The organism is Streptomyces sp. NPDC047081 (assembly GCF_040643775.1).
Taxonomy (GTDB): Bacteria; Actinomycetota; Actinomycetes; order Streptomycetales; family Streptomycetaceae; genus Streptomyces.
In genome coordinates this window covers 55,908-97,691 of record NZ_JBEYUY010000034.1, presented here as the reverse complement: position 1 = coordinate 97,691, position 41,784 = coordinate 55,908, and the positions used below count along the sequence as shown (strand labels likewise).

The following is a 41,784-nucleotide window of genomic DNA, read 5'->3' as shown; positions in this document are numbered from 1 at the left end:
GCAGGACCCGGCGTTCGGCCGGCTCCACCGGGGCCCCGGTGCCGATCATGCCCAGCAGGGCGGCCCGGTAGCCGGTGCCGGGGACACGGTCCGTCAGCGCCCGGTGGAAGAGGTCCGTCAGGGCTGCCTCGTCCAGGTCCCGCAGCCACCGCGGGTGGGAACGGGCGAGGTAGGCGCCGTATCCCGCCGCGATGTGCAGGCCGGACTCCCGTGCGAGCGCGGGGAGTTCGGCGTACCGCGGGCCGAGTCCGGGCGTCGTCAGGTCCACCACGCAGGACTGGCCGAGGGCACGCGCGGGCGCCAGTTCCGCGGCCGCGGCCCCGGGGTCGTCGAGGACGAGGTTGCCCTCCAGGGCCAGCAGGTTCCAGCGCAGGAAGCCCAGGTTGCCGATGGTGACGCGGGGGTCCTCGGGGAGGGGTTCGCGGGGTGGCCGGCACAGTACGCGGGCGTCGGAGAGGAGGTGTTCGTGCATGGAGGTAGGGCCGAGGGCGGTGGCCGGGACCGGGCCGAGAACCGTCTCGATCACCGTGCGCGGCCCGCCAGATGGGTGCGGTCGGCCCGCTCGACCTCGGGGTTGGGCACGGCGGTCTCCAGCCACTCCAGCACCTCGTGCTGTTCGACGAGGGCGTCCCGCTGGAGGTAGTGGATGGCGCGCAGCGCCGCGTCGTGCGCCGGGCGGCTCGATCCGCCGACGCAGTCCGTCACCACCCGCACCCGGTAGTCGTGCTGGTGGGCGTCGACGGCGGTGTAGTGGACGCACACGTCGGTGAGCCCGCCGATGAGGATGACGGTCTCGGCGCGGTAGGCCTTGAGCACGATCTCCAGTTCGGTCCCGAAGAACGCGGAGTAGCGGCGCTTGCGGATCAGGAACTCGTCCGGGCGCGGCTCCAGCCCCTTGGAGAGCTCGGTCTCCGGCCAGCCCTCGACGCAGTGCGGCCCCTCGGATCCGTCGAGTTCACGCCCGATGTCCACCAGGTTCGGCTTGTGCACCTCCTGGATCCACACCACGGGGACACCTCGTTCGCGGGTGCGCGCGATCAGCTCGCGCACCCGCCCGGAGCGCTCGGCCCGTCCGCCCATGTGCGGGATCTCCGTGCGGCTGGCGGACGGGTCGACCTCTCCGCCCTGGATGTCCACGACGATCAGGACGGCGTTGCCGACTACGTTCATCTGGGGTTTTCCCTTCTTGTGGGGCGCGGGTGCGAGGGGAGGCGCGGCCGGGTCAGGTGAGCGCCAGACGGCGGTCGGCGAGCACCTGGAGGACGTCGACCACGGCGTTGACGAGGACATAGACCACGCCCAGCAGGAGCGCGACGCCGGTGATGCCCGGCAGGTCGGCCGCCGCGACGGAGGCGTCGAGATAGGAGCCGACCCCGGGCCAGTCGAAGATCTTCTCGACCACGACCAGCCCGGCGAGCAGGGCACCGGACTGGATGCCGACCATGGACAGGGCGGGGCCGAGGGAGTTGCGCACGGCGTGCCGCAGCAGCACCGCGCGTTCGGTGAGGCCGGCCGCGCGGGCGGTACGGGCGTGGTCGGCCTCCAGGTTGGTGGTGAGCCCGTCGAGCAGGACCCGGCCGATGGCGACGGCCGGCGAGATCGCCGCGCACAGCACCGGGAGGACGAGGTGGAGGGCTGCGTCGCCGAACACGTCGGGCCGTCCGGCCAACAGGCTGTCGACGAGCAGGAGTCCGGTCGGTCCGGTCGGCGCGTCCCGGTAGCTCGTCCGGCCGCCGGCGGGCAGCCAGGCGAGGTGGCCGTAGAAGACGAGGATCGCGACCATGCCGAGCAGGAAGGTGGGCGCGGCGGCGCCCGAGAACAGGACCGCGCGCAGCAGGCCCGCGCCGCGTACGCGGACGGCGCACAGGCCGGCGAAGAGCGCGCCCAGCAGCACAGCCGTGAACAGGACGCACAGGGCGAGTTCGAGGCTCGCCGGCAGTACCGTGCCGAGGTCGGAGGCGACTGGAGCGCGGGTGCGCAGCGAGTTCTGCAGATCGCCGCGGAGCAGCCCCGAGAGGTAGTGCAGATAGCGGGGGACGAGGGGGTCGTCGAGCCCGAGGCGGGTCCGGGCCGCGGTCAGCGCCGCCTGGGAGGCGTTGGCGCCGACGTAGGCCTTGGCCGGATCCGTGCCGGACACCTGCTGCAGGGTGAACAGGGCCATGGTCAGGGCGAGCAGCACGCCCAGCATCGCCGCCGCGCGGCGCAGTGCGAAGGTCACGGGTTCGGTCCTCTCCGGGACGGGCGCGGGGGCGGGTTCACCGGCGGCGCAGCAGGTCGCGCACGGCGTCGCCCGCGTAGTTGGCCACCAGGGCGAGCAGCATCACGGCCACCGCGGGCACGATCGGCACCCACCAGGAGGTGAGCAGGTACGGCATGCCCTGCGCGGCCATGGCGCCCAGTTCGGGGGCCGGGGCGGGGGAGCTGAGGCCGATGAAGGACAGGGCGGACAGGGCGACGACGAGCGAGCCGACGTCCAGGCTGGCGGCGATGACGACCGTCGGGCGGACCCCGGGGAGCAGATGCCGCAGCACCCGCCGCCCCCAGGGGAGGCCGGCGAGCCGGGCCGCCTCCAGGTGCGGCCGGGCCGACCAGGCGCGGATCTCCCCGCGGACCAGGCGGGCGTACATCGGCCACCACACGACGGCGATCCCGATCAGCGCGCTGTGGTAGCTCGCGCCGAGGGACGCGGCGACCGCCATCGCGATGACGAGCCCGGGCAGGGCCAGGAACAGGTCGGTCACCCGCATCAGCAGCGAGTCCGCCCAGCCCGGCAGGGTCCCGGCGAGGACTCCCACCGTGCCGCCGATCAGCACCCCGGAGGCGATGACGGTGGCGGCGGCGAAGAGGCTGGCGCGCATGCCGTACAGCACCCGGGCCAGCAGGTCGTACCCGAGGCCGTCGGTGCCCAGCGGGTGGCCGGAGCTGCCCGGCGGCAGGAACTCCGCGCCGCTGCGCAGCACCGGGCTGTGCGGGCTGACGACCGGGGCGAGCAGGGCCAGCAGGACGAGCACCGCGAGGGCCGCGAAGGCCACCCGGCCGCCCCGGGTGCCGAGCGGGCGGCGGGTGGTGGCGGTCGCGGTGCGGCGCGCGCCGCCGGTGAGGAATCCGAGGGTGCTCATCGGCGCTCTCCGTCCGCCGTGGCGTGCTGCCCACGGGGGCCGGGCACCGCCTCCAGGAGGGTGCGGGTGTATTCCTCGACGGGATGCGTGCACACGTGTTCCGTCGGGCCCTGCTCGATGATGCGGCCAGCGCGCATGACGGCGACGCGGTCCGCGATGATCCGGGCCGCCGCCAGGTCGTGGGTGACGAACAGGACCGACACGCCGAGTTCCCTTCTGAGCCGTCCGAGCAGGTCGAGGACGGTGGCGGCGAGCGTCACGTCCAGGGCGGAGGTCGGCTCGTCGCAGAGCAGCACCCGGGGCGGCACGATCACCGCGCGGGCGATGGCCGCGCGCTGCCGCTGGCCGCCGGAGAGCTGGTCGCCGCGGGCGCGGGCGGTCTCGGCGGGCAGGCCCACGGTGGTCAGGACGTCCGCCACCGCGGCCCTGCGCTCGGCGCGGCTCATTCCCCCGGCGGTCACGGCCAGCCGTTCCGCCAGCATGTCGCCGATGGTCAGCCAGGGGGTGAGGGAGGAACCGGCGTCCTGGAACACCATCTGCGGGGTGCCGCCGAGGACTTCCACCTCTCCGCTGCTCGCCCGTTCGAGACCGGCCACGATCCGCAGCAGGGTGGACTTGCCGCAACCGCTCTCCCCGACCAGCGCCACCGACTCGCCCTGCGCCACGTCGAGATCGACCCCGCGCAGGGCGTTCAGTTCCCGGCGCGCCCAGGGCGGACCGGAGCGGAACACCCGGGTGGCGCCGCGCAGCCGTACGGCCACCTCCTTGCCGATCGCCGGTTCCGGCCAACGGGCGGGCAGATCACGGTCGGCGGCCGGAGCCGCACCCGAGACCAGTACCCCGTCCGCCCGAACGGCCCGCCCGCGCCCGCCGCCGGCCAGTTCGGCGACGGTGACGGTGCCGACGTCGGCGGCGGCGTGTTCCGTCCGGCGCAGGGTCAGCGGACGGTCGCGCGGGGTCGTGAGGTCGATGCGTGAGGCCAGGAGCGTGCGGGTGTAGGGGTGTTGTGGGTCGTCGAATATCCGCTCGGTGGCGCCCTGTTCGACCAGGGAGCCCCGGCGCATGACGGCGATGCGGTCGCTGATCCGGGCGGCCACCCCCAGGTCGTGGGTGACGAACACGACAGCGCAGCCGATCTCGTCCCGCAGCGACAGCAGCAGGTCCAGCACCTGCTTCTGGACGGTGACGTCGAGGGCGGTGGTGGGCTCGTCCGCGATGATCAACGAGGGGTTGCGGGCGATGGCCAGCGCGATCATCACCCGCTGGCGCAGCCCGCCCGACAGCTGGTGCGGATACGCCTTGAGGCGGTGCCCGGGGTCGGGGATGCCGACGGCCGTCAGCAGCCGCACCCGCTCCTCCCGGTCGGGCTGGACGTCGCGCAACTGGGCACCGACGGTCATCGTCGGGTCCAGCGAGGTCATCGGGTCCTGGAAGACGGCGCCGGTGGTGCGGCGGCGTACCCGGCGGCGGGCCTCGGCGTCCGCGGTGAGCATGTCGGTGCCGTCCAGCAGGACCGACCCGTGGGTCACCGGCCGGGACTTCCCGGGAAGCAGCCCCAGGACGGCGAGCCCCAGCACGCTCTTGCCCGAGCCGGACTCGCCGACCATGGCGACGATCTCACCGGCCCGCACGTCCAGGCTCACCCCGCGCACGGCGTGTACGCTCTCGCCGTCGCGGGTGAGATGCACGTGCAGGTCGCGCACCGAGAGCGTGGGCGACCCGCCGGATGCGCTCAAATCGTCCGTCGCCGCCATGTCAGGAGCGGCCGAGGGCGGCGAAGTGCAGGACGTCGTACTCGAGGAGGTTCTGCGCCTGGCGGACGCCGGTGATCCCGGGGACGGTGAGCAGCGTGGTGTTGAGGGAGCCGATGGAGTACCAGTAGCGGGAGGCGATCACCGAGCGGGCCACGGGTCCGTAGGCCGACAGGTCGGTGGTGGTGAGGGCCTTGTCGAGCTTGGCCGACAGGCCGTCGACCTCGGCGCCGAAGAGGTCCAGGCCGCCCTTGGGGGTGTAGATGATCCGGCCCCAGGAGTCGGGGTGGCCCGCGTCCGGGAAGACGCCGAAGACGGCGAGGTCGGGCGCCGAGCCCAGGTTGTCGGTGAGCTTGTAGATGGTGCCGGCCGCGTAGGCGACCGCCTGCGCCTTCAGACCGGCGCTGTTCATACGGGAGACGAGTTCCTCGGCGACCGCCTTGCCGTCGGCGCTGCTCGCCGCGTACCCGACGCGGACCGTACGGCCCTTGGCCGGCGCGGACTTGGCGATCGCGGCCAGGGCCGTGTCGTCGTACGTGATGCCCTGGTCGTCGACGGAGGCGCCCAGCATGCCCTGCGGGAACAGCTGGTCGGTGGGCTTCTCCAGGCTGCCCATGGCGGACGACAGGATCGACTTGGTGTCGATGCCGGTGAACAGCCGCTGCCGCTGGGCCGCCGTCCGGAACGCCTTCGACTCCGGGTTGACGTAGATCATCTGCGTCGTCATGTTGGGGAACGTGCTGGTGGTGACGGTCTTGCTGCCGGCGTAGGACTCGAAGGCCGACTTGTTGACGTTGCCGAGGACGGCGTCGATCCCGCCGCGTTCCAGCTCCAGTTGGGCGGCGGAGGCGTTCTGCGAGATCTCCAGGTCCACTGTGGCGAACTTCGGCTTCTGGCCCCAGTAGTCCCCGTAGGCGGTCAGCTCGTAGCTGCTGCCGGTCTTGGCGGAGGTCAGCTCGTAGGGGCCGGTGCCGGCGTCGTGGGTGGCGAGCCAGGTCTGGGCGTGGTCGCCGCCCGCGTGCTTCGTCAGGGCCGAGGGACTGATGAGCTTCAGGCCGAACGGGGAGGCGAGGTAGTCGAGGAAGGCGGAGTTGGGCGCCGACAGCGTCAGGACGGCCGTCCGCGCGTCTGGGGTGGTCACCTTCTTGACGTCGGCCGTCATGTAGGCGGGCCCGCCGTCGACGCTCGCCCGGCGCGCGACGGCGGCGGCGACCGCGGCGGAGGTGAGGGCGGTGCCGTCGTGGAAGGTGACGCCCTTGCGCAGGGTGAAGGTGTAGGTCAGACCGTCCTTCGAGACCTTCCAGGACGAGGCCAGCGAAGGCACGATCTTCGCCTTCGCGCTGCCGTCCTGGTACTTGACCAGGCCCTCGTAGGCGTTCTGGACGATGTTCAGGCCGGGGCCGTCGTAGTTCACGTCGGGGTCGGGCGGGGTGGTGTAGGTCTGCACGATGGTCGCGGTGAAGACGTCCGTGCCGGCGGCGGTCCCGGTCCGCGCGGCCGAGCAGCCGGTGAGCGTGAGGACGGTGGCCACCGCGACCGCGAGACCCGCCTTGACGGGTTTGACAGAAGGGACGGCAGTCGTGGCTCTGGAGCGCATCAGAACCCTCTCGGGGAGGACTTGGGTATTCCTGTCAGTGACCGAAAACTAGGGCCGCCGCGACCCGAAAGGGTTTCCCCCGGGTTGCCCGGCGTTGCCGGACCGTAAATTCTGTCGCTGATAGAAATAGGCGGTGAGTGGTTGGTACGGTGGGCCACGCCCGCCCCCACGGAGGAGGAAGCCCAGGTGACGCAGGTGCCGTCAGCGCCGCAGGAGGCGCAGCACACCGCTCCCGCGCTGCTGCTCAGGAACGCCACCGTGCTCGACGGCCTGGCGCCCGAGCCCCTGCCTGCGCGGGACGTCCTCGTCGAGGGCGACCGCATCCGCGCGCTCGCGCCGACTGGGGAGCTTCCCCTGCCGGACGTCGTCCCGCCGGAGCGGCTGCGGGTCCTGGACTGCACCGGACACACCGTGCTGCCCGGCTTCTTCGACTGCCATGTGCACATGAGCACCTGCCCGGACGCCGACCGGTTCGACACGCTCATGGCGCCGGAGAGCCTGCTGACCCTGCGCTCGGTCCCGGCCCTGGCCGCCACGCTCGACGCCGGCGTCACCTCGGCTCGGGACCTCGCGGGCGCCGACTCCGGCTTCCGGACGGCGCTGGAGGCGGGCCATGTGCGCGGGCCCGCGCTCCAGATCGCGCTGCGCATCCTCAGCATCACGGGCGGGCACGGCGACTGGCGCACGGTCCGCGGCACCCCGCTGGACTCCGGCCCCGGCGCGGGCGTCGTCGCGGACTCGCCGGCCGGGTTCGTACGGGCCACCCGCGAGGTCGTGCGCGAGGGAGCCGACTGGGTCAAGGTGGCGGCCACCGGCGGCATGACCAGCCCGCGCCGCACCCCCGAGGCGGGCGGGCTGACGGAGGCCGAACTGCGCGCCGTGGTCGAGGAGGCGGAGCGGCACGGAGTCGTCGGTGTCGCCGCCCACGCCCAGGGCGCCGCGGGCATCGCGGCCGCCGTGCGCGCGGGCGTCCGCAGCATCGAGCACGGCTACCTGGTCGACGAACCGACGCTCCAGGAGATGGGGGAGCGGGGCACCTACCTGGTGCCCACCCTCTCCGCGCTGACCCGCCCGCTGCCCGAGGACCCCGAGGACGGGCCGTCGCCACAGACCCGGCGCCGCCGCCGGATCCGCGAGACCGCCCTGGAACGCCTGTCGGCCGCGCTCACCAGCGGCGTCCGGGTGGCGCTCGGCACCGACGCGGGCATCGCCCCGCACGGCGGGAACCTGCGCGAACTCGCCCTCATGGTGCGGCTGGGGCTCTCGCCCGCCGAGGCCATCGCCGCCGGCACCTCCGTCGCCGCGCGGATGTGCCGCCTCGACGACGAGGTGGGCGCGGTGCGTCCCGGGCTGCGGGCGGACCTCGTCGTCACCGACGTGGATCCGCTGGCCGACATCGAGGCCCTGGGCCGGCCCGGAGCGGTGCACACCGTGATCCAGGCCGGACGGATCGTCAAAAACACGGTCGCGACGGCCGGTACGGGAGGGGAGCGGGCGGCATGACCGACGGGGACGGGGACATGGACGCGGGCGGGAGCGGGAGCACGCGGGGCGTGGCGGCGGACGGCCGGTCATCCGGCGAGGGGCGGCCGTCGGGCGAGGGCAGGCCGGGCCGGCCGCGGTCGGCGCCCAAGCGGCACAACGGTCTGAGCACCCAGGAGGAGATCCTCCAGGCCGCCTCCCGGCTCTTCGGCGAGCAGGGGTACGCGAAGACGACGACCCGTCAGATCGCCGACGCCGTGGGCATCAAGCAGTCGACGATGTACTACCACTTCGCCGACAAGCGGGCCATCCTCGTCTCGCTGCTCTCCAGCACCGTCACCCCCGCGCTGGAGTGCGCGCGCTGGCTCGGCGAGCAGCGGCTCGACCCCGTGGTACGGCTCTGCGCCCTGGTCACCTTCGACCTGGACACCCTGCTGCGCGACCGGCACAACCTGCACGTCGTCTACCATCTGCCCGACCTGGAGGCGGACGACTTCGCGCCCACCCGCGCCGCGCAGACCGTACTGCGCGACGCCTACCGGGACTTCAGCCGCGCGGCCCTCGACCACCTGCACCCGCCGCGCGAGGCCGCCGAGCTCGCCGAGGACATGGACCTGGTCTTCGCCCTGGTGGAGGCGTCCGTCTCGCAACGCCAGTGGGGCGGCGAGGAGAACCGCGCCCGCTACGCCGCCTCCGCCCAGCGCGGCTCGCTGCGGCTTCTCGGCGTGCCGGCCACCGCCGTCCCGGACATCCTCGCCGACGCCGAACAGGCGCTGGCCCGCTACCGCGCCTACCGGCAGGAGGCGGAGGCGGAGGCGGAGGCGCCGGTCCGGCAGGGCGGGTGACGGGGGCCGCAACGGGCCCGTGGAAACCGGGCGTTCATCGGTCCGATACCTGAAGCGGTGCGGCCCGATCCGGACGAGGCCGTGCGACGCGATCTGGAGACACGGTTGATGGACGAGTCCTGCTGCCGGCCCTGAGGTTCACGGCGTCGTACGCCGCGGGCCCGGTGGCAGCCGGCATGCACGGCACCGGGGCAGGTATCGGCGGGGCTGGGGCTGGCGGGGGTGGTGCCGGCCCCGGGGGTGCGGACCCGTGCGGCACCGAATGGGGGACATGGACATGGGCTCGATGTCCATGGACTACGGGGACATGACCTCCATGGGCATGGGCGGCTCCATGGACAGCGGCTCTTCGCCGGTCGGCATGTTCGCCGCCCACTTCCTGGCCGCCGACGGGAGCTACCGCTTCTGGGCCATGGTCTAGGCGCCCGAGTGGACGTTGACGGGACCTGGACGCAGGTCCGTTTCGACATAATCCTCGCTCCGCCGACGGTCGAGGGTGATGCGTCTCCGCCGACGCCGAGCGAAACCAGCCCCAGGGCCCGGCCGTCTCCGAGTCCCCGGAGCGAAGGGCGCTCTTCGTGCTCACACACCCGGAAGAGACCCTCGCGGCGCTCAAGGCCCGCTGGCACTCGATGGAATCCGGTGAGTCACCGCAGGTGCGCAGGCCTTCCGGCGTCAGGGAGTGAGGTAACAGCTCTTGCGAACACCGGCCAGCGGATCCGAGCCGAAGGCCGCCGTCGAGCAACTCGCCGTGCCCGTGAAGGTCTTGTAGACGAAGCTGCCTCGTGCCCCGTAGGCGACGGTCTGCTGTCCGCCGAAGGCACAGGTGCCGCCCTCGTCGGAGCACGCCGTGGCATAGCCGGGCGGGCCGCCGGTCGCCGTGTAGCAGGCCTTCGACTCGCCGGGGATCGGGTCGCCGCCGAACGTGGCGTTGGTGCACGGGGTATCGCCGGTCGCAGTGATCGTCGTAAACGCCCCGTAGGCTCCGTACGCCACCGGCTGTCGCGCGACGGCCGGGCACGTGCCGGCCTCGGCGGCGCAGAGCGTGTAGCCGGGCGGGGCGCCCGCGTTCGCGACATGGCAGGACTTGGCGACGCCGTCGATAGGGTCGCCGAAGTGGGCGTTGGTGCAGGGGACCGAGCCGCCCGTGACCTGGTGGGCGAAGTTGCCGTTGGCGCCGTACGCCACGTCCCGGTTGTAGCCGGAGACGGCGCAGGTGCCGTTCTCGGCCGCGCACACGGTGTAGCCGGGCGGGCCGCCAGCGTCGGCGACGTAGCAGGACTTGAGGATGTTCGGCGCCGGGTCGCCGCCGAAGGAGGCGCTGGTGCAGGGCGTGCTGCCGGTCACCGTCTTGTACGTGTACGTCCCGGCGCCGTACGCCACCGAGCGGGTCCCGCTGAAGGAGCAGGTGCCGCCTTCTCCGGCACACCGGGTGTAGCCCGCCTTCAACACGCCGCTCGCAGCAGGGTCGTCGGGCGCGGGCGGGTTGCCGAGGCCGGAGGCGGTCACGGTGTAGCTGCCGGGGGCGACGCCGGTGAGGTAGACGTACGTGTCGTCCTGGCTCGCGCCGGTGACCCCGGTGGTCGGGGTGAAGGTGCCGTTGCTCCAGACCGTGGCGCCGTTCACGGACACCGTGATGGTGCCGCCGGCCTTCGGGATGCCGATGCGGCCGGTGGTGCCGGAGGGGCTGGTCAACTGGGCCCAGTAGGTACCGGCGTTGCGGTCCCGCGACCACGAGGCGTCCACGGCGCCCTGCGGCATCGTGATGCGTCCCTGGGCGTTGACCAGGTCACCGGGGTGCGGGACGAAGCGGTAGGTGTTGGCCACGGACTCGGGTGCGATGCCCAGCACGTCGAACGTGAGCGTGGAGGTGGGCGCGGTGGACCAGCCGTGGGCCAGGCTCATGAACGAACCGCCGTAGGCCAGACCGCCGTCCGCCTTGACGCCCTCCCAGAAAGTGCTCTTGGTGCCGATGTCGCTGTCGAGCATGTGGCCCCAGGTGCGGCGGATCTGGTCCAGGGCGGTGTAGTCGTCGCCCGCGGTGAAGCGGGCGTTGAGCTCCATGCCGCCCGCGAACGGCGAGACGTTGCCGCCCCATTCGGGAGTGGTCGGGCCGTACGCACCCCAGTTCTTGCCCAGTCCCGCCACGACGCTCTTCGCCCTGGCCGTGGAGTCGGTCAACCCGTACCAGACGGCAAGGGAGTTGCCGTCCTGCGGATACAGCCCGCTGGTGGGGTTGTCCTTGTACATGCCCTTCGAGGCGTCCCACAACAGGGAGTTGGCCGCGCTCCTGATGGCGGCCGCCTTGTTGATCCAGCTCGCGGCGAGCGCGCTGTCCCCCTCGGCCGCGGCCAGGGTCGCGCCACCCTTGAGCGCGGCGAACAGCAGCGCGTTCGCGGAGATGTTCTCGCCGCCCTGACCGACCCGCGCCCAGTCCTGCGTGCGGGTCACGTTGAGGAGGTTGTTGCCGTCGACCTTGTTGAGGATGAAGGCCATCCCGCGCTTGTAGTTCGCCCACTCGGAGTCCAGCCACGCGCGGTCGCCCGAGTAGGTGTAGTACGTGGACGTGCCCAGCAGGGTCCAGGTGTGGTAGGTGTCCGAGCCGGTTAGGTTGAACGGCGGCCCGGACCAAGGGATTTCACCCTCCGCCGACTGCGCGTCGTACATCGTGTCGAGCGCGTTGCGGGTCGAGGTCAGATCGCCGGAATACGCGTACTGCGTGGGCACGGCGATGCCCATGTCGCCGGGCCACACCGTACGGTCGCGCTTGGCACCGTCGACCAGCACGGGGTCGCCCACGCCGACGGTTGCACTGTTGTCCCACGCCGAGGCGGGCGGTGGCCAGGCGCGGCCCTGGCTGGAGGCGATGGTGTTGAGCTGGACCGTGTAGGCCCCGGCGTACCAGATGCGGTTGAGCAGGTCGTCGCTGGAGTGGAAGTAGTTGGCGTAGTCGGCGGGGTTGGACTTCCCCGGAGCGGCGGTGAAGTCGAGGCTGACGCCTTTCAGGTCCACCCAGCCCGAGGTGTCGAGGAAGACTGTCAAGTACCTGAAGCCGCCGCGGAGTTGGGCGGTGGGCATGGTGTACGTGCCGTTCGCGGATGCCGTGGTGTAGAGGGCCCCGTCCTCACCGCTGCGGCCGCTGCTGCGGTCGCTGTTGTTGCCGACGTACAGGGACGACTCGCTGAAGGCCAGCCCGACCCGCTGGCCGCTGTCGCTGGTGGAGCCGAAGGACAACGTTGCCACGCCGCCGACTTCCTTGCCGAAGTCGAGGGTGATGGCCGACTGCGAGCCGGAGATCCGCGTCGACTGGCCGCTCAGCACGTTCTGCGGGTTCGCGACGCTGCCCGAAGTGGCGTACACGGCAGTCGGCTTGACGGTGCGTGAGGTCGGCGAGTAGGTCAGGGCGTCGACTTCGGCCTGTGTGGTCGCTGACATGGCGGCGACCGCGGCAGGGGAGGCGCCGGCCGTTGGCGCGGGGGCTGTGGCCAGTACGGCGGCCGTGGCGGCGACGAGGACGAGCAGGCGTCGGCTTCTGGAGGGACGACTGGGTGGGGGATGGCGGCGCATGGATACCTCCCGGGCGAGGGCTGACGCATGAGCGGGCGACTGAATCGATTCAAAAACATCGACCACGACGGCCTGGGCCTGATGGGACCGGGGGAGTGTGAGGCGCCTCGCCGAAGTGGCACCGATGATTGGCTGTCGCGATACGCCATGTCAACCCATCGGGGCCAAGTAGGTACGGACCAATGATGTGATCCCGTTTGCTGTGCCGTACCGCTTTGCCTACGCTCCCTGGAAGATCACGTGCTGGGGAGGCAGAGCGGTGGAACCGCAGGACGGCGGGCCCGGGGACGCGAAGGGCGAGGCGGGGGAGGAGGACTTCCCCGACTGGTTCATCGAGAGCTTCGCCGACTACTGGCAGAGCATGGGCTCCTCGCGCATCGAGGGCCGTATCGCCGCGTACCTGATGGCCAGCGACGCCCCCGAGGGCGTGTCCGCCGAGGAGTTGGCCGAGGCCGCCGGGGCGAGTCGCGGCTCGGTGTCGACGTACACCCGAAGCCTCATCGCGGCGGGATTCGTGCGCCTGGTGCGCCGCCCGGACGACCGTGCCCACTACTACGTCATGGACGAGGACGTCTGGGGCGGCTTCCTCGACAAGGAGCAGGGCTACCTCCGCAGCCAGCGTGCCCTGGCCGCCCGCGCCCTTGCCCGTACCACCCCCGGCGGTCCCGCCCACCAGCGCATCCGCAACATGCGCGACTACCTGACCTGGCTGCTGGACGTCCAGCGGATGCCGGCCGCGTGGCGGGCGTACAAGGCGCAACGGGACGCGGGGGAGAGCGCGGAGCAGTAGGGCGGGACGCGGGTCAGAAGGCTCCTCCGGTACGACGGGATCTGGCCAGCAGCCACAAGAGGCACGGCGCCCCGAGCGCGCCCGTGACGACGCCGACGGGAAACCGGGTGTCGAAGGCGAACTGGCCGATCAGGTCGGCGGCCAGGACCAGGACCGCGCCGGTGAGCGCGGCCGGCAGCAGAGGCGAGCCGTTGGCACCGGTCAGCCGGTGGGCGACCGGCCCGGACAGGAAGGCGACGAACGCGATGGGGCCCGTCGCGGCCGTGGCGAGCGCCGTCAGCCCGACCGCACCGAGCACGAGAGCCAGCCGTACGGTCTCGACCCGCGTGCCGAGCGCCCGTGCACTGTCGTCGCCGAGCTGAAGCGCCGTCAGCGGCCGGTCGAGCGCGAGGAGTACGGCCGACAGCGGCAGCACCCCTGCGGCCAGGGGGCCCACCCCGTCCCAGAACGCGGCACCGAGACTGCCCGTCAGCCACCGCATAGCCTCCTGCACGTCCCAGGCCGGGGCGCGCAGCAGCAGATAGGAGGTGACGCTGTTGAGCAGCGCGCCCACCCCGATGCCGACGAGCACCAGCCGCACGCCGAGCACGCCCTGCCGGTAGGTGAGCAGGTAGATGGCGAGTGCGACCGCGATCCCGGCGGGTATGGCGATGAGGAACACCGGCGTGCCGCTCAGCCCGAGCACGATGATCGCGAACACCGCGGCCGCACTCGCCCCCGATGTGATGCCGATGACGTCGGGGCTGGCCAGCTGGTTGCGCAGCAGCGACTGGAAACTCGCCCCGGCCAGCCCGAACGCGAACCCGGCCAGCGCCCCCGTGAGCGCGCGCGGCAACCGCAGTCGCCCCACGGTGAAGGAGGCTCCGGGCACTCTGTCACCGAGGACGACGCGCAGGGCGTCGTCCGGGGAGTAGACGGTGTGCCCGACGCAGAGGCTGGTGAGGAACAGCGCGGCGAGCACAACTGCCAGTCCCGCGACGGCGGTTCGTCTACGGCGGATGCGGCGCCGTCGGCCGCGTCGGAGCGCCTCGACGGAACCGGCGGCCGCAGGCTGCCTGCCCGACGGACTCAACAGCTCCCGTACCCGCTGCGTACTCACAGCTCCCGCACCTTCTGCCGCCGTGCCACGGCGATGAACACCGGCGCTCCGACGACCGCCGTCACGATGCCGACCTCCATGTCCTCGGGCCGGGCCACCAGACGCCCCACCACGTCCGCGAGGGTCACCAAGGCGGCTCCGGTCAGCGCCGACAGAGGCAGCAGCCGGCGGTTGTCGGGGCCGGTCAGCAGTCGGACCGTGTGCGGGACGACCAGGCCGACGAAGCCGATCGGACCGGCCGCCGCGGTGGCCGCCCCGCACAGCAGGACGGCGCCGAGCGCGGCCAACAGGCGGGTACGGGCCACGTGTTGGCCCAGTCCGGTGGCGAGGTCGTCGCCGAGGGCGAGCGCATTGAGGCCGGGTGCCGAGGCCAGGCTCAGGACGAAGCCGACGACCAGCAGTGGCAGCACCTGGAGGATGCCGTCCGCCGAGGCGCCGCCCACTCCGCCGATCTGCCAGAACCGGAAGGTGTTCACCACGTCGAGGCGCGGCAGAAGCACCGCGCTGACCAGCGAGGACAGCGCGGCCGTCACCATCGTCCCGACCAGCGCCAGCTTCACCGGCGTCGCTCCGCCCCGCCCGCGCGAGCCGATGACGTACACGAGCAGGGCCGCCGTACCCGCCCCGGCCACCGCCAGCCACACGTATTGCGACGGCGTGCTGATCCCGAGGTAGGCGATCCCGCTGACGACCGCCAGCGCGGCCCCTGCGTTGACGCCGAGGATGCCGGGGTCGGCCAGCGGATTGCGGGTCAGGCTCTGCATCACCGCACCGGCGGTGCCCAGCGCCGCGCCGACCAGCAGCGCGAGCCCCGTGCGGGGGATGCGCTGCCGGACGGCGGCCCGGGCGAGGGTGCCGTCGTCGCCGTGGACGAGCGCGGCGAAGGCGTCGGCGGGGGAGACCGTACGGGCGCCGAACATGACGGAGAGCAGGGCGGCCACGGCCGCGAGCGCCAGACACGCTGCCGGCCACAGCAAGGGACGGGATCTTACGGTCACTTGAGCTTTGCGACGGCGTCGGCCAGCAGCCCCGCGTACTCGTCGGTCGTGGCGGGAATGGTCAGCGCGGTCGGCGGTGAGAGGGCGGCGGCCAGCTCGGAGCCGTCCGGGATGACGACGACGGCACCCTTGGCGATCGCGGGGATCTTGCCGAGCAGCGGGTCCTTCCGGAGCCGGCCGAGCAGCTTGTCGTCGCCGTAGGTGACGATGACGTCCACGTCGTCGAAGACGTCGGCCTTCTCGGCGCTGATGGTGCCGTAGAACTCGTCGGTCTTCGCCGAGAGCGTGGCCAGGCTCGCCGGGATCTTCATGCCGAGGTCCACGGAGAACTGATTGCGCACGTCATGGCTGGTGTAGTAGCCGACCTTGCTGAAGTCCTCGGGGTCGAAGTAACCGACCAGCGCGGTACGGCCCTTGATGGTGGGGTGGCTCGTGGCCGCGTCGCCGATCGTCTTCTCCAGGCTCGCGACGAGCGTGTCGCCCTCGGACGCGAGGCCCAGTGCCCGCGCGTCGAGCTTGATGGTGTCCCGCCAGCTGGTGCCGAACGCCAGCGAGGGGTAGGCGACGGTCGGCGCGATCTCGCTGAGGGTGGTGTAGTCGTCCTTGGAGATGCCCGAGTACGACGCGAGGATCACGTCGGGCCGCGTGTCGGCGATCGCCTCGAAGTCCAGTCCGTCGGACTCGTCGAACAGCGTCGGCGTCTTCGCCTTGAGGGCCGTCAGCTTCTTCGCGGTCCACGACAGCACGCCGTCGCCGTCCTGATCGCCGTAGGTCTGCTTCGGGATGCCGACGGGGACGACGTCGAGGGCGAGCGCGGCGTCGTGGTTGCTCCACACGATGGTCGCCACACGTGTGGGCTTCTTCTCGATGACCGTGGTGCCGAAGGCGTGCTTGATGCTCACGGGGAAGGCGTCTGCGGCGGCGGTCGCGGGAGCGGCGGCCTTCGACGTGTCGTCGGAGTCGGAGTCGGAGCCCGCACAGCCGGTCAGGGCGAGCAGGGCGGCGACCGCGCGGGCGGCGAGGGTTCTTCTGAGGATGGGGAGTCTCACGGGAAGTGAGGTTAGCCTTACCAACCACGAACTTTCAATTTTTTTGAAATGACCCCTGTGGGCATTGACGCACCCGGATGTCCGCTCTACTTTTGCCGGAACGATCCGGCATGAGACACGCAAGAGAAGCGGTGCCACCCATGGGCCTTCCCTCCGCCGACTGGCTCGTCCGACCGATCGCCCCGGTCGACGAGGCCGACGCGCTCGCGCTGCTCAGCGAGCGGTACGGCGTGCAGGGCGGCCTCCAGTCGCTGGGCAGCCAGCAGGACCGCAACTACCGGGTGCGCACGGACACCGCCGACCACGTCCTCAAGGTGACCAACCCGGCCGTCGACCCGTCCGCCCTGCGCCTGCAGTGCACGGCGATCGAGCAACTGGCCGCCAAATTCCCCGAGTTGCGGCTGCCGAAGCCGCGACCGGGCGTGGACGGCGACCCCTTGCAGTGGCTCACGGCCGACGAGTCGAAGCTTGCCTGCCTCCTGCTGGACTTCGTGCCCGGCGAGCCGATCATGGACAGCCGCTACCTCGCTCCCGCGGTCGTGGCCCGGCTGGGCTCGATCGCCGGCCGGGTCACGGCAGGACTGTCCACCCTGGCCGCCCCGGAGGCCGACCGCCCCCGCCTGTGGGATCTGCGCAACGCGATCACCGTGGTCGAGACGCTCGCCCCGCACCTGCGCGACCAGATCGGCGCCCAGCGGATCCTGCGCGCGGCCCGCGCCGCCCACGCCCTGGTGCAGCCGTACGCCGACCGGCTGCCCACGCAGCTGATCCACGGCGACCTCACCGACAACAACGTCGTCTGCGAGACGGCCCTCGATGGACGCCCGATGCCGGTCGGCGTGATCGACTTCGGTGACCTGGGCCCCGGCTGGACGGTCGCGGAACTGGCCGTCACCTGCACCTCGGTACTCCACCACCACGGAGCGGGACCGGCCTCCGTACTGCCCGCCGTCCGCGCCTTCCACGCGGAACGCCCGCTCGGCGACGACGAGTTGGAGGTGCTGTGGCCGCTCGTCGTGCTGCGGTCCGCCGTCCTCGTGGTCAGCGGTCAGTACGACGTGCTGCTCGACCCGGACAACGACTACGCCTCGGACGCGCTGGAGCGCGAGTGGACGATGTTCGAGGTGGCCACGTCGGTCCCGGTCCAGGTGATGACGGCACAGCTCCGCCACGCGCTGGACAAGGCGTCCACGCGAGGGGAGCCGGTGGTCGGAGCGCGGCTGATCCCCACCCTCCCGGAGCACGTCCACACCCTCGACCTCTCGGTCTTCGCCGACGCCCTGCACACCGGTTTCTGGCGGTCACCGAACGCCGAACACGACCTGGTGCACGAGGAGTTGAGCGCCACGCGGGCCGTCCGCACCCGGCACGGCGAGTTCCGGATGACCCGCACGACGGTGGACGGCGAGAGTCCCGCCGAGACCTGTGCGCTCGGCGTCGAGCTGTACGCCACCGAACCCCTGGAGGTCAGGGCTCCCTGGGCGGGAACGGTCTCCCGCGACACCGACCGGGTGATGACGCTACGTCAGGGCGGCGGCCCGGACCTGATCCTCGACGGGCTCGACACCGGCACCCTGACCTCCGGCCCGGTCGAGCCCGGCCAACTGCTGGGCACCGTGGCCGAGTTCGACGGATTTCACGTCCTGGGCGTCCAGCTCAGCCATCTGACCGGTGTACGCCCACCCCGCTTCGTCGCTCCCGAACTGGCCGACGGCTGGCTCCAGGTGTGCCCGGACCCCACGGCACTGCTGCTCCCCGCAGCGCCCGAACTCCAGATGTCCGAGGAGGAGTTGCTGACCCGCCGCAACGACGCCTTCGCCACCGTCCAGGAGCACTACTACGAGGAGCCGCCCCGCATCGAGCGCGGCTGGCGCCAGTACCTGGTCGACACCCGGGGCCGCGGCTACCTGGACATGCTCAACAACGTGACCATCCTCGGCCACGGCCACCCCGTCCTGAGCGACGCCGTTCACCGCCAGTGGCAGCGGCTGAACACCAACTCCCGCTTCCACTACGCCTCCGTGGTCGAGCTGTCGGAGCGGATCACGCAGCTCCTTCCCGCCGAGCTGGACACCGTGTTCCTGGTGAACAGCGGCTCCGAGGCGGTCGACCTCGCACTGCGGCTCGCGTGGGCGACGACCGGACGCCAGGACGTGGTTGCCGTCGAGGAGGCGTACCACGGCTGGACCTACGCGAGCGACGCCGTCTCCACGTCCGTCGCAGACAACCCCAACGCCCTTGAATCACGGCCGCCTTGGGTGCACACCGTCGCCGCGCCCAACTCCTACCGGGGCCGCCACCGGGGCGAGGAAGCGCGGCGCTACGGCCCCGAGGCCGCCGCCCGCATCGCCGAACTCGCCGCCGAGGGACACGCCCCCGCCGCCTTCCTGTGCGAGCCGTACTACGGCAACGCCGGCGGAATGGCCCTCCCCGACGGCTACTTGGAGCAGGTCTACGCGGCCACCCGCGCTGTCGGCGGGCTGTGCATCGCGGACGAGGTGCAGGTCGGCTACGGCCGGCTCGGCACCCACTTCTGGGGATTCGAGCAGCAGGGTGTCGTACCGGACGTCGTGACCGTCGCCAAGGCCATGGGCAACGGACACCCGCTCGGCGCCGTCATCACCCGCCGGGAGACCGCCGACGCCTACCGCACCCAGGGCTACTTCTTCTCCTCGGCCGGCGGCAGCCCCGTCAGCTCGGTGGTCGGCCTGACCGTCCTCGACATCATGCGCGACGAGGACCTCCAGACCAACGCCCTTGAGGTCGGCGGGTACTTGAAGCGGCGGCTCGTCGAACTCGGCGAACGGCACCCGCTGATCGGTACGGTGCACGGTTCCGGCCTCTACCTGGGCGTGGAGTTCGTGCGCGACCGTACGACCCTGGCACCCGCGACCGAGGAGACAGCCGCCATCTGCGAGCGGCTGCGGGAACTCGGCGTGATCATGCAGCCGACGTCCGACCGCCAGTGCGTGCTGAAGATCAAGCCGCCGCTGTGTCTGACCCGGGAGAGCGCCGACGTGTTCGTCGCCGCCCTCGACGACGTCCTGACGTACGGCTGGTGACGGCGATGACGTCCGGAACACCCGCCGTGCCGCCCACCATCGCCGACGTGGCCCGCGCGGCCTCGGTCTCCAAGACCACCGCCTCGGACGCCCTGCGCGGCCACGGCCGGGTGTCCGGGCCCACCCGGCGCGCGGTCCTCGATGCCGCCGAGCGGCTCGGCTACGCCCCCAACCGCAGCGCCCGCAGCCTGCGCACCTCGGTGACCGAGACCATCGCGCTGCACATCCCGGAGTTCCTGACCAGCGCCGAGTACTACATGTCGTTCGTCTTCGGCGTCGCCGAGCAGGCCGCCCGGGCCGGGCTCAACGTCACCCTGCTGTCCTCGGGGCACCTCCCGTACCGGCGGGGCGCGGTCCCGCAGGTGGACGGGCTCGTGCTGTGCGACCCGGTCGCCGAGGACCCGGTCGTGGAGCAGCTGATGGGCAGCGGACTGCCGGTCGTCACGGCCGAGCGGTACGTCGGCGACCGGCAGCCGACCGGCGTCATATGGTCCGACCACGACGCCTCGATGACCGAACTCCTCGACCACCTCCACGCCTCCGGCGCCCGTCGCCCCGCGTTCATCGCCTCCGACACCACCGGCGACTGGGCCCTCACCCTCCAGCGGACCCACGCCCGCTGGTGCGCCGAGCGCGGCCTGCCCGAACTCGTCAGCAAGGCGCCCTTCGGCTCGACACCCGACGTCCTCCAGGGCGTCGTACGGAAACTGCTGACCGAGACCCCCGAGATCGACGCGATCGTGTGCGCTGCGGACGGCGCGGCTGCCGCGATCCTGCCCGAACTCCGGTCCTGCGGACGCAAGGTGGGCAACGACCTGCTCCTCGCCTCCTGCGTCGACAGCTCCGCCATGCGCACGGCGGAACCCCCGATCACCGCGGTCGACCTCCGGCCGCGGACCATGGGCGCCGAATGCGCCCGTCTGCTCTGCGAGATCCTCTCCGGCGAAACGCCGAAGGGCACCGTCCGCACCCTTCCCATCAACCTGCACGTCCGGGCCTCCACGAAGGCGTAGACGCCCGTCGCAACCGTCACAGGAATCCGTTGTCACCCCAACATCCCGGCTTTCCCAACGCAATTGCCGGAACGATCCGGCAAACTCCCCGGAAGGAGAAGCGAGCATGCGAAGATCAGCAGTCCTGGTCGCCTGTTCCGCCGCTCTCTCGGCCGCCGTGACCGCCTGCTCCGCACCCGCCGCCACCGATGCCGGTGCCGCCGGAAATTCCTCGAAGTCCGGCTATCTCACCCGCTCCGACACATCCCTGAAGGGCTCCGGGCCCCTCACCGTCCAGCTCGACTACGACTCCGTGGAGGCAGGCGGCCTCGACCCGCAGACCGCCGCCACCGCCCGCTCCTGGTCGATCGAGTCCCTGGTCTACGAACCCCTCGTGACCGTCGACGCCAAGTTCGGCATCAAGCCCCTGCTGGCCGCCTCCTGGAAGCAGCCGAACGCCACTACCTACGTCTTCACCCTCCGCAAGGACGTGAAGTTCTCCAACGGCCGCGCACTCACCACCGCCGACGTCGTCGGCAGCATCAAGCGCCTGCTCAAGTCAAAGGCCGCCTACGCCGCCCAGCTCGGCCCCGTGAAATCCGTGAAGGCCACCGGCGCGGACGAGGTCACCGTCGAACTCACCAAGGCCTACACGCCGTTCCTCGCCGCGCTCGCCAACACCCCCGCCGCAATTCTGCCGATGAAGGAGATCGAGAACGGATCGCTGGACCCGCAGAAGGAAATGCTGGGCACCGGCCCCTTCGTCGTGAAGGACCACAAGCAGGACCAGTACTGGGACTTCACCCCCAACACCACCTACCGCGACGCGAAATCCGTACGGATCGACGCTCTCAAAATCGAGATCGTGCCGCAGGAAGCCGCCCGGCTCGCCGCCCTGCGCAATGGCAGCGCGGCCTTCGTGAACTTCAACAACGTCGACTCCATGGACCAGTTGACGGGCACACGCAACGCCAAGGTGGTCAGCCAGACCAACAGCGACTTCTACTACCTGATCCAGAACTCCAAGAACCCCGACTCACCGCTCGCCGACCGGAAGGTCAGGTTCGCCCTCGACAGCGCCCTGAACCGCGCGGAGATCGCCTCCGTCGCCCTCGGCGGACAGGCACGGCCCACCGGCGTCACCCCGAGCGTCCTGCCCGGCGCCTGCGACCCCGCGAAGCTCCCCGCAGCGACCGGCGACACCGCCGCCCCGAAGAACATCGGCACCCTGCGCCTCGCCGTCTACACGTCCGAACCCGCCGTCGGCCAGATCGCCCAGGTCATCCAGCAGCAACTCGCCAAGGCCGGCGTCACCGTCAAGATCCAGAAGTACGACGACACCACCTACGGCGCGAAGGTCTTCGGTGCCAAGCCCGACTTCGACCTCGCCGTCGGCTGGTTCGCCGGATACGTCGACGCCTCCATGGTCTCCCGCTGGTGGAACCCGGTCGTCGCCGGCTTCTCCGCCACCTTCCTCAACGACGACAAGACCCTCGACGCCCTCATCGACAAGGCGGCGAGCGAGCCCGACGGCACCGCCCGCACCAAGACCCTCGCCGACCTGTGCGCCCGCGTGGACACCGCCGCCCAGATGCTGCCCCTGGTCACCCGCCCCTCTGTCCTCGGCTACCGCACCGACCAGGTGAGCCCGACCCTGCGCACCGCCGAGGGCTACGGCAACTTCCTGCGCGACATCACCTCGTACACCCTCCCGGGCGCGAAGTAGACCGCCATGGACCACATCCGCTGGCTCCTCGGCCGCGTCGCCACCGCCGCGCTCACCCTCCTCGGCGTCTCGGTGCTGATCTTCGCAGCCGTCCGCGCGATGCCCGGCAGCTACACCGACCTGGTCCTCGGCCCGCTCGCCGGCCCGGCGGACAAGGCGGAGGCCGCGACCCGCTTCGGCCTCGACCGACCGGTGGTGGAGCAGTACGTGTACTGGCTGCGCAACGCCGTCCAGGGCGACTTCGGCACGTCCCTCGCCGCCCGCACCCCGGTCGCCGCCGAGTTCGGCGACCGGCTGCCGGTCACCGTCACCCTCACCGTGCTCGCCCTCCTGCTCACCGTCGCCGTCGGCGTCCCGCTCGGCGTGTACACCGCGACCCGCGACGGCGGCGGACGCGGGGGAGTGCCGGGCCGCCTGGTCAGCGCGCTCGGCATGAGCCTGCCCGAGTTCGTCCTCGGCAGCCTGGTGGTGTTCCTGTTCACCCGCTACAGCCTGGGCCTGACCGTCGGCAGCTACGTCCCCTGGTCGCGGGACCCGCTCGGCTCGATCGGCTCGCTGTTCCTGCCGGCCTGCGTCCTCGCCGTCTTCTGCGTCGCCGCGACCGCCCGCACCACCCGCGACGCCGTCCTCGGCGTACTGGTGGAACCGCACATCGCGGCCGCGGTGGCGCGCGGCGAACCGAAGGGCTTCATCGTGCGCCACCACGTCCTGCGCAACGCCTCCGTCCCCGTCCTCACCCTGGTCGCCACCCTCAGCGCCTACCTCCTCGGCGGCGCGGTCATCGTCGAGCGCCTCTTCAACGTCCCCGGCCTCGGCTCGTACCTCGTCGACGGCCTCGACCGCCGCGACTACGCGGTCATCCAGGCGGGTGTGCTCCTCGCGGCGACGGTCTTCATCACGACCAACCTGCTCGTCGACCTGGTCAGCGGGCTGATCGACCCACGGATCAGCACGGTGGGGAAGGGGGCGGCCCTATGAAGGGAAAGGCCTTCCGGATCCGTCCGGCCTCGCAGCAGCAGGGCGGACCGGCCGCGCCCGAGGCCCACGCGATTCCCGCGCACAGCGGTCCGGCCGCGCCGAGCACCGCCACGCGCGACGCCCTCCGGCGCCGGCTCCGCCGTGCCGTGGCCCTGCGCGGCTTCGACGGTCTCTTCCGCGCCGCGGTCTGGGTGCTCGTCGCCCTCCTCCTCGTCACCCTGGTCGGCCGGCTCGCCGGCCTCGGCGGCCGCCCGGACGCCATCGTCGGCCCCCGTCTCCAACCCCCGGGCGGCGCCTGGCTCCTCGGCACCGACAACCTCGGCCGCTCCCTGCTGCCCCGACTCCTCCAGGGCATCGGCACCACCCTGCTGCTGTCGGCCCTCGCGGTCACCTGCACGGCCGTCATCAGCACCGCGCTCGGCGTCCTCGCCGGCTACAAGGGCGGCCGTACCGCCGAGATCGTCCTGCGGATCGGGGACGTCCTGTACGCCTTCCCCGCGATCGTCCTGGCCGTCCTGGTCGCCGCGGTCCTGGGCCCCGGCCGCACGGCCGCCCTGGCCGCGATCGTCCTGGTCACCGTCCCGCTGATGACCCGCATGGTCGGCATCGCCGCCCGCGCGGTCGCCCGCCGCGAGTTCGTCACCGCCGCCCGGATCAGCGGGGTCCGCGCCCCCACGATCATGCTCCGGCACATCCTGCCCAACGTCGCCGGCACCGTCGCCGTCCAGGGCACCTACGCCCTGTCCGTCGGCATCCTCGTCGAGGGCGGCCTCAGTTTTCTCGGATACGGCGTCCAACTCCCGGACGCCTCGCTGGGACTGCTCATCCAGGAAGGCGGCCTCTACATGGTCGGCGCTCCCTGGCTGATCGTCGCCCCCGGAGTCGTCCTGGTCGCCGCCATCATGGCGATCAACCTCATCGGGGACAGCCTGCGCGACCGCTTCGAACCCCGAGAGACGAGGTCGCTCACATGACGACACCGCTGCTGGAGATCGAGGACGTCGTCGCCGAGTACCGCACCGGCAAGCGGACCGTCCGCGCCCTCGACGGCGCCTCCCTCACCGTCCACCGCGGCGAGACCGTCGGCATCGTCGGCGAGTCCGGCTCCGGCAAGTCCACGCTGGGCCTGCTGATCGGACGCCTGCTGCCCAGGGCCACCGTGTTCCCGCGCGGCCGCGTCCTGCTCGACGGCGAGTCCTTGCTCGACCTGCCCACCGAACGCCTGGTCGGGGTGCGCCGCGAACGCCTGGCCTTCGTCCCGCAGGACCCCGTCGGCGCCCTCGACCCGACCCTGCGCATCGGCCGCCAGCTGCGGCTCGCCCTGCGCACCACCGACGCGGACCCGGCCGCCCTCCTCGACGGCGTCCGCATCCGTGACCCCGAACGCGTCCTGCGCCTGTTCCCGCACCAGATCTCCGGCGGCATGGCCCAACGCGTCATCGTCGCCATGGCGATGGCCCGCAAGCCCGACCTCCTGATCGCCGACGAACCCACCGCCGCCCTCGACAGCCAGGTCCGCGAAGAGGTGCTCCGCCTGCTGTTCGGCCTCGCCGCCGAACACGGCACGACCGTCCTCTGGCTCAGCCACGACCTCGGCGGAGTCGCCCGCCACTGCGAGCGCATCGCCGTCATGTACGGCGGCCGGATCGTCGAGGACGGCCCCACCGCCCAGGTCCTCACCGCACCCCAACACCCGTACACCGCAGCCCTGTCCGCGGCCGACCCGGCCCGAGCCAAGGACGGCACCCGGCTGCTCACCATCGCCGGCACCCCACCGGTCCTCACCGAGGACGAACCCGGCTGCGTCTTCGGCCCCCGCTGCCCGGCGGCGACCGACGACTGCGCCACGACCCGCCCGGAATCACGGCAGGTCGAGGGCCGCACGGTCCTGTGCCACCACCCGGCCGGAGCACCCCCGGGCCCAGGAGGAGGCCCGGTGAGCGAACCACCTCTGGCGAAGGAGGATGCCCGATGAGCGAACCGGTCCTCGAACTCGACGCCGTCTCCGTGGTGTTCAAGCACGTCACCGCCATGGACAAGGTCAGCTTCAGCATCGCCGCCGGTGAAACCCTCGGCCTGGTCGGCGAGTCCGGCTCCGGCAAGACCACCACCGGCTCCGTCGCCCTGGGACTACGGAAGCCCACCTCCGGCACGGTCCGCTTCCCGTACGGCGGCCGCCGTACCCGCGCCGGAGAGATCCAGGCGGTCCTCCAGAACCCGCACTGGTCCCTCAACCCCCGCCTCACCGTGGCCGATTCGGTCGCCGAACCCCTCGCCGCCGCCGAGGGCGGCCGACTGCGCACCCACCACCCGGCGGTCCTGCGCATCCTCGACCAGGTCGGCCTCCCCGCCTCCTTCGCCGAACGCCTCCCGCACGAACTCTCCGGCGGCCAGCGCCAACGCGTCGCCATCGCCCGCGCGTTGATCACCCGCCCGAAGTTCATCGTCTTCGACGAGGCGGTCAGCGCCCTGGACGTGTTCGTGCAGGCGCAGATCCTCAACCTCGTCCACGACCTCCAGACCGAGCACGACTTCGGCGCCCTGTTCATCTCCCACGACCTCGCCGCGGTGCGCTATCTCGCCCACCGCGTGGCGGTGATGCGCGCCGGCGAGATCGTCGAACTCGCCGACGCCCACCGCTTCTACGCCACCCCGCGGCACCCCTACTCCCGACAGCTCCTGGAGACGCTATGACGCTGACCGAGCACACAGCAGCGGCCGACGCCCGGCTCGTCCCGGCCCCCGTCTTCGGCCCGGCCAAGAGCAACGGCGACTTCGACCTCGTCCCGCAGCCCAGCCCCGGCAGCGGCACGGTCACCTACGACTTCCCCGGCGTCGAGGTCGGCACCGCCCAGTACACGGAGGGCCCCACCGGCACCACCGTCCTCCATGTCCCGGCCGGCGCGCGCATGTTCATCGACGAACGCGGCGGCGCCATCGGCCTCTTCTACGGCGACAAGCAGTACGCCCACGCCATCTGCCTCTCCGGCGGCTCCCTGTACGGCCTCGGCGCCTGCGCCGGAGTCGCCGACGAACTGCGCGCCCGCGTCGACAACAAGGTCGGCTGGAACGACCTCAAGTGCGTGTCGGGCGCGATCATCTACGACTTCGCGGCCCGCGCGAACGCCGTGGTCCCTGACGCGGCTCTGGGCCGGGCGGCCCTGCGCATGGCCGCACCCGGCCGCGTCCCGGTCGGCCGCGCGGGTGCCGGGATCAGCGCCTCCGTCGGCAAGATCGACTGGTCGCGCTGCGAGTTCTCCGGCCAGGGCGCCGCCTTCCTGCAGATCGGCGACATCAGGATCCTCGCCGTGACCGTGGTCAACGCGGTCGGCGTCATCGTCGACCGCGACGGCACGGTGATCCGCGGCAACTACGACCCCGCCACCGGCGCCCGCCGCCTGCCCCACCTCGACTACCAGTCCGCGCTCGCCGGAGACGGCCCGACCGCAGCCCCCGGCAACACCACCATCTCGGCGTTGATCACCAACGTCCGCCTCGACGACCGCGCGCTGGAACAGTTCGGCAGACAGGTGCACGGCTCCATGCACCGGGGCATCCAGCCCTTCCACACCAACCTCGACGGCGACACCCTCTTCACCCTCACCACCGACGAGGTCGACCTGCCGTCCACCCCCTCCCGGATCGGCGCCCACGCCATCAACTCCGTGGGCCTCGGCTCCATCGCCGCCGAGGTGATGTGGGACGCGATCCTGAGCAGCACGCGGTGATCGCCCGCCACCACACCGACACCGCCGACCCGGCGGAACGCGGCCACGCACTCGGCGTGGCCGACAGGACCCGCATCCGCACGAGCATCACCGAATACCGGCGGCTCTTCGAAGCCGTACAGGTCGATCCGGCCCTGCTCCCGTCGTACGGCGACCAGGCGGCCGAAGCGATACGCGGCTGGGCCCCCGCCCTGCACGACGAGCTGGCGGCGATGGCCCGGGGCGCGGACGTGCCCCTGTGGCAGCTCGGGATGCTCAATGCCCGTACGGAGATCCTCGCCACGGTCGGTGCCACCGCCGACGGCGAGTGCACCACCGCCGTGTACGTCGGCGGCCCCGGCGCCCCGCACACCGTCCAGACCTGGGACTGGCACGAGGAGTTCGCCGACACCAGGACCCTGATCCGGCATTCCGGCGTGCGGACCTTCACCGAGGCCGGCATCCTCGGCAAGATCGGCCTCAACTCCGCAGGTTTGGGGCTCCACTTCAACATCCTCAGCCACGCGTCCGACGGCGAGCGGATCGGCGTACCGGTGCACGCCGTGGCCCGCCGGATCCTCGACGAGGCCGCCACGACCGCCGAGGCCGTCGACATCGCCCGCTCGGCCGACGTGTCGGCTTCCACGGTCCTGACGGTGGTCACGTACGACGGCCATCACGGCGACGCCGTGTGCGTGGAGCTCAGCCCGGCCGGAATCGCCGTACTACCCCCGGACGCCGACGGATACCTCCTGCACACCAACCACTTCCTCGACCCCCACCTCGCCACGGGCGAACTCGCCACGAGCACCGCCGGCACCTACCCCCGCCTCGAACACATCACCGCCGGACGGAAGTTGCTCGCCTCGCCCGACCCGGCCCACTGGACCGAACTACTGCACGCGCACGAGAGCGACGGCGCCCCGGTGTGCTGTCACCCACAGCCGGACCTGCCCTTCCACCAGCGGTGGCGCACCTTGCTCACCGTCCGCCTCGACCTGGCCGAAGGGCGGCTGGCCTGCCACGCGGGCGGCCCGTGCACGGCGGGGAAGGAGTCGGCGTGGGAGCACTTCTGACACCCCGTCTGGAGGCGCTCTACCGCTACCCCGTGAAGGGCATGCCGGCCCAGCCGCTACCCCACGCCCAGCTCACCGCAGGCCAAGGGCTGCCGCTGGACCGGGTGTTCGCGCTGACGGAGGGAACCGCGCCGGCCGAGCCGAACGCGCACGGCTGGATCTCCAGCGAGTTGCTCCTGCGTCTGCGCAAGCACGCCGAACTCGGCCTATATCGACTGCAGATGGCGCCGGACGCGGTACGGCTCACCGCTCCCGACGGCCGCGAGGTGCGGATCCCGCTCGACGACCCGGGCCCGCTCCCGCCCGGCCCTGTCGGCGACGCCCGCCTGGTCCGCCCCGGCGCGGCCCTGTGGGACTGGTCCGACGCGCCACTGTCCCTCATCAACCTCGACACGGTGAAGGCGCTGGCCCAGGCGGCCGGCGCCTCCGTCAACCCGCTCCGCTTCCGCGCCAACCTGTACGTCTCCGGCCTGGGCGCCTGGCGCGAGCTCGATCTGCCGGGCACGCGCGCCCAACTGGGGGAGGCCGAGCTGGAGTTCACCTTCCCCACCGAGCGCTGCCGGGCCACGGCGGTCCGGCCCGGATCGGGCGAGCGCGACCTGAACATCCCGGCCCTGCTCGCGTCCCGCTTCGGGCACCTGTACTGCGGGGTGTACGCCCGGGTCGTGCGCGGCGGCCGGATCGCGCCGGGCGACCGGCTCGTCGACCGCGGGCGTGCCCTCACGGAGCCTCGCTTTGCGGCACGCCTGGCCCAGCCCGGCCGCCCCCGTTACGCCGAACTGATCCGGCGCACGGAGGAGAGCCCCACCGTCACGACCTTCGCCTTCCGCGACCCGGCGGGCTCGCGATGCCGTCCCGGACAGCATCTGCGCGTCCATCTCGCCGACGAGAGCGGCCCGTTGTGGAGGTGCTACACCCTCACCGGCGCCTCGGACACCGAACTGCGCATCAGCGTCAAGCGGGTCACGGGCGGCCGCGTCTCGGGCCACCTGCACGACTTGCCGACCGGCTCCCGAGTGCTCCTGTCGGGCCCCTACGGCGACGAACTCACCGCCCCCGACGCGCGCCGCCCCCTCCTGCTGGCCGTCGCGGGCATCGGCATCACGCCCGTACTCCCCGTCCTGCGCGGCCTGTTGGACACCAACCCCGACCGGCCGGTCACCGTCCTGAACGTCGTCCGCACGAGCGCGGAGACCCCGCTGTGGGAGGAGGTACTCGCCCTGCTGGCGAAGCTCCCGAACGCCACGGCACGCCTGCACGTCACCGACCCCACCGACGGACTGCCGTACGGCGCCCACCCCGGTCGCCCGACCGCCGCCGACCTGCGCGACCTGGCTGCCGACGGCACGGCGGAGGCGTACCTCTGCGGCCCGCAGGGCTTCGTCGACACCGTCCGTACGGCACTGCTGGCCGCGGGCGTCGCGGCAGACGCCGTACGCGATGAGCGCTTCCTGTCGCCTCGCCCGGTGGCCCTCGACGAGCGGCCGCCGCCCGAGCCCGGCCCCTTCGCCGTGCACTACACGGTCAGCGGCACCCGGACGACCTGGACCGCCGACAGCGGGACGCTCCTCGACACGGCGGAGTCGGCAGGCCTTGAGCTCCCGTCCGCCTGCCGGTCAGGGGCCTGCGGAACCTGCCGTAGACGCGTCACCGGCCCGATCGCCCACCTGACCGAACCGATCGCCCGACTGGAGGCCGACGAGGCGTTGCTGTGCTGTGCGGTGCCGGTCGGAGATGCGGAGGTCCATGGATGAGGACCGGGTGGGGGGCGAGCGCGGCCTCGTACCGCCGCCACACCTTTAAGCCGTGGCTTAAATGTCGCGGAGCACGGCACAGGCCGTTAGCCTCCTGTATTCGCTCCTCCAAGGTCTCCGTCGTCGGGACGGCATCAGGAAGGAAGTCGCCCGCCATGTCACTGGCCCGAGTGCACAACTTCTCCATCTCCCTCGACGGATACGGCACCGGGGAGGGCCTCAGCCGCGACGAGCCGTTCGGTCACGCCGGGGAGAGGCTGCACGAGTGGATGTTCGCCACGCGGTTCTGGCACGACATGGTGGGCCGGCCCGGCGGGAGCGCCGGCCTGGACGACGCCTTCGCCCGGCGGTTCACGCCCGGGATCGGTGCCGAGATCATGGGCGCCGGGAAGTTCGGCTATCCCGGATGGCACAAGGACCCGGAGTGGAAGGGGTGGTGGGGGCCGAACCCGCCGTTCCACACGCCGACCTTCGTCCTCACCCATCACACGCGGCCCTCGATCGAGATGGAGGGCGGCACGACGTTCCACTTCCTCGACACCTCGCCCGCCGAGGCGCTGGAGAAGGCGCGCGAGGCGGCGGACGGCCAGGACGTACGGATCGGCGGGGGACCAGGCGTTGTCCGCGACTTCCTTGCCGCCCGGCTCATCGACCACATGCACGTCGTGGTCGCCCCCATCCTGCTCGGACGGGGCGTACGCCTCTGGGACGGCCTGGAGGACCTGGAGAAGGACTACGAGATCGAGGCCGTCTCCTCGCCGAGTGGGGTCACCCATGTGACGTTCACCCGCGCGGGCGTCTGACCTGCCTCCGGGTGTCAGTGAGGCCGCTCGGTCTGCCCTGTGCGTCTGACCGTTCGAGGTGACGCGCCCAGTTCCCGGCGGCAGGTCTTGTTGAACGCCTGGAGGTCGGGGATGCCGACGGTCGCGGCGATCGCGGGGATGGCGAGCGTCGAGGCGATCAGGAGGTGCCGGGCGCGTTCCATACGACGGTGCCGGATGTAGCCGACGACCGTGAGCCCGGTGTCCGCCCGGAACAACCGGGTCAGATGGGTGTGGGAGATCCCGGCGGCACGGGCGATCTCCGGGATGTCCAGCGGGGCGGCGAGGTGCTGCTCGATGTGGGCCTTGGCCGTGCGCAGGGCGGGATGCCGGGACGTCTCGTGGGCGTCGGAGGAGCCGGTCAGGCCGGTCATGCGCCACAACACGGTCCACAGTTCCGCGGAGGCCCGCGCCGGGGACTGCGCGGCGGCCGCGACCGTCTGCCGCAGCAGCCCGCCGAGCACCGCCGCGTCCGCGCCCGCGTCCTGCATGACCGGGACGCGGCGCAGTTCGCCCGCGCCGGGCAGCCGGAAGTGGGCGTACAGGTGCTCGGACGGTGTGGCGTCGTAGTGGAAGTGCACCTCGGTGTCGGGCGGTACGAGGCTCATGTGGCCGGGGCGGATCGGATGCCGGAAGCCGTCGAACTCCAGGGTGCCGGAGTAGCCGTACAGATGAAGCTGCCACAGTCGCGGCAGCCGGAACACGTCGTGCGGTCCGGCGTACCCGTGGCTGCCGACGCCCGCGTTCTCGACGTGCGGAGGCAGATCGAGGGCCAGCTGCACCGAGTGCGTCATGGTGGAAAATTACCAGCACTGGTCGATTACAGCCCACGACTTCCGGACCGCGGCTTCCTACGGTTGTCGCATGCCAACCACACGAGAACTGCTGAGTTCCGTCCAGGTGGCGCGGTTCGTGGCGCACGGCTTCCTGCGCCTGGACGGCATCGTGCCCCCGGAACTGGACGACGAAGCCCTCGACGTCTTCGCCGCCGGACTGCCCTCCGTGCCCTACGGCACTCCCGTACCGAAGGCGTTCCCCGAGGGTTCCTTCGCCCGCCGCCTCCTCGAACTGCCCACCGTGGCGGGTGCGTTGGAGAGCCTGGTGGGCCCCGACCCGACCGTCGACCACCACCACGTGCACACCCGCGAACCGCGCGAGGGCAGCGCGCAGCCACTGCACGCCGACGCGCTCATCGACCTGCGGACCGACGCCTTCGACGTGCAGCTCATGTACTACCCCCGGGAAGTCACGCCGGACATGGGCGGCACGCTCATCGTCCCGGGCAGCCATCTGCGCCGCACCAACGAGTCCGACACCGGCCGCTACCAGAACCTGCGCGGCCAGACCCGGCTGACCTGCCCCGCCGGCACGGTCGTCCTGCTCCACCACGGCATCTGGCACGGCGGCCGACGCAACGACAGCGACACCGTCCGCCACATGTACAAGATCCGCTTCAACCCGACGGTTCCGCAGGTACGCCTCTGGGACACGACGGACCTTCACGACCCGGCCGTGGGGGAGGAGTTGAGCGGTGCCTTCCCCTGGTACGAACCGGCCACCGGCCGCCTGGAGATCCACAACCGCATCAGGCTGTGGCGCCTCCTGACCGCGGATCCCGACTTCGACATCGCGTACTGGGCGACGCGCATCGACAACCGGCCGGCACGAAGGAGCACGGCGTGACCACTTCCACCACACTCCGACAGCAGGTCCTCGTCCTCTACCTGGCCACGTCCGCCCTCGACTCCCCGGTCCTCGGCTGGGCGCGCTACGACGGCACCGGCACGACCCACCCCACCACCGGAGACACCGACGAGCCGCCGTACGACACAGGTGTCGCCGCCCTGCAGGACGGCTGGCGGCTGATCCAGGCGGCCCAGCTGATCCCGCCGTATCCCGGGGCGGAACACGAGACGTCGTTCCTCAAGCACGAGTTCTTCTTCGAGCGACTCGTGACGGCGTGAGGGCCGAGCCGGAGGCGGGCCGGGTGTGCGGTGTTCCGCTGCCCTCGACGGTCTATCCGCTCGGCAAGGGCCGCGTGTGGGCGATGCTGGCGGGCTCTCTGCTCTTCGTCCAGCGGGCGTGGTGTTCCTGGCCGCCCACAGCACCGTGAAGATGACGGTGGCGGGGGTGCAGGCCGTGCTCTGCTTCGGGTTCTGCTCGGTACTCATCGCCCAGCGACTGCGCCGAGACCGACCGGAGCTGGTCCTGCACGATCCGGACGCGTATCTGGCCCGGGCACGGCGGGAGAGTTGAGCCGGTCGATTCGAGGCCCAAGCTTCGCTGGAACCGCTGTGCCGGGTGAGTGCCTGTGGGGGAGGATGCTGAACATGACGACTTGAAGAGCACCGGCCGGGCGGCAGCGGTGGCGCAAGGTCGGGACGTGGGAAACGGTCCTGGACAGGGGCCGCCTGATCTGCGCGGCCTGCGGAACGCTCGTCCGCTCGTACCAGTACCGCTTCCATCCGCCCGAGTCCTCCATGTTCGAGCGGTGCATCGGACTGGCCTGGTGTTCCGGTTGCCGGATCTACTCCGGCAGCATGGTGCACGTCCCGCGAAAACGGGTCCTGGTCGACGCCCTCGCTGCGCTTCCCCGCGGACAGAGGGAGGCGCTTGCGCGTTCCGAAACACGACTGGTTGAGTTCCTGGGCCGCCAGGCCCGAGCAGGCGCGACCGAAGACGGTCCGGATGGGGTGCGGGTTCGGCGGGCGAAGATGCCGAGAGCGTGACCGCCGAGACATGGCATGTTCATGCTTGATTCGCATGGTTAACGCTTCCGCCGTCGATCCTCGCCGTCATGAGACGTAGGAAGACCCTCAGACTGACCCTGCCCATGCTGTTCGCCGCCCTCATGCTCACCGTGGCGGGCTCCATGTCGAGTGCGTACGCGGCGACCGACTGGGTGTACAAGAACGCCTACGAGGGCAACTGCCTCACCGGCTCCACCACGACCAGCAACGTCTGGTCGGGCCCCTGCGATCAGTCGCCGGGCACCTACTGGAACTGGGGCAGCTCGTACACCGCCTACCCCAGCGGGATCACCTACCGCCAGTTGAAGAGCTGGTACACCGGCAAGTGCCTCACCACGGACGAGAAGACCACCACGAACGCCGTGTGGCTGAGCACCTGTGACAGCGCCCTCAACGCCGGGCAGTTGTGGAACGGCGACTACAACGAGCTCTCCAATTACAGCGCGGGGTACGACCTGCGCACCTCGGCCAACGGTGATGCCGTCTACACCACCCCCTGGGGCCAGTCCGGCATCGAGGTCGGACGGTGGACCTGGTACGGCACACACAACTGACCACTCCGCTACGTGATGAGGGCCCTCCTGGTTCGGCCGCGGGGCAGCCGCGCCAGGGGGGTCTCGTCACGCCATCGCGGCGGCCATGGAGGTCGCCGCCGACTGAATCACGGAGTCACGGCAACCTTGTCGGCCCGTTGATGGTCCATTCGGTGTTCGGCATCGTCGACGCGCGAGGGACCTATGAGACGGATGCTTCAGATGCCGCGGAATGCGGAGCAGCTGCTGCTGGCGGCGAGCTTGAAAGCGGACCGGTATCTCGGCATGGGCGGGAGGTTCGGGCCTCCGGCACCCGTCGCGGTCCGCGTCGCCAGCCGCCCGCTGCGCTCCGCGGCTGCCCTTGCAGTGCCGCTCGCAGCGCTCGGCGGCATGACCTTCGGGGCCTTCACCGAGGGGACGCGCTTCTTGCAGGCGGTCTTGCTGGCCGTCGGGCTGACGCTGTTCTTCGCGCTGATCCTGCGGTTGGAGCGCCTGACGCAGCTGCACTACGAGCGCGTCGGTTACGACTCCGCCGCCCATCGGCCCGCGCACCGTCCCCGTCCGGGCGGGTTCGGAGGCGTTCTTGGGCAGCTGGGTATCCGCTGGTGCGTGCTGTCGGTGGTCTTCTGGGGTATGGAAAGGGCCAAAGGCGCTCCGGTCAGTTGGTTCTTCAGCGGGGTTTCCATGGGACTGGTGCTGCTGGCAGCGACTGCGCTCGGCCACTTGGCCCAGCGGAGGAGACGACGGGCGCTTCCGCCGGGTGGCCGAGAGCTTTAGCGACAGCGCTTACGGCGTCTGGAGGCTTCGATGCCGCACGACAGCCGGGTACGAGACCGGCGACCTGTCGGCCCGCCCCGCGCTACGCCGAGCCGGGCGCCCGCGGGGACCGGAGCACGAGCAGCGTGATCTCGCTGGGCGCGAAGACGCGGAACGGTGGACCCCAGAAGCCCGTGCCGCGGCTGGTGTAGAGGAGCGTGCGCGTGCCGTGGTGGGTGAGGCCCGCGAGGGCCGGCTGGTCGAGGCGTACCAGGTGGTGGAAGGGCCAGATCTGGCCACCGTGGGTGTGGCCGGAGAGCTGGAGGTCGATGCCGGCGGCTGCGGCCCGGTCGATGAACTTGGGCTGGTGCGCCAGGAGGAGGACAGGCAGGTCGGGATCGGCACCGTTCAAGGCACCGGCGAGATCGACGCGGTGGCCTGCCAGCCCGGAGGCCTCGGCGGTGACGTCGTCCACGCCCGCGACCACGAGGGTGTCGCCTCCGCGTTCGAGCAGCAGATGGCGATTGCGCAGCGGTTCCCAACCCAGCTCGTCCATCAGGTCGACCCAGCCCTGGGCCTCGCTGTAGTACTCGTGGTTGCCGGTGACGTACACACGCGCCCGGGTGGCCCGCACCGTACTCAGCGGGAGGGCCTGGGCGCGCCGGCGTTCGGCCGTACCGTCGGCGATGTCGCCCGTGTGGCAGACCAGGTCGGCTTCCAGCGTGTTCACCGTCTCGCACACCCGTGCCGACCAGCGGGCACGGTCGAGGGGACCGTAGTGCGTGTCGGTGATGAGGGCGACGCGCAGTCCGTCCAACCCGGCACCCAGCCGGTGGAGTTGCACGTCGAGGCGGCGCACACGAGGCACGCGGCGGGCCTCGGCGTACCCCCAGACGAGCAGTACGGCAGCTACGCCGAGGACGGCCCACGTGACGATACGGGCCCGGTCCCGGCCCTCGCCGACACCCGCCACGGTCAGGGCGAGCCGCAGGAAGACGCCCAGCAGGACGGACCACGTGAACAGAACCCAGCTGCCGCCCAGCAGGGTGTCACCGATGACCGCCGCCCAGTCCTGCTGGCGCCGGCCGTGCCCGCGCATCATCGCGAGCGGCATCCCGATCAGGCCGACGGCGAACAGAACGGTCCCGGCCAGCGTGACGGCCAACGGCCAGTGCTGGCCGCCGTACAGGAGCACCCAGCAGGGCACGGTCCACAGCAGGACGGGGGCGATCAGGGGGATGTAGCGCATCAGCCGGAGCAGTCGGCTCCGCCGCGGTGCGTGCGCCTCACCCTCAGCGGGCCGGGTGTCGCTGGTATCGGTCACGCTTACCCTCCCTGACCAGGCGGTCGTTCCGGGCACTGTATCCGGTCGCTGCCGGGCCGGCCGGAACGGCGTCCGTGGCCGGGGCCCGTTGCACCCGCTGACGGATCGGGCGCCGGCCTGAAGGCCCTGAGAACTGGCTGGCCAAGGGCGGCGTGACGTACCGCCACCGGCGCGTTGGACATCCTGTGCGGCCGCCTCGCCGCAAGCTCTCAGTCCGGCCTTGCTCTCGGCGGCCCACGTCGCGCCCCGCCTCCCGGATGGCTGAACTTCTGGCTCAAAAGGCTCTGTTGGCCTCGTTGACACGCCCCAAGCACACGCGTTTCACTCAACACTCGTGCATGGCAACGTTGTCAGGCTCGCAGGAGCGGCACTGACAACGTTGCCCGCCACCGACGCTCCGTGGTTCCCGGCGCGTCGGCACCTGATGTGCGAAGCACGAACTGTTGCGGAGGCAACCGATGGTGAGACCCCGACGTTCAGCCGCGCGTGAGCGCAAGAGACTTCGCCGACGCCTGGCCGCGGTGTGCGTGCTGGGCATGGCCGCCCTCCCGCTCACACTCCCGGGAAGCGCCCAGGCCGCGAGCAGCACGCCGCCGGCCTTGGTGAAGGACCCCGCGTCCCTCGTCAACCCCCTCATCGGCACGTCCGGTGCGGTGGACACCTTCCCCGGCCCGGACATGCCGGCCGGCATGGTGCAGTGGGGCCCCGACACGTCCCCGCACCGTCCCGACGGCGGCGGCTACGAGTACAAGGACAGCAAGATCTCCGGCTTCAGCCTCACCCACGTCTCGGGACCGGGCTGTCCCGTCGCGGGTGACCTGCCGGTCCTGCCAGTGACCGGCGCACTGTCGGGCAACCTGGGCGACACGACCGTCGGCTTCACCCACGACGACGAGCAGGCGGGCATCGGTTACTACGGGGTCACCGATGCCAACGGCGTCAAGACGGAGTTGACCGACTCCACCCGTGCGGGCCTCGGCCGCTTCACCTTCCCGGCGGGCCAGCAGGCGAACCTGCTGTTCAAGCTGAGTGGCGGGGCCACGCAGGTGGACGGCACCCGCGTCCAGGTGGTGAACGACCAGGAGATCAGCGGCGCGATCGACAGCGGTCACTTCTGCGGTGCGAGCAACAGGTACACGCTGCACTTCGACATCAAGTTCGACCGGCCGTTCACCGAGAGCGGCACCTGGGTCGGCGGGACCATCAACCCGGATGCGAAGGCGCTGAAGGCGGGCAAGGTCGAGCCGCCGGCCCAGACGTCGGAGTCGGCGCCGCTGAAGGAGAAGCACTTCACCGTTCCGGCGCGACCCGACCCGACGATCCACGGCAGCTCCGGCAAGTCCTCGGGTACGCCGTCCGCGGCACCCAGCGCGGCGAGCAGCGCAGCCTCGTCCTCACCGACGGCCAAGGCCGCCCAGCCGCCCACAACCGGCGCCAACGGCATGTACCTGACCTTCGACACCTCCTCCGACCCCACCGTCAACGCCAAGGTCGGCATCTCGTACACGAACGACGCGAACGCGGCGGGCAACCTCGCCGCCGAGATCAGGAAGTGGGACTTCGACGCCGTCGAGCGGGCCAATCACGATGCCTGGAACACGGTCCTGAACAGGATCCGTACCGGCGGCGGCACCTCCGACCAGCAGGCGCAGTTCTACACCGCGCTCTACCACGCGCTGCTCCACCCGAACGTCTTCTCCGACGCCAACGGCCAGTACATGGGCATGGACAACCAGGTCCACCAACTGGCCAAGGGCCAGAAGGCCCAGTACGCCAACTACTCGGGCTGGGACACCTACCGCTCCCAGACCCAGCTGATGGCGATGGTCGAACCCAAGGTCGCGAGCGACGTCGTCACCTCGATGCTCAACGGCTACGACCAGACGGGCCTGCTGCCCAAGTGGGCCTCGAACAACGGCGAGAGCTATGTGATGGTCGGCGACCCGGCCGCCGGCATCATCGCCGACGCGTACGCCTTCGGCGCGAAGGACTTTGACACAGACAAGGCCCTCGCGGCCCTGCAACACGAGGCCACCGTTCCCAACAATGACCGCCCCGGCGAGTCCGTACGCGACGCGAAGGGCTACCTCCCGCTGGACGAGGGCGACTACAGCTGCTGCAACTTCTACGGCCCGGTCTCCACTCAACTGGAGTACGACTCCGCCGACTACGCCCTAGCCGCCTTCGCGAAGTCGCTCGGCAAGACCGACGTCTACGAGAAGTTCGCCACCCGCGCCCAGGACTGGATGAACGTCTTCAACCCGCAGACCGGGTACATGCAGGCCAAGAACAAGGACGGCCAGTTCGCCGGCGGCTTCACCCCCGGCACCTCCAACGGCTTCGTGGAGGGCACCTCCGCCCAGTACACGCCCATGGTCCCGTTCAACCTGCGGCAGCTCATCCAGGCACGCGGCGGCGACAAGGCGTACTCGTCCTACCTGGACAGCCTCCTCGACAACATCACCGCCCCCGGCAACACCGACGCAGACCTCAGCAACGAGCCCAGTGTGGAGATCCCCTGGGAGTACGCCTACACGGGCGAGCCGCACAAGACCCAGGCCGCCGTCCGTGAGGCCCAGCAGAAGCTGTACTTCAACGCCCCGGTCGGCTCGTTCGGCAACGACGACCTCGGCGCGATGAGCTCCTGGTACGTCTGGTCCGAGCTCGGCATGTACCCCGAGACCCCGGGCACGGACACTCTGGTGCTCGGCAGCCCGGTCTTCCCGGTCGCCCAGGTAACCTTCTCGGACGGCAGGACCGTGCGGATCAACGCTCCGCAGGCCGCGCCCGACGCCCCCTACGTGCAGTCGCTCGACGTCAAGGGCAAGGCGTGGAACGCCTCCTGGCTGACGTACGGGCAGTTCAAGGGCGCGAGCACGCTCGACTTCACCCTCGGCACCCAGCCCAACACCTCCTGGGCGTCCGGCCCGTCGGCGGTGCCGCCGTCGGACACCACGGGCGGCGGCCGGGTGCTGGCCGCGACCGGCCCCTCCAGCGACGGCCTCGTCCTGGAACCCGGCGCGTCCGGCGACGGCACACTCGACCTGACCAACCTCGGCAGCAAGGACGTCACCGTCGACTGGAAGGCGACGGCGCCCGACAGCGTCACGCTGGACACCTCCTCGGGCTCGCTGACGGTGCCCGCCTCGGGCAGCGCGGAGGCCAAGTTCCACGTGACGGCAGGCAGCAACGAGGGAACGTACCTGGTGACCTTCGGGCTGACCGACCACAGCACGGGTGCGTCGCTGAGCGGGGCCGCCCTGCGCGTGGCCGTGGCCAAGGCCGGTGCGCTGTGGCCGTACGACACCAACGAGGGCATCTACCCCGACGGCGCGACCTTCTCGGGCGGCTTCGACAACGGTGGTTGGGCGTTCTCGCAGAACGCGCTCGCGGCCGCGGGCGTCACGAGCGGCTCGACCCTCACGGCCGACGGCATCACCTACAACTGGCCGACGGTGACATCCGGCCGGCTGGACAACCTGGAGATGGCCGGCCAGACCATCCCGATGCCGGTCGGCACCTCGGGCGCGTCGCTCGGCCTGCTCGGCGCGGCGGCCAACGCGCCGACCGACGGCAGCGGGGTCTCGGGCACGCTGACCGTCACGTACACCGACGGCACGACCTCGAAAGCGACGGTCGGTTTCTCGGACTGGACGCTGAACGGCGGCTCCCACCAGCCGATCGCGAGCAACTCGACGGCCGTCACGACGGCGTACCGCAACACGGGGAGCGGAGGCCGGGACGGCGTCAAGACGTACGTCTTCGCCACGAAGGTCCCGCTGGATCCGTCCAAGCAGGTGGCGTCGATCACGCTGCCGGTGACGGGTTCGACGGGCACCGACCACCTGTTCGCCTACGGGTTCGCGCAGTAGCAGCTGTGGCCCTGTAGCACCGAACGCCGCCGAGCCGGTCGCGACGCCGACCGGCTGGGCGACGCGGTTAGGCGGGCACGGGTGCTGGCATCGGTCCGCTCGGACCGATGCCAGCACCCTGGAGCAGGGACGGACACGGCTGTCAACACGGCCTCGGCGGCGCCGACTTGGGGTCAGTCGGTCGTGTCCAGTTCCGGTGTGCTCAGGCCGGCGGGACCGGTGCGGCGCGTGGCCCTGAGGAGGGCTTTGTGCTCGGGGGACGGGGGCAGGGGGCCGCGGGCCGGGGCCTCGAAGGACTGGATGAACAGCGCGAGGACACGGCGCCAGGCGTCGGGGGCGGCGTCTCCGGCGGCGTTGATGACGCCGGCGTTGGCCATGTGGATCAGCAGCAGGTCGGACGGGTCGAAGTCCTCGCGGAGGCGGCCGGCCGCCTTGGCCCGGCCGATGAGCCGCACCATGCCCTCGTACGCCTCGGCGCGCCGCTCCTCCATGGCCTTGGCGGTGGGGAAGGACGTGGTCAGGACGTCGGCGAAGCCCTGGTCGGCGGCCTGCATCGCGCACGCGGTCTCGAGGTAGCCGACGAAACCGTGCCAGGGGTCGGGATCGTCGAGGGCGACGACGACCGCCTCGGCGTAGGCGTCCACCCGGTCGGCGAAGACGGCCGCGACCAGCTCCTCCTTGGTGGGGAAGCGGCGACAGCGACGCGTTCGCCCTCCTCGGCGACACCGACTGGCAGGACTACACGGTCAGTTCGGACGTCTACCTGGACCAGGCCGGCACCGTCGAGCTCCTCGGCAGGGCCGGCGAACAGCAGCGGCCGCAGTCCCACCAGGCCGGCTACTTCCTGCGCGTCTCCGACACCGGACGCTGGTCCGTGGTCAAGAGCGACACCAGCGGACGGCTGACCACCCTGGCCGACGGCACCACCAAGGCCCTCGGCATCCACCGCTGGCACAACCTGGGCCTGAGCTTCAGCGGCACCACCATCACCGCGAGCATCGACGGCCGGCGCATCGGCGCGGTCGACGACTCCGCCTACCCGGCCGGGCAGGTCGGCCTCGGCGTCGTCGGCTACCAGACCGACGAGTTCGACAACCTCAGCATCACTCCCGTACGACACCCGGCCGCACCCCCGGCCACGCTCACCGCGACCCCATCGGCAAACTCTGCACCCGTCCCGGACAAGTGAGTTGCGTCCCCGCGAAGTTCGCCCCCACCCCCGGCGAGTTGCATGGGCGCGCCGCGTCACCGACGGTGGTCGCGTCGGTCGGTGCCATGGCCGCGCCGAGGACCCAGGCCGGCCCCCACGCAGCTCGAGGGCGTGCCCGGCCGCCGCGACCGCCCACGCGGTGAGGATGACCAGCATGGTGCTCAGCTGCGCGATGCCGCGCAGGTTGGTGCGGATATCCCGCAGTGAGGTGGTCAGGCCCTACCAGTACAGCAGCACCGGGAGGAACAGCAACAGCACCGAGTCCGGCGGCAGTTGGGCCTGGCGCACCGCCGGGACGAACCCCAGCAGGACGCCCGTCACGGGCAGGACGACGGGCGGGGCGATGCCCAGGCACCGGCCCACGGCGTTGCCCACCAGCACGGCCCCGCCCAGGACCACGACGAGTTCGAGACCGAGCAAGGGCGTTCTCCAGCAGGGATGAAGGGATTGTGGTTCAGCGGGGGAGCAGCTTGAGGGTCGTCTCCCGTGCGGCCACCATGGGGTCGATGTAACTCGCGCCGTACCGCCCATACTTGGCTCGGTAGGCGGCGTCGATACGGTCGTTGACGCCGGGGTCGGCGACCTCGGTGAGGGTGACCTCCTTGGCGACTCCGCCGGAGCGGATCCGGCCCTCGTGGCTGGCCCGGGCGGCGCGGTACCAGGCGCCGGAGTCGCCGCGGAAGGAGCGGACGTAGAGGTCGTCACCGTCGCGGACGACCCAGATCGGCACGGGTGCGCGCGGTGTTCCGTCACCGCGCGAGGGAGCCATCTCGAGTTCCTCGGCGTGCTCGATCCGCGTCAGTTCGTCGTTCGTCCAAGTCGTCGGCATCGGCGTGTCTCCTTTTGCGACCGTGCACAGGGGTGTCCTCGTGGGCGTGGGCGTGGGCGCGGCCGGGGCAGCTCGCGTCCACCAGGCGATCGGGGGT

Annotated in this window: 37 protein-coding genes and 2 pseudogenes (1 of these 39 cut by a window edge); 23 read left to right on the top strand and 16 right to left on the bottom strand. The window is 71.4% G+C overall.

What is annotated here, in order from left to right:
* The 6 genes and pseudogenes from ABZ848_RS42050 to ABZ848_RS42025 form a co-directional block, all read right to left on the bottom strand.
* Window positions 1-472: pseudogene (locus tag ABZ848_RS42050) on the bottom strand (hypothetical protein); the annotation flags it as partial.
* Window positions 473-522: 50 nt separating this feature from the next.
* Window positions 523-1,170, bottom strand: a complete 648-nt coding sequence (locus tag ABZ848_RS42045; protein WP_360840658.1) for an isochorismatase family cysteine hydrolase — start codon at window positions 1,168-1,170, stop codon at window positions 523-525.
* A gap of 52 nt (window positions 1,171-1,222) precedes the next feature.
* Window positions 1,223-2,218, bottom strand: a complete 996-nt coding sequence (locus ABZ848_RS42040; protein WP_360840656.1) for an ABC transporter permease — start codon at window positions 2,216-2,218, stop codon at window positions 1,223-1,225.
* A 37-nt stretch (window positions 2,219-2,255) separates the two neighbouring features.
* A complete protein-coding gene (locus ABZ848_RS42035) occupies window positions 2,256-3,119 on the bottom strand; it encodes an ABC transporter permease (protein WP_360840654.1) in 864 nt (287 codons plus the stop codon).
* On the bottom strand, window positions 3,116-4,873 hold the full coding sequence (locus tag ABZ848_RS42030) for an ABC transporter ATP-binding protein (protein WP_360840653.1): 1,758 nt from the start codon (window positions 4,871-4,873) through the stop codon (window positions 3,116-3,118). The genes ABZ848_RS42035 and ABZ848_RS42030 overlap by 4 nt, the downstream gene beginning before the upstream one ends.
* 1 nt (window position 4,874) lies before the next feature.
* Window positions 4,875-6,467, bottom strand: coding sequence for an ABC transporter substrate-binding protein (locus ABZ848_RS42025; RefSeq protein ID WP_360840651.1), 1,593 nt, complete (start codon window positions 6,465-6,467; stop codon window positions 4,875-4,877).
* Window positions 6,468-6,653: 186 nt separating this feature from the next.
* Here ABZ848_RS42025 and ABZ848_RS42020 point away from each other — a divergent pair, with 186 nt between their 5' ends.
* The 3 genes from ABZ848_RS42020 (at window position 6,654) to ABZ848_RS42010 (ending at window position 9,215) form a co-directional block, all read left to right on the top strand.
* Window positions 6,654-7,970, top strand: coding sequence for an amidohydrolase family protein (locus ABZ848_RS42020; protein ID WP_360840649.1), 1,317 nt, complete (start codon window positions 6,654-6,656; stop codon window positions 7,968-7,970).
* Window positions 7,967-8,794 carry a helix-turn-helix domain-containing protein gene (locus tag ABZ848_RS42015; protein WP_360840647.1) on the top strand — a complete coding sequence of 276 codons (828 nt, stop codon included), beginning with the start codon at window positions 7,967-7,969 and terminating at the stop codon, window positions 8,792-8,794. The genes ABZ848_RS42020 and ABZ848_RS42015 overlap by 4 nt, the downstream gene beginning before the upstream one ends.
* A 250-nt stretch (window positions 8,795-9,044) precedes the next feature.
* Window positions 9,045-9,215, top strand: a complete 171-nt coding sequence (locus ABZ848_RS42010) for a hypothetical protein (RefSeq protein ID WP_360840645.1) — start codon at window positions 9,045-9,047, stop codon at window positions 9,213-9,215.
* A 254-nt stretch (window positions 9,216-9,469) separates the two neighbouring features.
* Here ABZ848_RS42010 and ABZ848_RS42005 read toward each other — a convergent pair whose 3' ends face one another.
* Window positions 9,470-12,361 (bottom strand): alpha-L-rhamnosidase, encoded by a 2,892-nt coding sequence (locus tag ABZ848_RS42005; protein WP_360840644.1) that lies wholly within the window; start codon window positions 12,359-12,361, stop codon window positions 9,470-9,472.
* 259 nt (window positions 12,362-12,620) lie between these two features.
* Between ABZ848_RS42005 and ABZ848_RS42000 the strand changes: the two genes are divergently transcribed.
* A complete protein-coding gene (locus ABZ848_RS42000) occupies window positions 12,621-13,151 on the top strand; it encodes a MarR family transcriptional regulator (RefSeq protein WP_360840642.1) in 531 nt (176 codons plus the stop codon).
* Between the two features lie 13 nt (window positions 13,152-13,164).
* Here the strand turns inward: ABZ848_RS42000 and ABZ848_RS41995 are convergent, their stop codons facing one another.
* From ABZ848_RS41995 to ABZ848_RS41985, 3 genes are read right to left on the bottom strand one after another with little or no spacing between them, the layout of a single operon-like run.
* Complete coding sequence (locus tag ABZ848_RS41995) at window positions 13,165-14,250, bottom strand: iron chelate uptake ABC transporter family permease subunit (protein WP_360840640.1); 1,086 nt, start codon at window positions 14,248-14,250, stop codon at window positions 13,165-13,167.
* A complete protein-coding gene (locus ABZ848_RS41990; protein ID WP_360840639.1) occupies window positions 14,247-15,227 on the bottom strand; it encodes an iron ABC transporter permease in 981 nt (326 codons plus the stop codon). The genes ABZ848_RS41995 and ABZ848_RS41990 overlap by 4 nt, the downstream gene beginning before the upstream one ends.
* Before the next feature lie 17 nt (window positions 15,228-15,244).
* Entirely contained in the window at window positions 15,245-16,297 is a 1,053-nt protein-coding gene (locus tag ABZ848_RS41985; protein WP_360840637.1) for an ABC transporter substrate-binding protein, read from the bottom strand.
* A 140-nt stretch (window positions 16,298-16,437) separates the two neighbouring features.
* Here ABZ848_RS41985 and ABZ848_RS41980 point away from each other — a divergent pair, with 140 nt between their 5' ends.
* From ABZ848_RS41980 to ABZ848_RS41930, 11 genes are all read left to right on the top strand, one after another.
* Window positions 16,438-19,359 carry an aminotransferase gene (locus tag ABZ848_RS41980; RefSeq protein WP_360840635.1) on the top strand — a complete coding sequence of 974 codons (2,922 nt, stop codon included), beginning with the start codon at window positions 16,438-16,440 and terminating at the stop codon, window positions 19,357-19,359.
* 5 nt (window positions 19,360-19,364) lie between these two features.
* A complete protein-coding gene (locus ABZ848_RS41975) occupies window positions 19,365-20,372 on the top strand; it encodes a LacI family DNA-binding transcriptional regulator (RefSeq protein WP_360840633.1) in 1,008 nt (335 codons plus the stop codon).
* Between the two features lie 106 nt (window positions 20,373-20,478).
* Entirely contained in the window at window positions 20,479-22,077 is a 1,599-nt protein-coding gene (locus ABZ848_RS41970; protein WP_360840631.1) for an ABC transporter substrate-binding protein, read from the top strand.
* 6 nt (window positions 22,078-22,083) lie between these two features.
* Window positions 22,084-23,055: an ABC transporter permease gene (locus ABZ848_RS41965; protein WP_360840629.1), complete on the top strand. Its 972-nt coding sequence runs from the start codon at window positions 22,084-22,086 to the stop codon at window positions 23,053-23,055.
* Window positions 23,052-24,029 (top strand): ABC transporter permease, encoded by a 978-nt coding sequence (locus ABZ848_RS41960; RefSeq protein WP_360840627.1) that lies wholly within the window; start codon window positions 23,052-23,054, stop codon window positions 24,027-24,029. Before ABZ848_RS41965 ends, ABZ848_RS41960 begins: the two co-directional genes overlap by 4 nt.
* Window positions 24,026-25,030, top strand: coding sequence for an ABC transporter ATP-binding protein (locus ABZ848_RS41955; RefSeq protein WP_360840625.1), 1,005 nt, complete (start codon window positions 24,026-24,028; stop codon window positions 25,028-25,030). The genes ABZ848_RS41960 and ABZ848_RS41955 overlap by 4 nt, the downstream gene beginning before the upstream one ends.
* On the top strand, window positions 25,027-25,749 hold the full coding sequence (locus ABZ848_RS41950) for an ATP-binding cassette domain-containing protein (RefSeq protein ID WP_360840623.1): 723 nt from the start codon (window positions 25,027-25,029) through the stop codon (window positions 25,747-25,749). The genes ABZ848_RS41955 and ABZ848_RS41950 overlap by 4 nt, the downstream gene beginning before the upstream one ends.
* Complete coding sequence (locus tag ABZ848_RS41945) at window positions 25,746-26,783, top strand: P1 family peptidase (RefSeq protein WP_360840621.1); 1,038 nt, start codon at window positions 25,746-25,748, stop codon at window positions 26,781-26,783. Before ABZ848_RS41950 ends, ABZ848_RS41945 begins: the two co-directional genes overlap by 4 nt.
* Window positions 26,753-27,838 (top strand): C45 family peptidase, encoded by a 1,086-nt coding sequence (locus tag ABZ848_RS41940; RefSeq protein ID WP_360840619.1) that lies wholly within the window; start codon window positions 26,753-26,755, stop codon window positions 27,836-27,838. Before ABZ848_RS41945 ends, ABZ848_RS41940 begins: the two co-directional genes overlap by 31 nt.
* Window positions 27,823-29,592, top strand: coding sequence for an MOSC domain-containing protein (locus tag ABZ848_RS41935; RefSeq protein WP_360840618.1), 1,770 nt, complete (start codon window positions 27,823-27,825; stop codon window positions 29,590-29,592). Before ABZ848_RS41940 ends, ABZ848_RS41935 begins: the two co-directional genes overlap by 16 nt.
* A gap of 155 nt (window positions 29,593-29,747) precedes the next feature.
* Window positions 29,748-30,395, top strand: coding sequence for a dihydrofolate reductase family protein (locus ABZ848_RS41930; protein ID WP_360840616.1), 648 nt, complete (start codon window positions 29,748-29,750; stop codon window positions 30,393-30,395).
* Between the two features lie 14 nt (window positions 30,396-30,409).
* Here ABZ848_RS41930 and ABZ848_RS41925 read toward each other — a convergent pair whose 3' ends face one another.
* Complete coding sequence (locus ABZ848_RS41925) at window positions 30,410-31,207, bottom strand: AraC family transcriptional regulator (protein WP_360840614.1); 798 nt, start codon at window positions 31,205-31,207, stop codon at window positions 30,410-30,412.
* Window positions 31,208-31,277: 70 nt separating this feature from the next.
* Here ABZ848_RS41925 and ABZ848_RS41920 point away from each other — a divergent pair, with 70 nt between their 5' ends.
* The 6 genes from ABZ848_RS41920 (at window position 31,278) to ABZ848_RS41895 (ending at window position 34,473) form a co-directional block, all read left to right on the top strand.
* Window positions 31,278-32,096, top strand: coding sequence for a phytanoyl-CoA dioxygenase family protein (locus ABZ848_RS41920; RefSeq protein WP_360840612.1), 819 nt, complete (start codon window positions 31,278-31,280; stop codon window positions 32,094-32,096).
* Window positions 32,093-32,377, top strand: coding sequence for a hypothetical protein (locus ABZ848_RS41915; RefSeq protein WP_360840610.1), 285 nt, complete (start codon window positions 32,093-32,095; stop codon window positions 32,375-32,377). Before ABZ848_RS41920 ends, ABZ848_RS41915 begins: the two co-directional genes overlap by 4 nt.
* Entirely contained in the window at window positions 32,374-32,526 is a 153-nt protein-coding gene (locus tag ABZ848_RS41910; protein WP_360840608.1) for a hypothetical protein, read from the top strand. Before ABZ848_RS41915 ends, ABZ848_RS41910 begins: the two co-directional genes overlap by 4 nt.
* A gap of 2 nt (window positions 32,527-32,528) precedes the next feature.
* Window positions 32,529-32,669 carry a hypothetical protein gene (locus ABZ848_RS41905; RefSeq protein WP_360840606.1) on the top strand — a complete coding sequence of 47 codons (141 nt, stop codon included), beginning with the start codon at window positions 32,529-32,531 and terminating at the stop codon, window positions 32,667-32,669.
* 541 nt (window positions 32,670-33,210) lie between these two features.
* Window positions 33,211-33,717 (top strand): hypothetical protein, encoded by a 507-nt coding sequence (locus ABZ848_RS41900; protein ID WP_360840604.1) that lies wholly within the window; start codon window positions 33,211-33,213, stop codon window positions 33,715-33,717.
* A 192-nt stretch (window positions 33,718-33,909) separates the two neighbouring features.
* Window positions 33,910-34,473, top strand: coding sequence for a hypothetical protein (locus ABZ848_RS41895; RefSeq protein WP_360840602.1), 564 nt, complete (start codon window positions 33,910-33,912; stop codon window positions 34,471-34,473).
* Window positions 34,474-34,555: 82 nt separating this feature from the next.
* Here the strand turns inward: ABZ848_RS41895 and ABZ848_RS41890 are convergent, their stop codons facing one another.
* Entirely contained in the window at window positions 34,556-35,776 is a 1,221-nt protein-coding gene (locus tag ABZ848_RS41890; protein ID WP_360840601.1) for a metallophosphoesterase, read from the bottom strand.
* A 458-nt stretch (window positions 35,777-36,234) separates the two neighbouring features.
* On the opposite strand from ABZ848_RS41890, the gene ABZ848_RS41885 reads away from it, so the two are divergent.
* A complete protein-coding gene (locus ABZ848_RS41885) occupies window positions 36,235-39,648 on the top strand; it encodes a lectin (protein ID WP_360840599.1) in 3,414 nt (1,137 codons plus the stop codon).
* A gap of 173 nt (window positions 39,649-39,821) precedes the next feature.
* Here the strand turns inward: ABZ848_RS41885 and ABZ848_RS41880 are convergent, their stop codons facing one another.
* Window positions 39,822-40,292, bottom strand: coding sequence for a hypothetical protein (locus ABZ848_RS41880; protein ID WP_360840597.1), 471 nt, complete (start codon window positions 40,290-40,292; stop codon window positions 39,822-39,824).
* A gap of 95 nt (window positions 40,293-40,387) precedes the next feature.
* Here ABZ848_RS41880 and ABZ848_RS41875 point away from each other — a divergent pair.
* Window positions 40,388-40,837 (top strand): annotated as a pseudogene (locus tag ABZ848_RS41875) (galactosylceramidase); the annotation flags it as partial.
* A gap of 240 nt (window positions 40,838-41,077) precedes the next feature.
* Here ABZ848_RS41875 and ABZ848_RS41870 read toward each other — a convergent pair.
* From ABZ848_RS41870 to ABZ848_RS41860, 3 genes are all read right to left on the bottom strand, one after another.
* A complete protein-coding gene (locus tag ABZ848_RS41870) occupies window positions 41,078-41,278 on the bottom strand; it encodes a hypothetical protein (RefSeq protein ID WP_360840595.1) in 201 nt (66 codons plus the stop codon).
* Between the two features lie 34 nt (window positions 41,279-41,312).
* Complete coding sequence (locus ABZ848_RS41865) at window positions 41,313-41,687, bottom strand: DUF2255 family protein (protein ID WP_360840594.1); 375 nt, start codon at window positions 41,685-41,687, stop codon at window positions 41,313-41,315.
* Window positions 41,688-41,783: 96 nt separating this feature from the next.
* On the bottom strand, window position 41,784 holds a 1-nt sliver of the coding sequence (locus ABZ848_RS41860) for a zinc-dependent alcohol dehydrogenase family protein (RefSeq protein ID WP_360840592.1). It continues 1,016 nt past the right edge of the window; just 1 of its 1,017 coding nucleotides falls inside the window; its start codon lies beyond the right edge, outside the window; its stop codon straddles the right edge of the window (only 1 of its three bases is visible, at window position 41,784).

Bases quoted from the DNA above. Each gene is read 5' to 3' on its own strand.
- ABZ848_RS42045 (WP_360840658.1), bottom strand. From the start codon at position 1,170: ATGAACGTAGTCGGCAACGCCGTCCTGATCGTCGTGGACATCCAGGGC.
- ABZ848_RS42035 (WP_360840654.1), bottom strand. From the start codon at position 3,119: ATGAGCACCCTCGGATTCCTCACCGGCGGCGCGCGCCGCACCGCGACC.
- ABZ848_RS42030 (WP_360840653.1), bottom strand. From the start codon at position 4,873: ATGGCGGCGACGGACGATTTGAGCGCATCCGGCGGGTCGCCCACGCTC.
- ABZ848_RS42025 (WP_360840651.1), bottom strand. From the start codon at position 6,467: ATGCGCTCCAGAGCCACGACTGCCGTCCCTTCTGTCAAACCCGTCAAG.
- ABZ848_RS42015 (WP_360840647.1), top strand. From the start codon at position 7,967: ATGACCGACGGGGACGGGGACATGGACGCGGGCGGGAGCGGGAGCACG.
- ABZ848_RS42005 (WP_360840644.1), bottom strand. From the start codon at position 12,361: ATGCGCCGCCATCCCCCACCCAGTCGTCCCTCCAGAAGCCGACGCCTG.
- ABZ848_RS41980 (WP_360840635.1), top strand. From the start codon at position 16,438: ATGGGCCTTCCCTCCGCCGACTGGCTCGTCCGACCGATCGCCCCGGTC.
- ABZ848_RS41975 (WP_360840633.1), top strand. From the start codon at position 19,365: ATGACGTCCGGAACACCCGCCGTGCCGCCCACCATCGCCGACGTGGCC.
- ABZ848_RS41970 (WP_360840631.1), top strand. From the start codon at position 20,479: ATGCGAAGATCAGCAGTCCTGGTCGCCTGTTCCGCCGCTCTCTCGGCC.
- ABZ848_RS41965 (WP_360840629.1), top strand. From the start codon at position 22,084: ATGGACCACATCCGCTGGCTCCTCGGCCGCGTCGCCACCGCCGCGCTC.
- ABZ848_RS41960 (WP_360840627.1), top strand. From the start codon at position 23,052: ATGAAGGGAAAGGCCTTCCGGATCCGTCCGGCCTCGCAGCAGCAGGGC.
- ABZ848_RS41955 (WP_360840625.1), top strand. From the start codon at position 24,026: ATGACGACACCGCTGCTGGAGATCGAGGACGTCGTCGCCGAGTACCGC.
- ABZ848_RS41950 (WP_360840623.1), top strand. From the start codon at position 25,027: ATGAGCGAACCGGTCCTCGAACTCGACGCCGTCTCCGTGGTGTTCAAG.
- ABZ848_RS41945 (WP_360840621.1), top strand. From the start codon at position 25,746: ATGACGCTGACCGAGCACACAGCAGCGGCCGACGCCCGGCTCGTCCCG.
- ABZ848_RS41930 (WP_360840616.1), top strand. From the start codon at position 29,748: ATGTCACTGGCCCGAGTGCACAACTTCTCCATCTCCCTCGACGGATAC.
- ABZ848_RS41925 (WP_360840614.1), bottom strand. From the start codon at position 31,207: ATGACGCACTCGGTGCAGCTGGCCCTCGATCTGCCTCCGCACGTCGAG.
- ABZ848_RS41920 (WP_360840612.1), top strand. From the start codon at position 31,278: ATGCCAACCACACGAGAACTGCTGAGTTCCGTCCAGGTGGCGCGGTTC.
- ABZ848_RS41905 (WP_360840606.1), top strand. From the start codon at position 32,529: ATGACGGTGGCGGGGGTGCAGGCCGTGCTCTGCTTCGGGTTCTGCTCG.
- ABZ848_RS41900 (WP_360840604.1), top strand. From the start codon at position 33,211: ATGAGACGTAGGAAGACCCTCAGACTGACCCTGCCCATGCTGTTCGCC.
- ABZ848_RS41895 (WP_360840602.1), top strand. From the start codon at position 33,910: ATGCTTCAGATGCCGCGGAATGCGGAGCAGCTGCTGCTGGCGGCGAGC.
- ABZ848_RS41885 (WP_360840599.1), top strand. From the start codon at position 36,235: ATGGTGAGACCCCGACGTTCAGCCGCGCGTGAGCGCAAGAGACTTCGC.
- ABZ848_RS41865 (WP_360840594.1), bottom strand. From the start codon at position 41,687: ATGCCGACGACTTGGACGAACGACGAACTGACGCGGATCGAGCACGCC.